Source organism: Pseudomonas sp. ZY71, from assembly GCF_036542145.1.
GTDB classification, from domain to species: Bacteria; Pseudomonadota; Gammaproteobacteria; order Pseudomonadales; family Pseudomonadaceae; genus Aquipseudomonas; species Aquipseudomonas koreensis_A.
This window is the reverse complement of the sequence record NZ_CP144274.1, coordinates 1,776,240-1,832,699: the sequence shown is the minus strand read 5'-3', so window position 1 is coordinate 1,832,699 and position 56,460 is coordinate 1,776,240. Positions and strand designations below refer to the sequence as shown.

Genomic DNA, 56,460 nt, shown 5'->3' with positions numbered 1-56,460 from the left:
CGCGAGCAAGAAAGTCGCGATCACTGCCCAGTTGAAATCGCCGTAAGCGACACCGGCCACCACCGCCAGCGCAACGCTGCCGAGCAGCACTGGCGTGAGCATGCCGGCCAGCCATTTCACCGGGGTGTCCTTCCAGCGCACGATCACGCCGACCGCCATGACCAACATCAGCAACGCCATCAACGGAATGAACAGCGCATTGAAGTACGGCGGGCCAACCGACATCTTCGCGCCACTGAGGGCATCAAGAATCAGTGGGTACAGCGTGCCGAGCAGAATCATCGACGCCGCCACCACCAGCACCAGGTTGTTGCCCAGCAGCAGGGTTTCCCGCGACCACAGGTTGAAGCCGACCTGACTCTTGACCACCGGCGCGCGCAGGGCGAACAGCGTCAGTGAACCGCCAACCACGAACAGCAGGAAGATCAGGATGAACACGCCGCGCTCAGGGTCCGAGGCAAACGCGTGCACCGAGGTCAGCACGCCGGAACGCACCAGGAAAGTACCGAGCAAACTCAACGAAAACGCGGCAATCGCTAGCAACACCGTCCAGCTCTTGAACACGCCACGTTTTTCCGTGACCGCCAGCGAGTGAATCAGCGCGGTGCCGACCAGCCAAGGCATGAAGGAAGCGTTTTCCACCGGGTCCCAGAACCACCAGCCGCCCCAGCCGAGCTCGTAATAAGCCCACCACGAACCGAGGGTGATGCCGATGCCGAGGAAGGCCCAGGCGACGATGGTCCACGGACGCGACCAGCGTGCCCACGCGGCATCAAGGCGACCGCCCATCAACGCGGCGATGGCGAAGGCGAACGCCACCGAAAAGCCGACGTAACCCATGTACAACATCGGCGGGTGAACGATCAGGCCGATGTCTTGCAACAGTGGATTGAGGTCAGCGCCATTGCTCGGCATTTGCGGCAGGATGCGTTTGAACGGGTTGGACGTGAGGATCAGGAACAGCAGGAAACCGGTGCTGATCATGCCCATCACCGCCAGCACGCGGGCGAGCATCACCTGCGGCAACTGCCGGGAAAACACCGACACCGCGAAGGTCCAGCCACCGAGAATAAGTGCCCACAGCAGCAACGAACCTTCGTGGGCACCCCACACGGCGCTGAATTTGTAATACCACGGCAACGCGGTGTTGGAGTTGTTGGCGACATAAGCGACGGAGAAGTCATCGGTCATGAACGCGTAGGTCAAAATGCCGAACGCAAACAGTAGAAAAGCAAACTGCCCCCACGCCGCTGGCTGGGCCAAACTCATCCAGAAACGGTCGCCGCGCCAGGCACCGACCAATGGCACCACGGCCTGCACCAGCGCGAAACACAACGCCAGAATCATTGCCAGATGGCCTAGCTCGGGAATAAAAATCGCCGACGTCATCGATCAACCCTCCTTCGCAGGTGTTGGTGCGGATTGACCACTGTCTTTCAAGGCTTTGGTCACTTCCGGCGGCATGTACTTCTCGTCGTGCTTGGCCAGCACTTCATCGGCCACCACCACGCCGTCGGCATTGAGCTTGCCGAGGGCGACGATGCCCTGCCCTTCGCGGAACAGATCCGGGAGGATGCCGCGATAGGCGATGGTCACGGATTTGTTGAAGTCGGTGACGACGAATTTGACGTCGAGGGAATCCGGCGAGCGTTGCAGCGAACCCTTCTCGACCATGCCGCCGGCGCGGATGCGCGTGTCTTGCGGGGCTTCGCCATTGGCGATCTGGGTCGGGGTGTAGAACAGATTGATGTTCTGCTGCAGGGCGCTGAGGGCCAGGCCGACGGCAGCGCCGACCCCGACCAGAATGGCCAGAATGATGATCAGACGTTTCTTGCGCAGCGGATTCACTTGCCGTTCTCCCGGCGCAGACGACGCGCCTCTTGTTGCAGATAGCGCTTGCGGGCCGCGATCGGCGCCACCACGTTGAGGATCAGCACCGCCAGACAGATGCCGTAGGCCGACCAGACATACAGGCCATGATGGCCCATGGCGAGGAAGTCGCCGAATGAAGCAAAACTCATCGAGCGGCCTCCAGACTGTGCTGCACTTCTTCTTTCACCCAACTGGCGCGGGCTTCGCGCTTGAGCACTTCAAGGCGCATGCGCAGCAACAGCACGGCGCCAAAGAAGCAGTAGAAACCCAGCACCGTCAGCAGCAGTGGCAGCCACATTTCCGCCGGCATCGCCGGTTTTTCCGTGAGGGTGAAGGTCGCGCCCTGGTGCAGGGTGTTCCACCACTCCACCGAGTATTTGATGATCGGAATGTTGATCACGCCGACGATGGCCAGTACGGCGCAGGCCTTGGCGGCGCTGTCGCGGTTGCTGATGGCATTGCCCAGCGCGATCACGCCGAAATACAGAAACAGCAGAATCAGCATCGAGGTCAGGCGCGCGTCCCAGACCCACCATGAGCCCCACGTCGGTTTGCCCCAGATCGCCCCGGTGACCAGCGCTACAGCGGTCATCCACGCGCCAATCGGAGCGGCGCATTGCAGGGCGACGTCGGCCAGTTTCATCTTCCACACCAGCCCGACCACACCGCACACCGCCAACATCACGTAGATCGACTGAGCGAGCATCGCGGCAGGTACGTGGATATAGATGATGCGAAAGCTGTTGCCTTGCTGATAATCCGGCGGCGCAAAGGCCAGGCCCCAAACGACACCGACACCAATCAGCAGCAACGCTGCGATGCTCAGCCACGGCAAAAACTTGCTGCTGATGCCGTAGAACCACTTGGGCGAGCCGAGCTTGTGAAACCAGGTCCAGTTCATACTGTTTCCATCACGGGTGCCGCTCATCGGTGTGAGCAGTCTCAGGGTCTTTGCTGGTTAAATTTTAACCAGACCTCATTATTCGCCGACGCTGATCTTCAGGCCAGCAGCTATTGCAAACGGTGTCAGGGTGATCGCCAGGGCGGTCAGGCTACCCAGCCACAGCAGATACCCGGTCGCCGGCATGCCTTGCAAGGCAGCCTGCAAGGCGCCACTGCCGAGGATCAATACCGGGATGTACAACGGCAGAATCAGCAGCGCCAGCAACAGGCCGCCACGCTTCAAACCGACCGTCAGTGCCGCGCCCACCGCGCCGAGCAAGCTCAGCACCGGTGTTCCCAGCAGCAACGAAAGCAGCAAAACCGGCAGACAGGCGGCAGGCAAACCGAGCATCAACGCCAGCAGCGGTGAGAGCAGAACCAGTGCCAGACCGGAGAAAAGCCAGTGTGCCAGTACCTTGGCCAAGACCAGAAGTGGCAGCGGGTGCGACGAAAGGACCCACTGTTCCAGCGAGCCATCTTCGAAATCACTGCGGAACAGCCCGTCCAGCGAGAGCAGGACCGACAACAGCGCCGCCACCCAGACTAACCCGGGGGACAGGTTTTGCAACACTTGAGTTTCCGGGCCGACGGCCAGCGGGAATAAAGCGATGACGATGGCGAAGAAAATCAGCGGATTGGCCAGCTCCGCCGGGCGGCGAAACAGCAGTCGGGATTCACGGGCAACCAGCAGGCCGAACACACTCATACTGCCCAGTTCCCCAGATCGATATCGCGATAACCGGCCGGCATCCGGCTCAGCGTGTGGTGCGTGGTCAACACCACCAGACCGCCGCGTTCGCAGTGCCCGGCCAGGTGTTCTTCGAGCTGCGCTACGCCCTGCTTGTCCAGCGCGGTAAACGGCTCATCGAGAATCCACAACGGCGGGCTGTCCAGATACAACCGCGCCAGCGCCACGCGGCGTTGCTGACCGGCGGACAGACTATGGCAGGGAACATCTTCGAATCCGCGCAATCCTACAGCTGCCAGCGCTTGCCAGATGGCCTCGCGTTCGGCGGGATGATGCAAGGCGCAGAGCCAGGAGAGGTTTTCTTCCGGGGTCAGCAAATCCTTGATCCCGGCGGCGTGGCCGATCCACAGCAGGTTGCGTGCGAGTTCGCTGCGCTGTTCGGTCAGCGGCTGGCCATTGAGCAGGACTTGCCCGGCGGTCGGCTGCATCAACCCGGACAGCAGGCGTAACAGACTGGTTTTACCGCTGCCGTTGGGGCCGCTGATCTGCACCATATCGCCACTGGCCAGTCTCAATTCGAGATTTTCGAAGAGCAGCCGCAGATCACGTTCACACGCGAGGGCAACGGTTTGCAGGACAGGACTGGTCAAGGGATCACGGGCCTTATACGGTTCAAGTCGGCTCTGGCGCGGCCGTTAAAGAGATGCAGCATAGATGCATTGCCGGCTCGATCTAGAGAGCTGGGTCAAACAATTGCTATGTTTTTTGAACGAAGCGCAAGACGGGCGGCATTATACATGCCGTGCCTTACTCTCAAGAGTGCATTTTCCTCAGGTTGTGTCCGCGTATGACAGGCGAAATGAACATCCTCCCGCTCCCGCCCACCACCCCGGCGACCGTTCGCCCGCAGGTCGGTGAGCTGCTCAAGCTGCTGACCCCGGTCGAAGGCCTGATCGGCGCCGGGCAAAGCGCCAAAGCCGAGGTGTTGTCGCTCAAACAAGCGGATCAGACTTTTCAGTTATTGCTCAAGGTGACCGTCGATGGCGGCCGCCAGACCACCGTGCAGGCGACCAGCAATCTGCCGCTGCCGCAAGGCACCAGTCTGGCGATCACCCAACCCTCGGCGGGCAACCTGGCGATTACCGTGCAGCAGGCCATCGCCAGCAGCGTCGCCGCCCTCACCCGCATCGACACCGCGCAATTGCCGGTCGGCACGCTGCTGCAAGGCAAGGTGCTGACCTCGCAGGCGCTGCCGCAGACGCCCGGGCAAGCGGCGGTATTCCGTTCGCTGGTCACTCTGCTCAACACCGCACAGAGCGGCAGCACACTGACCATCGACAGCCCGCAGCCACTACGCATCGGCACCCTGCTTTCGGCGCTGGTGGAAGACGCTCAAACCCTCAAGTTCCTGCCGATGAGCAGCCGCCAGGAACAACTCGCCGTGAGTCAGCAACTGGTTGGCCAGCAAAGTCGTCAGGCGTCCCTGACGGGGTTACTGAACGCGTTGCAAAATCTGCCGAGCGATAGCGATCAGACATCGCAGGATTTGCGCGCCGTGGTCGACAAACTGCTCGCCAGCCTGCCGGACGTGCAACAACTGAGCACCGCCAAGGGCGTGGCACTGGCGCTGGCCAACAGCGGCGCGTTCCTCGAAGCCAAACTGTTGACCGGCCAGAACCCGACGCTGGCTCCGGACATGAAAGCCGACCTGCTCAAGCTGATCGCGCAACTGACCCCGGGCCTGCCGAGCAGCACCAGTTTCAACGCGATCATCGCCGCCAACACCCTGGCGCAAGCGCTGCCGAGTTTCGTCCGCAACGCCCTAGGCATGCTCGGCCAGGTCAGCGCGAAACCGGTACCGAGCAGCTTCCCGCTGCCCGAGCGCTTGCTGCAAAGCCTGGACGGCGAAGGCGATCTGGAACAGTTGTTGCGCCTCGCCGCCGCTGCGGTATCGCGCCTGCAAAGCCATCAACTGTCGAGTCTTGAACAGACCGGCGTCACCGACGACGGCCGCCTGCTCAGCACTTGGCAACTGGAAATCCCCATGCGCAACCTGCAGGACATCGTGCCGTTGCAGGTCAAGTTCCAGCGTGAAGAGGCGCCGGAGCGAGAGCCGCAACCGAACGAACGTCGTGATGAGCGCGAGCCCAAACAGCAACTGTGGCGCGTCGATCTGGCATTCGACATGGAGCCGCTCGGGCCGATGCAGATTCAGGCGCAGTTGATCGCTGGCAGCCTGTCCAGCCAACTGTGGGCCGAACGGCCGTACACCGCAGACCTGATCGGCAACAACCTGTTCGCCCTGCGCCAGCGCCTGCTTGATCGCGGGCTCAACGTCGGCGACATCGACTGCCACCTCGGCACCCCGCCGCAGGGTAACCAAACCCGTCTCGAACACCGCTGGGTCGACGAAACCGCATGAACGATTCCACTGCCCCACGCCAGGCCATCGCGCTCAAATACGACGGCAACCACGCCCCGACCCTCACCGCCAAGGGTGATGACGAACTGGCCGAAGAAATCCTGCGCATCGCTCGCGATTGCGAAGTGCCGATCTACGAGAACGCCGAGTTGGTGCGGTTGCTGGCGAGAATGGAACTGGGCGACAGCATTCCCGAAGAGCTGTATCGCACCATCGCCGAGATCATCGCGTTTGCGTGGAATCTGAAGGGAAAATTCCCTGAGGGGCAGGACCCGAATGCGCCGATGGTCGAGAAGGACGTTACCGATCGCGGGGATGATTACTGAGACTTCGAAGACGCCTTCGCGAGCAGGCTCGCTCCCACATTAGACCGAGATCGAATGTGGGAGCGAGCCTGCTCGCGAATGGCTATTTCAGCGTGAGCGCAAAAATCAGTTCTTGTGAAGTTTGCGCATCAACTCCGCCTCAGCCTGGGTCAACCCGCAGGACTGAGTCAGTTCATCGACGCTGGCGCCCATCCCCACCAGTTTCGCCGCTTGGGCGAATGACAGGCTCGACGGGTCGCGCTGTTCCAGCTGAACGATTTTGTCCGGCAACGGACTGACTACCGCGCGCAGCTCGTGCAGGGCTTCGCCCATGCGCACGTTGCCGTTCTGGTAATCGTCGACACGCTTGGCCAGGTCCTTGATGCGCTGATCACGCAGCGCATCGCCCTGAGCCTGTTGCGCAGCGATTACTCGCTGCGCCTTGATGTACGACACAAACATTGCCAGCGTGCCTGCCCAGAAGAGGAACAGGACAATGACCGCGACCTCGAGAATCAATCAGATATTCTCCAGGTCCGACCATTCTTCTTCGCTCATCATCTTGTCCAGCTCGACCAGGATCAGCAACTCGTTGTTCTTGTTGCACACGCCCTGGATGAACTTGGCCGACTCTTCGTTGCCGACGTTCGGCGCCGTCTCGATTTCCGACTGACGCAGGTAAACCACTTCGGCCACGCTGTCGACCATGATGCCGACGACTTGCTTGTCGGCTTCGATGATGACGATACGGGTGTTGTCGCTGATCTCGCCGCTGTTCAGGCCGAAGCGCTGACGGGTGTCGATCACGGTGACCACGTTACCGCGCAGGTTGATGATGCCCAGCACGTAGCTTGGCGCGCCCGGCACCGGAGCGATCTCGGTGTAGCGCAGCACTTCCTGAACGCGCATCACGTTGATGCCGTAGGTTTCGTTGTCCAGTTTGAAGGTTACCCATTGCAGGATCGGATCTTCAGAACCTTTTGCATTCGTCGCCTGACTACTCATACCCTGACCCCTCGAAAAAACCGCTCTGGGCGGTGTGTGTTCTGTGTGGCGGCATTCAACAATGCCGTCGCCTGATTGTTATGTCGGCTGCTATGTCGGTTTATGTAGCGGTTTGTGGCCGCCGAGGTGCTTTGCCCCACCGCTGGCGATCAACTCGGCCAGTGCGGAAACGTCAAGCAATGCACACATGTGCTCAATCACGGTGCCGGCGAGCCATGGCCGCTGACCCCGGTGACTTCTCCATTTGATTTCATTCGGGTCCAGACGCAACGAGCGGCTGACCTGATGCACCGCCAGCCCCCACTCGTAACCTTGTACCGAAATCACGTACTGCAAGCCCTGACGGAAGTCATCGCGATAGCGATCCGGCATGACCCAGCGCGCGGTGTCCAATACTTTCAGGTTGCCGGCCTGGCTCGGCAAGATCCCGAGGAACCATTCCGGCTGACCGAACAACGGCGTCAGCTCGTGGCCGGCCAGCGAATAGATCGAGCCGAGGCACACCAGCGGCACCGCCAGCGTCAGGCCAGCGACATCGAACAGCAGGCATTCGAAGGCTTCCGAGGCCCAGGCCGGGCGACCATCGGTTTCCACCGGTGGCGGCGTGTTGTTCGGCGGCAGATGCACTTCCACCAGCGGCGGCACCAGCGTCTGCTCGACGGGTGCGGGTGCAACTGGAGCCGGAGCTGGAGCCGGTTCGACCACGGCCGGTTCCGGCGCGGTTTTCAGCAATTGGGTTTGCAGCAGCGGTGCCAGTGTCGACACCGATGCGCGAACCGGCTCGGCTTCTTCGATCAATGCAACCGGTGCCTTGGCGACCGATGCGGCGGCAGGCGCAACAACCGGCGCAGCAGGCCTGGTCGCTTTCTGTGCGTCACGCGCCTGCTCTTCCAGTACCGCTGCCTGGAACTCGTCCAGCGCCTCGCTGCTTTCCACAACTTCAGGCTGCGCCTCGATGACCGGCGGCAGCTCCTCAGGAATTTCCTGCAGCAAATTATCCAGATAAGACTGCAGCGCCAATTGCGGACGCGATGTGAGCTTGACTGGGCGGTTCATCGGTCAACAGCGCCGGACAGGGAAACCGCGTCGCCTGCTTCGCGAGCAGGCTCGCTCCCACAGGATTTGTGCAAGTCAGGCAGGCGTGATCGGGACAGGTTCATCTCAAGCCACCTGCGGAACAAGTTGTTGCGCCAACAGGTGCTTGAGCAGCGCGCGATACGCCAGCACGCCACGGCTCTTGCCATCGAATTGCGAAGGCGTGACACCGGCTCGGCTGGCATCGCGCAGACGGGTATCGACCGGGATGTAGCCCTGCCAGATCTCGTCGGGAAATTTGTCACGCAGCACGCGCAAGGTATGCATCGATGCTTGTGTGCGGCGATCGAACAGGGTCGGCACGATGCTGAACGGCAGCGCCTGTTTGCGTGAGCGGTTGATCATCGCCAGGGTGTTGACCATGCGCTCCAGACCTTTGACGGCCAGGTGTTCGGTCTGCACCGGGATCACCAGTTGCTGGCTCGCCGCGAGGGCGTTGACCATCAGCACGCCGAGCAACGGCGGGCTGTCGATCACCGCGTAATCGAAGTCCTGCCACAGCTGCGCCAGACTCTTGGCGATCACCAGACCCAAGCCACTCTGCCCCGGCGACTGCCGCTCAAGGGTGGCCAGCGCGGTGCTCGATGGCAGCAGGGAAATGCGTTCGTCACTGGTCGACAACAGCAACTGCCCCGGCAGGCCTTGCGGCACGCTGCCCTTGTGCAGAAACAGGTCGTAGTTGCTGTGTTCCAGGCTGTCGGGATCGTAGCCGAAATAGCTGGTCATCGAGCCGTGCGGGTCGAGATCGACCACAACCACGCGCTTGCCCGCCTCGGCCAGCAATCCGGCTAAAGCGATGGAAGATGTGGTTTTACCGACACCACCCTTTTGATTGGCGACTGCCCAGACTCTCATTCAGTTCGTTCCTCCCGGCCGATATGCTCGACCGAGACATAGCTCAGCGTGTTAATGCGGGTGACGGAGAATTGACGGCACTCTCGCGTCCCGGCGTCTTGACCGGGGTCGGTGCAGTTTGTGTGCCAGCCCGCTTCAATGCAGCGTCCGGTTGCGCATTGGCGGTTCCGGTGCCCGTGAGGCTGCGACGTACATCGAGATTGCGCGACACCACCAGAACCACCCGGCGGTTTTTCCCGCGGCCTTCAGCGGTAGCGTTGTTGGCCACCGGTTGAAACTCGCCGTAACCCACCGATGCCAATCGGCCAGGGTTTACGCCCTGCATGGCCAGCATGCGCACGATGCTCGCCGAACGCGCCGATGACAGCTCCCAGTTGGTCGGGTACTGCGCGGTTCGGATCGGTTGATCGTCGGTGAAGCCTTCGACGTGAATCGGGTTGTCGAACGGTTTCAGAATCGCTGCAACCTTGTCGATGATGTTGAACGCAATGTCACTCGGCATGGCGTCGCCGCTACCGAACAACAGGCTGGAGTTGAGTTCGATCTCGACCCACAGCTCGTTGCCGCGCACAGTCATCTGGTTGGAACTGATCAGGTCACCGAACGCGGCGCTGATGTCATCGGCGATGCTTTTCAGCGGATCGCTGGCACCGGCGATACCGGCATCGATCTGCTCGGCGTCCTTGACCAGCGGCTTGGCCGGGGTCACGGTTTTCGGTCGCTCGTCGCCGATCGGGATCGGTTTGAGCGCGCGGTCGGAGTCCTTGAAGACGCCGACCAGCGCTTCGGAAATTTCCTTGTACTTGCCTTCGTTGATCGACGAAATCGAGTACATGACCACGAAGAACGCGAACAGCAACGTGATGAAGTCAGCGTAGGAAACCAGCCAGCGTTCGTGGTTTACATGCTCTTCCTGGTGGCGACGACGGGCCATGAGGTTATTCCCTTAATCCATGAAGCCTTGCAGCTTCAACTCAATGGAGCGAGGGTTTTCACCTTCGGCGATCGACAGGATCCCTTCCAACAACATTTCGCGATAACGCGACTGCCGCAACGCGATTGACTTCAGCTTGGCGGCGATTGGCAGCAACACCAGGTTGGCACTGGCCACGCCGTAAATGGTCGCAACGAAGGCGACGGCGATACCGCTGCCCAGCTGCGTCGGATCAGCCAGGTTGCCCATCACGTGGATCAGGCCCATCACCGCACCGATGATGCCGATGGTCGGCGCGTAGCCGCCCATGCTTTCAAAGACTTTCGCCGCTTCGATATCGCGCGCTTCCTGAGTGTAGAAATCCACTTCGAGGATGCTGCGGATCGCTTCCGGCTCGGCACCGTCGACCAGCAGTTGCAGGCCTTTGCGCGAGTAATTGTCGGGTTCGGCATCCGCCACGCCTTCCAGACCCAGCAGGCCTTCCTTGCGTGCGGTGAGGCTCCAGTTGACGACGCGATCGATGCCACCGGCCAGATCGACCCGTGGCGGAAACAGAATCCAGGCAAGGATCTGCATGGCGCGTTTGAACGCGCTCATCGGCGATTGCAGCAGTGCGGCACCGATGGTGCCGCCCAGTACGATCAATGCCGCCGGGCCGTTGGCCAGCGCACCGAGGTGACCACCTTCAAGGTAGTTACCGCCGATGATGGCGACGAACGCCATGATGATCCCGATAAGGCTTAAAACATCCATCAGATACACGCCTCGACAATGTGCTTGCCGATGTCGTCGAGGCTGTACACCGCGTCGGCGAGGTCGGCTTTAACGATGGCCATCGGCATGCCGTAGATCACGCAGCTGGCTTCGTCTTGCGCCCACACGGCGCTACCGCCCTGCTTGAGCAGACGCGCGCCTTCACGGCCATCGGCGCCCATGCCAGTCAACACCACCGCCAGAACTTTGTCGCCGTAGGATTTCGCCGCCGAACCGAAGGTGATGTCCACGCACGGCTTGTAATTCAGACGCTCGTCGCCCGGGAGGATTTTCACCGCGCCACGGCCGTCGATCATCATTTGCTTGCCACCCGGTGCGAGCAACGCCAGGCCCGGACGCAGGATGTCGCCATCCTCGGCTTCCTTGACGCTGATGCGGCAGAGCTTGTCGAGACGCTCGGCAAACGCCTTGGTGAACGCTGCCGGCATGTGCTGGATCAGCACGATCGGCGCCGGAAAGTTCGCTGGCAACTGAGTCAGCACGCGCTGCAAGGCAACCGGGCCGCCAGTCGAGGTACCGATGGCAACCAGTTTGTAGGCTTTGCGTTTCGGTGTCGGCGACGACGCGCTGGCAGCCGGAGCACGGCTTGGAGCAGGTGCATGCACAGGCGCGGGTGCCGGACGTGCCGGTGCGCTGGTGCTGTGGCTGCTGAAACTGGATGGCGCCGGAGCCGGTGCAGGCGTTGGCGCTGCGGCTGGAGCCGGCGCGCTATAAGCACTGAAACGACGATTACTGCGCGAAATGCTATGGACCTTTTCGCACAGCAACTGCTTGACCTTCTCCGGGTTGCGCGAGATGTCTTCGAAATTCTTCGGCAGGAAATCCACCGCGCCGGCGTCCAGCGCATCGAGGGTGACCCGGGCGCCTTCGTGGGTCAGCGAGGAGAACATCAACACCGGGGTCGGGCAGCGCTGCATGATGTGCCGCACTGCCGTGATGCCATCCATCATCGGCATCTCGTAGTCCATGGTGATCACGTCCGGCTTGAGTGCCAGGGCCTGATCGATCGCCTCTTTACCGTTGGTGGCGGTGCCGACCACCTGAATGCTCGGATCCGCTGAAAGAATTTCCGAGACGCGGCGGCGGAAAAAACCCGAATCGTCCACCACCAGGACTTTGACTGCCATAAACACTCCATTAGGTGCGGCGGGACGTTATCGCCCCGCCGCCCCGGATTCAAATACGCCGTGCGGCGTAACGCTTGAGCATGCTTGGAACATCGAGAATCAGCGCGATGCGGCCGTCACCGGTGATGGTGGCGCCGGACATGCCCGGAGTGCCCTGCAGCATTTTGCCCAATGGCTTGATAACCACTTCTTCCTGACCGACCAGTTGATCGACGACGAAGCCGATCCGCTGAGTGCCTACCGAAAGGATCACCACGTGGCCCTCGCGCTGCTCTTCGTGAGCGGCGGAGCTGACCAGCCAGCGCTTGAGGTAGAACAATGGCAGCGCCTTGTCCCGCACGATCACCACTTCCTGACCGTCGACGACGTTGGTGGTCGACAGGTCGAGGTGGAAGATTTCGTTGACGTTGACCAACGGGAACGCAAACGCCTGATTGCCGAGCATGACCATCAGGGTTGGCATGATCGCGAGGGTCAGCGGCACCTTGATGACGATCTTCGAGCCCTGGCCCTTGGTCGAGTAGATGTTGATCGAACCGTTGAGCTGGGAAATCTTGGTCTTCACCACGTCCATGCCGACACCGCGTCCGGACACGTCGGAGATCTCGGTCTTGGTCGAGAAACCCGGGGCGAAAATCAGGTTGTAGCACTCGGTATCGCTGAGGCGATCGGCCGCGTCCTTGTCCATCACGCCGCGTTTTACCGCGATGGCGCGCAGGACATTCGGGTCCATGCCTTTGCCGTCATCGGAAATCGACAGCAGGATATGGTCGCCCTCTTGCTCGGCCGCCAGTACCACGCGACCGCCACGGGCCTTGCCCGACGCTTCGCGTTCTTCCGGCGACTCGATGCCGTGGTCGACGGCGTTGCGCACCAAGTGGACCAGTGGGTCGGCCAGGGCCTCGACAAGGTTTTTGTCGAGGTCGGTTTCTTCACCCACCAGTTCCAGGTTGATTTCTTTCTTGAGCTGACGCGCCAGATCTCGAACCAGACGCGGGAAGCGCCCGAAGACCTTCTTGATCGGCTGCATCCGCGTCTTCATGACGGCGGTCTGCAAGTCAGCCGTGACCACGTCGAGGTTCGACACGGCCTTTTGCATGGCTTCATCGCCGCTGTTCAGGCCCAGGCGCACCAGACGGTTACGCACCAGCACCAACTCGCCGACCATGTTCATGATTTCGTCGAGACGTGCCGTGTCGACGCGCACGGTGGTTTCGGCTTCGCTCGCCGGTTTTTCCGGTGGCGGTGTCGCCGACGCACGGGCCGGAGCCGGTGCAGCAGCGGCAGCCGGTTTTGGCGCTTCGGCTTTTGGCTCAGGCTTGGCGGCAGGCTTGGGCGCTGCAGCAGCGGCCGGTGCCTTGGCAGCCGGTGTAGCGACGGTCGAAGCACTGCCAGCAGCGGCGGTGCCGACTTCGGTGAACTTGCCTTTGCCGTGCAATTCGTCGAGCAGCGATTCGAACTCGTGATCGCTGATCAGGTCGCTGCCGGCAGCGGCGGCCGCTGGAGCAGCCGGCGCAGGTGCCGACGCAATCGCCGACTCCAGCGCATCCACGGCAAAGTTGCCCTTGCCATGCAATTGATCGAGCAGGGCTTCGAATTCGTCGTCGGTGATGTCAGAGCTGTCGCCCTTGGCCGGAGCCGCAGGGGCTGCCGCCGCTGGCGCAACCGCGTCCACCGCGAACTGGCCCTTGCCGTGCAGTTGATCGAGCAACGACTCGAACTCGGCATCGGTGATTTCATCGCTCGCTGCTTCAGCGGCCGTTTGCGCAGGCGCAGCAGCGGCCGGGGCTTCAGCTTCAGCCTTGACGGCGTTCAGCGAATCCAGCAGTTGCTCAAATTCGTTATCGGTGATGTCGCCCGAGTCGCCTTCGACGACCAGTTCTTCGATCATCTCGGCCACTGGCGAAGCCGGGGCCGCGTCCGCCGATTGCGGTTCGGCCAGACGCGCCAGGGCGGCCAGCAGTTCCGGGGTGGCAGCGGTGATCGGAGCACGCTCACGAACCTCAGTGAACATGCTGTTCACCGCGTCCAGTGCTTCGAGGACAACGTCCATCAGTTCTGCATCAACGCGACGCTCACCCTTGCGCAGGATGTCGAACACGTTTTCGGCGATGTGACAGCACTCCACCAGCTCATTGAGCTGAAGGAAGCCGGCGCCCCCTTTTACAGTGTGGAAACCGCGAAAAATTGCGTTGAGCAGATCTGCGTCATCCGGACGGCTTTCCAGCTCGACCAGTTGTTCGGACAGTTGCTCAAGAATCTCGCCGGCCTCAACCAGGAAATCCTGAAGGATCTCTTCATCGGCGCCGAAGCTCATTAATGGGGTGCTCCTACAGGTCTAAAAACCCAAAAAACCTAAAATTCCAAAACACTAGAACCCGAGGCTGGATAACAAATCGTCCACATCGTCCTGACCGGACACAACGTCTTCTCGTTTATCGGCATGAATCTGCGGACCTTCACCCTGCGAGAGATGTTTTTGTGGATCTTTTTCTGCAAGCATCGCGGCGCGGTCATGTTCGATGCCCGCAAAGCGGTCGACCTGACTGGCCATGAGCACGAGTTTGAGCAAATTGCTTTCGACTTCGGTGACCAGTTGGGTCACACGCTTGATCACCTGACCGGTCAGGTCCTGGTAATCCTGGGCCAGCAGGATGTCGTTGAGATTGCTCGACACCGCACGGTTGTCCGTGCTGCTGCGTGACAGAAAACCGTCGACCCGGCGCGCCAGTTCACGGAACTCTTCAGCTCCGACCTCGCGACGCATGAAGCGCCCCCAATCGGCGCTCAAAGTCTGGGCTTCGTCAGCCAGACCATTGACCACCGGCGTGGCGCTTTCCACCAGATCCATGGTGCGGTTGGCCGCGGCCTCTGTCAGCTTGACCACATAGCCCAGGCGTTCGGTGGCGTCGGTGATTTGCGACACTTCCTCGGCCTGTGGCATGTTCGGGTCGATCTGGAAGTTGACGATCGCACTGTGCAGTTCACGTGTGAGCTTGCCGACTTCCTGGTACAGGCCACGGTCACGGGTCTGATTGAGCTCATGGATCAGTTGCACAGCGTCGCCGAACCTGCCTTTTTCAAGGCTTTCGACCAGTTCGACCGCGTGTTTTTTCAGGGTCGACTCGAAATCGCCCTGTGAAGATTCGTTATGCTCCATAGCTCCCCCGCGCGTTCATCAGCCGATGCGTTCGAAAATCTTCTCGATTTTGTCTTTCAACGCCTGAGCCGTGAAAGGTTTGACTACGTAGCCGTTTACACCGGCCTGAGCGGCTTCAATGATCTGCTCGCGCTTGGCTTCTGCAGTCACCATCAGCACTGGCAGGTGCTTGAGTTTTTCATCGGCACGCACGTGGCGCAGCAGGTCGATACCGGTCATGCCCGGCATGTTCCAGTCCGTTACCAGAAAGTCGATGCTGCCGCTGTTGAGCACTGGAATGGCAGTCACGCCATCGTCAGCCTCGACGGTGTTGGTGAACCCAAGATCACGCAGCAGGTTCTTGATGATCCGCCGCATCGTTGAGAAGTCATCAACGATGAGGATTTTCATGTCTTTGTTCAATTCGACCTCCAAGCAGTCTTAAACGCGCCCAGCACCTGGACGCGCCACTTCAATCAATCGGCGCAGCACTCGAAGACTGTCTGGAGCACAACAGAGCAAGACCGGTGCCGTTCATCACCGCACCAGCCTCGTTCGCAGTGTCCCCACACTGCCTTCAGCGCGCTCGCCACTCCCCCAAACGCCCCCGCAAACGGGCCGCGCACTGGCTGTGTAACTGGCTGACCCGCGATTCACTGACGCCAAGGACTTCACCGATCTCCTTGAGGTTCAGCTCTTCGTCGTAGTACAGCGCCAACACCAGTCGCTCACGCTCCGGCAAATTGGCAATCGCGTCCGCCAACGCCGCCTGGAAACGTTCATCTTCCAGATCGCGTGACGGCTCAAGATGAGCACTCGCGCCATCCTCGTGCAGCCCTTCGTGTTCGCCGTCCTGCAACAGATCGTCGAAACTGAACAGGCGGCTGCCCAAGGTGTCATTCAAAATCCCGTAGTAATCGTCGAGACTCAATTGGAGTTCGGCCGCAACCTCGTGATCTTTAGCATCACGGCCGGTTTTAGCTTCAATTGAGCGAATTGCGTCACTGACCATACGGGTATTGCGGTGAACCGAGCGTGGCGCCCAGTCCCCTTTGCGCACTTCGTCGAGCATCGCGCCGCGGATTCGGATGCCCGCGTACGTTTCGAAACTGGCGCCTTTGCTGGCGTCATATTTGGTCGAGACTTCGAGCAGGCCGATCATTCCGGCCTGGATCAGGTCTTCGACCTGCACACTCGCCGGCAAACGTGCCAGCAAGTGATAGGCAATGCGTTTGACCAGTGGCGCGTAACGCTCGATCAGTTCGTACTGCGCGTCACGTGCCGACTTCTTGTAGTAGTTCATACCGCTTGCGGTCATAGCACGGGCCCTGCCGTTTGCTGCACGAGGCGCTCGACGAAAAACTCAAGGTGGCCACGCGGGTTGGCGGGCAGCGGCCAGGTGTCGACCTTCTGCGCGATCGCCTTGAACGCCAGCGCGCACTTGGAACGCGGGAAGGCTTCATACACAGCACGCTGCTTCTGCACCGCTTTACGCACGCTTTCGTCGTAAGGCACGGCGCCGACGTATTGTAGGGCCACGTCAAGGAAGCGATCCGTGACCTTGGTCAACTTGGCGAACAGGTTGCGCCCTTCCTGCGGGCTCTGCGCCATGTTGGCCAGCACGCGGAAGCGGTTCATGCCGTAATCGCGGTTGAGCAACTTGATCAGCGCGTAGGCGTCGGTAATGGAAGTAGGCTCATCGCAGACCACCAGCAACACTTCTTGCGCGGCGCGTACAAAACTGACTACCGAGTCACCAATACCCGCAGCGGTGTCGATCACCAGCACGTCGAGATTGTCGCCGATGTCGCTGAACGCCTGAATCAGACCGGCATGTTGCGCCGGGCTCAGGTGCACCATGCTTTGCGTGCCGGACGCGGCCGGGACGATGCGGATGCCACCGGGGCCTTGCAACAGCACGTCGCGCAATTCGCAACGGCCTTCGATCACGTCGGCCAGTGTGCGTTTAGGGGTCAGACCCAACAAAACGTCGACGTTCGCCAGTCCCAGATCGGCGTCCAGCAGCATGACCCGACGGCCAAGCTCTGCCAGCGCCAGCGACAAGTTCACTGACACGTTAGTCTTGCCGACGCCACCTTTGCCGCCGGTCACCGCGATCACCTGTACGGGATGCATGCTGCCCATGTTATTTCTTTACCTTGTCTTGCATAGACGGAGGCCACATTACTGGCTGCGCGTTCACAACCGGAACAATGCATGGCAGACCATCGATGTAGGTACAAAAACTGTTCATGAATACCTCAGCCTACCTGCTTGGTCGGGCTGTGATAGATATCAGCGAACATGTCAGCCATGGCTTCTTCGCTGGGTTCTTCCTGCATTTGCACGCTGACGGCGCGGCTGACCAGTTGATGACGGCGCGGCAGATGCAAATCATCCGGAATCCGTGGGCCATCGGTCAGGTACGCGACCGGCAATTCATGACTGATCGCCAGGCTCAACACTTCGCCAAGGCTGGCCGTTTCATCCAGTTTAGTCAGGATGCAGCCGGCTAGCCCGCAACGCTTGTAACTGTGATAAGCGGCGGTTAGAACCTGTTTCTGGCTGGTGGTTGCCAAGACCAGATAATTTTTTGAACGAATGCCACGCCCGGCCAGACTTTCCAGCTGCATGCGCAGCGCAGGATCACTGGCTTGCAGGCCGGCAGTATCGATCAATACCACGCGTTTGCGCAGCAGTGGATCCAGCGCCTGCACCAGCGATTGGCCCGGATCGACGTGAGTCACTGGCACATTGAGAATGCGGCCCAGCGTCTTCAGTTGTTCCTGAGCGCCGATACGGAAACTGTCCATGCTCACCAGCGCGACATTCTGCGCGCCGTATTTCAGCACATAACGCGCTGCCAGCTTGGCGAGCGTAGTGGTCTTGCCCATGCCGGCAGGGCCGACCATGGCAATCACACCGCCCTCTTCCAGCGGCTCGACTTCCGGTACGGCAATCATCCGCGCCAAGTGCGCCAGCAGCATGCGCCAGGCCTGACGCGGCTCTTCGATATCAGTAATCATCGCCAGCAGATCGCGCGACAACGGGCCGGACAGACCGATACGTTGCAGACGGCGATAAAGATTGGCTTGCGCCGGACGGCTGCCTTGCAGCTGATTCCAGGCCAGGGTGCCGAGCTGAACTTCCATCAGCTCGCGCAGGCTGTTCAATTCAAAGCGCATCGAATCCAGTGCACGCGGATCAACGCCGCCGGAAGACTGCGCCGGCGCCGGGGCCGGACGCGCCGGTGCGGCGTAAGTCGGCTCGCTCAGCGGTTCGGCAGCGGTCAGCGGCAGGCCAGCCGTCAACGGCAGCCCGGCGAAGATCTGGCGATTGCTATTGCCATCAGCTTCGCCACGCAGGCTCAACTCGGCCTGAGCGGTGACGATGCGCGACTGGGTCTTGCGCAGCTCGTCTTCGAGTTCCATGTTCGGAACCCGTGGCGCCAGGGCCGACAATTTGTAATCCAGTGCCGCCGTCAGCTCGACACCGCCGGCAATGCGGCGATTGCCAATGATGGCGGCATCAGCGCCCAGCTCATCACGAACCAGCTTCATGGCCTGACGCATATCGGCGGCAAAGAAACGCTTAACTTGCATAAACCACTACCTCAGCCGTTGGGCCCTACTGTCGCAACGATGGTCACTTGCTTGTTGTCCGGTATTTCCTGGTAGGCCAGCACATGCAATCCAGGGACTGCGAGGCGGCCAAAGCGCGAGAGCATCGCGCGGATCGGGCCAGCGACCAAAAGGATCACTGGCTGACCTTGCATTTCCTGACGCTGCGCCGCTTCGATCAGCGAACGCTGCAGCTTCTCGGCCATGCTTGGCTCCAGCAGAACGCCCTCTTCCGAGCCTTGTCCTGCCTTCTGCAGACTATTGAGCAATATTTGTTCCAACCTTGGTTCCAAGGTGATCACAGGCAGCTCGGACTCAGTGCCTACAATGCTTTGGACGATGGCGCGCGATACGCCAACCCGCACCGCAGCCACCAACGCGGCGGTATCTTGACTCTTCGCGGCGTTGTTGGCGATGGCTTCGGCAATGCTGCGGATATCGCGCACCGGTACGTGTTCGGCGAGCAACGCTTGCAGCACTTTGAGCAACTGCGACAACGAGACCACGCCCGGCACCAGCTCTTCAGCCAGTTTCGGCGAGCTTTTGGCCAGCAATTGCATGAGTTGCTGCACTTCTTCGTGGCCAATCAGCTCGCTGGAGTGCTTGTACAGAATCTGGTTCAAGTGCGTGGCGACCACGGTGCTGGCATCGACCACGGTGTAACCGAGCGATTGTGCCTGCGCACGCTGGCTGATTTCGATCCACACCGCCTCCAGGCCGAAAGCCGGATCTTTGGCGTTGATACCGTTGAGCGTGCCGTAGACCTGGCCCGGGTTGATCGCCAGTTCGCGATCCGGGTAGATCTCGGCTTCGGCGAGGATCACCCCCATCAGGGTCAGGCGATAAGCGCTCGGCGCCAGATCGAGGTTGTCGCGGATGTGCACGGTCGGCATGAGGAAGCCGAGATCCTGCGAGAGCTTCTTGCGCACGCCCTTGATCCGCGCCAGCAATTGCCCGCCCTGGTTGCGATCCACCAGCGGAATCAGGCGATAACCGACTTCCAGACCGATCATGTCGATCGGCGTCACGTCGTCCCAGCCCAGCTCCTTGGTTTCCATGGCGCGGGCCGGCGACGGCAGCAATTCCTGCTGGCGCTTGACCTCTTCCAGCGCCACGACCTTGGCCACGTTCTGCTTCTTCCAGAACAGGTACGCGCCGCCAGCGGCCAGCGCAGCCATGCTCAGGAACGAGAAGTGCGGCATGCCCGGCACCAGGCCCATCACCGCCATCAGACCGGCCGCCACCGCCAGCGCTTTCGGCGAGGCGAACATCTGGCGATTGATCTGCTTGCCCATGTCTTCCGAACCGGAAGCACGGGTCACCATGATCGCTGCCGCTGTCGATAACAACAGTGATGGCAATTGCGCCACTAAACCGTCACCGATGGTCAGCAAGGCGTAAACCCGACCGGCATCGCCGAAGCTCATGTTGTGCTGGAAGATACCCACGGCCATGCCGCCGATGAGGTTGATAAACAGAATCAGCAGGCCGGCGATGGCGTCACCGCGGACGAATTTGCTGGCACCGTCCATCGAACCGTAGAACTCAGCCTCTTGGGCGACTTCCTGACGGCGCGCCTTGGCCTGGTTCTGGTCGATCAGACCGGCGTTGAGGTCGGCGTCGATCGCCATTTGTTTACCGGGCATCGCATCGAGGGTGAAACGCGCGCTCACTTCGGAAATCCGCCCGGCACCCTTGGTCACCACGACGAAGTTGATGATCATCAGGATCGCGAAGACCACGATACCGACCACGTAGTTACCGCCGATCACCACCTCACCGAAGGCCTGAATCACCTTACCGGCCGCGGCGTGGCCGTCCTGACCGTGGAGCATCACCACCCGCGTCGAGGCCACGTTCAACGCCAGGCGCAGCAGCGTCGCCACCAGCAGAATGGTCGGGAACACAGCGAAATCCAGCGGGCGCAGCGCATACACGCAGACCAGCAGGACGACGATGGACAGGGCAATGTTGAAGGTAAAGAAGACGTCGAGCAGGAACGGCGGCACCGGCAACATCATCATCGCCAGCATGACCAGCAGCAACAACGGCACGCCCAGATTGCCTCGACTGAGGTCGGCAACGTTTGTGCGAGCAGTGTTGAATAACTGAGAGCGATCCACCGGTTTTCCCCGTTCCTTTAAAGCAAACTTTTGACGCCCAGAGCGGGCTCACGCCGGGTACTGCAAGAAGCTTTCCAACTTTTGCGATTGATTGAAACAGAGAGGGAGGTGTACGCGACCACTGTAGGAGTGAGCCTGCTCGCGATAGCGGTGTGTCATCCAAAAAATTCGTCAACTGACACTCCGCTATCGCGAGCAGGCTCACTCCTACATTTGGTGTGCATTTCACTCTCACATTTGGAATGCAGTCTCTTGTGGGAGCGAGCCTGCTCGCGAAGGGGCCAGTCGAGTTAGTGCAAATCGCCTTTTAAACTCAGGTGTTTAAAAGACACCTTCAGACACGCCTTTAAGGCTACATATTCTTGCGTCATTGCCTACAGCTACGCCAGAATCCGCCGGCTTGTGCACCTTGGGGCCGGGTTCTATTGTGGGTCGGTCGCTGACGAATCAGCGATCGGGTTTAGCGACCCGGACCATCTCAGTGCATCAGCGTTCGTAGCTTCGTTGTGGGACTCTTCGCCCGCAATTACGTTATGGCGGCTGTATGCGGGAGACCTTTGGGTCTACCGGGGTGCCTGTGACCGGTTCGCTAACCTGCGTACAGCTGCCACCTTCACTTGTTTAGCGACAGGGAAAGAGTGGCTCCATAACCTCAGGAGTATCACCATGATCAAACCAACACCCAACCCACCCGAAATCGACCTCGCCTCCCCCTACGAATCCCTCGACTCCAAAAAACTCAACGACGCCGCCGAACGCGCGCTCGATCACTACCTCTGCCCACCCGGCTCCACCCCACCACCGCGCAGAACCCGCAGGATGTACGCAGTCACCGCCGACTTCAAAAACGAAGAACTGCTGGCCGATGCCAGCGAAACACTCGCCTCAGCCAGAACCATCGCCCATGACTTTGCCCATCTCATACCGGCGTCGCAGCGCAGGACACTGCTGGGGATCGCGCAATTGATCATGCTGGGGGAACTGGCGGTGAATCGGGTGATGGATAATCTGGAGTTGCCGGGTTGACGCAGGCATTGGGGACACCAGCTGATTGATCCAGCGTCAATTCTGACGCCTCCGCGAGCAGGCTCGCTCCCACCGTTGAACGGCTTCCAGAGTGGGAGCGCGAATACTGGCTAAGGAGCAACACAAACCTTGAGGCAGAAAAAACCCGCCGCCCCGTTTCAATCGGGGCGGCGGGTTGCAGATCACTACGCGGTTAAAACCTGTTCAGGGGTAATCGGGCCGAAACCGAGATTCTTGCCATTGATATAGCGCGCGCCCTTGAGCAGCTCCTTACCCTCAACAACTACGACCTCGGCCTGCGGGTACATAAACGTCACCACCGAAATCGGCGTCGTACTCTTCGGCAGTTTTGTCCGCTGCTCTATGAGGGTGAGTGCCCAATCAAACCAAATGATGGGGAGATCTTCGATCTTGATTTCGCGCTGCGGATCTTCCCAACGAAAGTCCTGGCGCGCCGTTATCAAAAGCGCATCTCCCTCGATGACGAATTCCGGCTTGCCAAATCGCCTCTCCATGTCGTTGTTGATCCAGCCATCCAGGTACAGATCCGGATCGGTGAAGAGTTCGAAAAGCATCGCGCTGTTGACGATTTTTCCTGCAGAAGTACCAATCACACTGTAGTGATTGTGGTACGCCAAACCCTCCAGCTCCGGCCGAATCGCGTTGCTCGACACTTCCAGATAATTGGCGCTGTAGGCGTTGGCCATCTGCTTGAAATGGGTGAAGTCCAGCATCAACTTGAAAGTCACGGTGTAACCGATTGCGCGATCGGCTGTGCGCTGCTCCAACACTCCCGAGACGAATTCAACTTCCATACCTTGCAACTTTCTGTAGGGCTGGTCTGCCATGATTGCTTCCTCTGAAACCTTATGCAGGCGCCGATCCCAGGTACTCGTATCAGATGATCAGAGCGACCAATGCAGGGAAATGCCGGGAGAATTCCCATGGCAATGAGAGCGCCGATGGGCACAGCCGTCTACTGTCAGACTTGACAGGTTCAGAGGTTTTCCAGACAGACGGTAACCATCAGGTATCGCGGCGCAGATCCGGCGGAATCGGCAAATCATCCTTGAGCGGATCCGGGCGCTTGCCCTTGCCGGCACGGAACTGGCGGATCTGGTAGACGTAGGCCAAGACCTGAGCAACTGCCAGGTACAGCCCACCTGGGATTTCCTGATCCAGTTCGGTGGAGTAGTAAATCGAACGCGCCAGCCCCGGCGATTCGAGGAGCATGACGTTGTTGGCCACAGCGATTTCACGGATTTTCAGCGCGAGGAAGTCGCTGCCCTTGGCGATCAGCATCGGCGCGCCGCCCTTCTCCGAGTCGTACTTGAGCGCGACGGCGTAGTGGGTCGGGTTGGTGATGACCACGTCGGCGTCGGGAATCGCCGCCATCATACGGCGCTGGGACATTTCGCGCTGGGTCTGGCGGATGCGCTGTTTGACTTCCGGGCGACCCTCCTGATCCTTGTGCTCGTCGCGCACTTCCTGCTTGGTCATCAGCAGTTTCTTGTGGGCTTCCCAGAGCTGCACCGGCACGTCGACGGCGGCGATGATGATCAGGCCGCAGGCCAGCCACAAGGTGCTCCAGCCGACCAGCGTGACGCTGTGGATGATCGCCATTTCAAGCGGCTCGTGGGCGATCCGCAGAAAGTCATCGACATCCGCCGACAACACCACCAACGCCACACCCAAAGTGATCAGAAACTTGGCCAGCGCCTTGAGCAACTCGATCACTGACTTGAACGAAAACATCCGTTTCAGGCCTGCCGCCGGGTTCATCCGGCTGAACTTGGGGGCCAGGGAGCCCGCCGCGAACAGCCAGCCACCGAGGGAAATCGGCCCGATCAGCGCCGCCAGCAACAGGGTGATCATGATCGGCTGGATCGCCAACAGCGCCATCTGGCCCGACTGCAACAGGAACGCGCCCATGGAACCCTGATCCATGATCACTTCGCGCGACAGCGTGAAGTTCAGGCGCATCAGCTCCATCAGGTCTTCGGCCAGCATGCCGCCGAACACCAGCAGCGCACCGGCACCGGCCATGGTCACGGCCAGGGTGTTGAGTTCTTTGGAACGGGCAATCTCGCCCTTCTCACGGGAGTCCTTTTTACGTTTCTCCGTGGGGTCTTCTGTTTTGTCCTGACCGCTTTCGCTCTCTGCCATGACTCAGCGCGCCCGTGCCAGTTCGCGTAACAGCTGCAAGGCTTCAGTGGCCAGCGGCTGATACTGGTTGAGAATGTCCGCCAGACCGACCCAGACAATGAACAGGCCGAGCACCAGGGTCAGCGGAAAACCGATGGAGAAAATATTCAGTTGCGGCGCGGCACGGGTCATCACGCCGAAGGCGATGTTGACCACCAGCAGCGCGGTGACCGCCGGCAATACCAGCAGCAACGCCGCACCAAGGACCCAGCCAAGTTTGCCGGCCAGCTCCCAGTAGTGCGCGGTCATCAGACCGCTGCCGACCGGTAGCGTGGTGAAGCTTTCGGTGAGCACTTCGAAGACCACCAGGTGGCCATTCATCGACAGGAACAGCAGCGTGACGAGCATGGTGAAAAACTGCCCGATCACCGCCACGGAGACCCCGTTGGCCGGGTCGACCATCGAAGCGAAACCCATGCCCATCTGAATGGCGACGATTTGCCCGGCCACGGCAAACGCCTGGAAAAACAGCTGCAGGGAAAACCCGAGCACGGCGCCGACGAGGATCTGTTCGGCAATCAACATCAAGCCACTCAGGTCGAGCGGGCTGACCGCCGGCATCGGCGGCAGGCTCGGCGCAATGCACACGGTGATCGCCACGGCGAAATACAGGCGCACACGGCGCGGTATCAGCGTGGTGCCGAACACCGGCATGACCATCAGCATCGAGGCGACGCGAAACAGCGGCAACATGAACGACGCCACCCAGGTACTGATCTGGGTGTCGGTCAGCTGAAGCAGCGATTGCATGGCTTAGCCGATGACCATCGGGATGTTTTTGTACAACTGAATGATGTACTCCATGAACGTCTGCACGATCCACGGACCACCGATGATCAACGTGACCAGCATCACCAGCAGACGCGGCAGGAAGCTCAGGGTCTGTTCGTTGATCTGCGTGGCAGCCTGAAACATCGCCACCAGCAAGCCGACCAACAGGCTCGGCACCACCAGAATCGCGACCATCAATGTGGTCAGCCAAAGGGCTTCACGAAAGATATCGACCGCAACTTCCGGCGTCATGGCGAGACACCTCCAAAACTGCTGGCCAGGGTGCCGATGATCAGCGCCCAGCCATCCACCAGCACGAACAGCATGATCTTGAACGGCAGCGAGATGATCAGCGGCGAGAGCATCATCATACCCATCGCCATCAGCACACTGGCCACGACGAGGTCGATGATCAGGAACGGAATGAAGATCATGAAGCCGATCTGGAACGCGGTTTTAAGTTCGGAGGTGACGAACGCCGGCACCAGAATGGTCAGCGGCGCCTGATCCGGCGTGGCGATGTCGGTGCGCTTGGACAGGCGCATGAACAGCTCGAGATCGCTGGTGCGGGTCTGCGCGAGCATGAAGTCCTTGATTGGCACTTGAGCTTTTTCTACCGCTTGCTGGGCGGTGAGTTTTTCCGCCAGATACGGTTGCAGCGCATCGTTGTTCACCCGGTCGAACACCGGGGCCATGATGAACATGGTGAGGAACAGCGCCATGCCGGTGAGGATCTGGTTCGACGGCGTCTGTTGCAGGCCAAGGGCCTGACGCAGGATCGAGAAGACGATGATGATCCGGGTGAAACTGGTCATCAGAATCACGGCCGCCGGAATGAAGCTCAGGGCGGTCATGATCAGCAGGATCTGCAGACTGACCGAATACTCCTGCGCGCCATCGGCGTTGGTGCCCAGCGTGATCGCCGGGATCGACAACGGATCGGCGGCGAACGCCAGCGGCGCGGCCAGCATCAGGGCCAGCGTCAAGACGATGCGTAACGCACCCATTACTTCGTATCCTTCTGATCCTTGCCGAGTATCTTCAGCAACTGCTGGGCAAAATCCGGAGTGGCTTTTTCACTGGTGTGCGGCACCGGCACGGGTTCCTTGAGCACATGCAGCGCGGTGATGGTGCCAGGGCTGAGGCCAAGCAGAATCTGCTCGTTGCCGACCTGCACCAGCAGCAAACGGTCACGCGGACCGAGCGCGCGCGAACCGATCAGCTCGATCACCTGGCCCTTGCCGGCCGGACCTGCCTGCTGCACCCGGCGCAATAGCCAGGCGAGGAAGAAGATCAACCCCAGCACCAGCAACAGGCCGAAGACCAGTTGCGTCAGTTGCCCGGCCACGCCGCTGCTAACCATCGGCGCGGTCGCGGCCGGCACGGTGGTGGCGGTCGACGGTTCGGCGGCCAGCACGCTCAGCGGCAAGGCCAACAGAGCCCAGAGAAACCGTTTCACTCAGCGCAGCTTCTTGATGCGTTCGCTTGGGCTGATCACGTCAGTCAGGCGGATGCCGAACTTTTCGTTGACCACTACCACTTCACCGTGCGCGATCAGCGTGCCGTTGACCAGCACGTCCAGCGGCTCGCCGGCCAGACGATCGAGCTCGATCACCGAACCCTGGTTGAGTTGCAGCAGGTTGCGAATGTTGATGTCGGTGCTGCCCACTTCCATCGAGATCGATACCGGGATGTCGAGGATCACGTCCAGGTTCGGGCCGTCGAGGGTCACCGGGTCGTTGTTCTTCGGCACGCTGCCGAACTCTTCCATCGGCAGACGCGAGCCGCTGGCTGCGTCGGCGGCCAGCAGGGCGTCGATGTCAGCCTGACCATCACCGGTTTCTTCCAGGGCAGCAGCCCATTCATCAGCCAGTGCCTGGTCGTCCTGGGCGTTCATATCGTCGTTCATCATTTGTCCTCGGCGGGCAAAAATTCAGTTAAATGCTTGGGGGTTGGAGCGCCGCTTCAGCGACGCTCGATCGGCTCGATCACTTGCAACGCGAGGTTGCCTTTGTGCGAGCCCATCTTGACCTTGAAGGCCGGCACGCCGTTGGCGCGCATGATCATTTCTTCCGGCATCTCGACCGGGATCACATCCCCCGGCTGCATGTGCAGGATGTCGCGCAGCTTCAACTGGCGGCGAGCCACGGTGGCGCCGATCGGCACATCGACATCGAGTACGTCCTGGCGCAGGGCGTTGACCCAGCGCTCGTCCTGATCGTCGAGGTCGGACTGGAAACCGGCGTCGAGCATTTCGCGCACCGGCTCGATCATCGAGTACGGCATGGTCACGTGCAGATCGCCGCCACCGCCATCGAGTTCGATGTGGAACGTGGAGACCACAATCGCTTCGCTCGGGCCGACGATATTGGCCATGGCCGGGTTCACTTCCGAGTTGATGTACTCGAAATTGACTTCCATGATCGCCTGCCAGGCTTCCTTCAAATCGACGAAAGCCTGCTCCAGCACCATGCGCACCACGCGCAGTTCGGTCGGGGTGAATTCACGCCCTTCGATCTTGGCGTGACGGCCGTCACCGCCGAAGAAGTTGTCCACCAGCTTGAACACCAGTTTGGCGTCGAGGATGAACAGCGCGGTGCCGCGCAACGGTTTGATCTTGACCAGGTTAAGGCTGGTCGGTACGTACAGCGAGTGCACGTATTCGCCGAACTTCATCACCTGCACGCCACCGACGGCAACGTCCGCCGAGCGGCGCAGCATGTTGAACATGCTGATGCGGGTGTAACGGGCAAAACGCTCGTTGATCATTTCCAGAGTCGGCATGCGTCCACGGACGATGCGATCCTGGCTGGTCAGGTCGTAGCTTTTGACACTGCCGGGTTCGGCAGCGTTATCGGTCTGTACCAGACCATCGTCGACGCCATGCAACAGCGCGTCGATTTCATCCTGGGACAGCAGATCCTGCACGGCCATGTCGTGTTCCTACTGCAGTACGAAATTAGTGAAAAGCAACTGTTCGATCACCACTTTGCCCAGCTCTTTCTGCGCCACTTCCTGGACGCTGGCGGTGGCCTTCTGGCGCAACATCTCTTGGCCGACCGGGGTCGCCAAGGTGGCGAAATCCTGACCGGAGAAGAGCATCACCAGGTTGTTGCGGATTACCGGCATGTGCACTTTGAGCGCTTCCAGATCGGCCTGATTACGCGCCAGCATGGTGATGCTCACCTGCATGTAGCGCTGACGGCCATTCTGGTTGTAGTTGGCGACAAACGCCGGCGCCATCGGCTCGAAAATCGCTGGCTGCTTGCCGACAGGCGCTGCATCAGCGGCCTCGGCAGGCTTGCTCTGGGCGCTGTGCATGAAGAACCAGGTCGCCCCCACGGATGCACCAATGGCCAACAGCAACGCCAGCACGATCACAATGATCAGCTTGAGTTTGCCTTTGGTTGCGGGGTCTTTCACTGCTGCGGTTTCGCTCTTCGCCATGCCAATAATCCGTCACTATTCGGGTTTTCACAGTCGCACGGCAAGGCAAGAGCAAGTGTTATGCCAGAAGTGTCGGTGATGGTAGAGACAACGCTAAAGTCAAAGGCACCCTCACCCCAGCCCTCTCCCGGAGGGAGAGGGAGCCGACCGAGTTGTTTTGTCGTGATACGTCGATCTGAATTACCGAGTCGACTATGGATTCACAGCAGAAGTATCCGGTCGGCGTACTTCGCGAGCATCCCCCAATCAGTCCCCTCTCCCTCTGGGAGAGGGCTAGGGTGAGGGTTTTCAAGAGGCCGACCGAGGTGCCAGACGTCAAACATCGACCTGAAAGACCGCGTCGATTAGGGAGTCATCCATCAAGTCTTGGCGATCATGGATTCACAGACGCTATTTCAAGTCGGTGTAAATCTCCAATATCCCCCAATCAGTCCCCTCTCCCTCCCGGACAGGGCTAGGGTGAGAGTTTTCAGGAGGCTGACCGAGGTGTCAGACGTCAAACATCGACCTGAAAGACCGCGTCGATTAGGGAGTCATCCATCAAGTCTTGGCGATCATGGATTCACAGACGCTATTTCAAGTCGGTGTAAATCTCCAATATCCCCCAATCAGTCCCCTCTCCCTCTGGGAGAGGGCTAGGGTGAGGGTTTTCAAGAGGCCGCCCGAGGTGTCAGACGTCAAACATCGACCTGAAAGACCGCGTCGATTAGGGAGTCATCCATCAAGTCTTGGCGATCATGGATTCACAGACGCTATTTCAAGTCGGTGTAAATCTCCAATATCCCCCAATCAGTTCCCTCTCCCTCTGGGAGAGAGCTAGGGTGAGGGTTTTCAGGAGGCCGACCGAGGTGTCAGACGTCAAACATCGACCTGAAAGACCGCGTCGATTAGGGAGTCGTCCATCAAGTCTTGGCGATCGTGGATTCACAGACGCTATTTCAAGTCGGTGTAAATCTCCAATATCCCCCAGTCAGTCCCCTCTCCCTCCGGGAGAGGGCTAGGGTGAGGGGCTCTTGATTTTGATCAGGCGTAATAGTCGACCGCGCTGCTGCCAATCACGCTAGTAGTTTGCGCAGCGGCCTCAGCAATGGTGGCAGGGGCCAATTCTTCATCCGCCGAATCGAGGCGACCGCCGGCAGCGCGGGTGCGACCACTCTGGCCCTGCTGCGCCTGTTCCTGCTGACCCTGCCAGCCACGGCTCTGGTCGGAGACATTGACGTCGACCTGGCCCATGCCCTGCTGGTTGAACATCTCGCGCAGACGATGCATCTGCCCATCCAGCGCTTCACGCACGCTCGGGTGCGCACTCATGAACGTCACTTGCGTCTGCTGATCCGGGACCATGTTGACGCGGATATCCAGGCGCCCCAGTTCGGCCGGTTGCAACTGAATATCCGCCGCCTTGAGATTGGCGCTCGACAGATACATGACGCGGTTGACCACTTCTTCAGTCCAGCCGCTCTGATGCATGGCGATCGGCTGGTTCACCGGCACCGCGTTTGCAGTCTTCGGCGTGGCAGCTTGTGTCAGGGCCGCCAGACGGTTGGCGAAGTCATCCACGCGGGTATCGCTGGTCGCATTCTTAAGGTCTTTGAGGCCGTCGTCGATCAAGCCGCTGAAGGCTTTGTCGCCGCCCTGACTGGTGCTGTCCTTATCGGCTTGCACGTCGAGCATGCTGGCCATGCCGGCGGCGAAGTTTTGCGCTGCAGTCAATTCGCCGTCGGCCTGAGCCTGAGCCGGCGAAGCCTTCGGTTGCGCCTGGCTGGTGGCGGAAATGTGCCCGCCCTGCTCCATCGCCATGCGCACGGCCGGCATCGAGTCGAGGGGATCAGCCGAAGGGTCGAAATCGCTGTCGGTGGTCGGCGTCGGATCTTTGACCACACCCGGCAATGCGGCAAGTGCCGGGGTTTCGGTTTCTGGCTGGGCCGGGGCAACCGCAGCCGGGGCCTGCGCCACGGGGGCCGCGACCACCGGCTGCACAGCGACGGCCAACGCCGGATCGAGCGTCGGGTCAACCGGCGCGGCATCAACCACTGGGGTCTGAGGAGTGTCGGTGCTGTCGTCGCTGCTGGCGGTGGTGGTGTCATCGGTCGCGGCGGTTTTGTCGGCAGGCAAGTCGTTGCCGCTATCGGCAACCACCGGTTGCGCAGCGGCAGACTGATCCTTGCCAACATCCTTTTTGCCACTGTTGTCTGCGACCTTGTCGCGCGACGCCTTGGACGAATTGTCCGCAGCCGCAACAGGCTTGCTCGATCCCTGATCGGCGAACACTTTCGCGAAGCTTGAGGCTTTATCCCCGGTATCTACGGCCATGGCCGACGTTTTGGCAGAGGCAGCTTGCGCCTTGGCCTGAGCGGCATTCTGAAGAAGGATGTTGGGGGTCGCAGGCATGAAACGGTCTCCGCTGCACTGGGATCGTAGGTACAGTTGCGGAGATATCTGCAAGTGCCGGGCCAGTTTTGTCCGGCGCCTCAGAAAAGCGCCGGACGGCGGGATCAGTGAGTGTGAGCGGGATGTTTTTCGCTTTCGTAAACCGGGCGCACTTCGGCAAATTCGCCACTGATCTCAGCGACCAGTTTGACTATTTCCGCCGTGCTCTTGTCTTTGGCGTCCGATTCGAGTTCCTGGCAGAGCGCCGCCAAGCGCACAGCTCCCATGTTGCTGGCGCTGCCCTTGAAACTATGGGCAACTTCCGACAACACCTTGGCATCAGAGGTCTTTTGCAACTCGCCCAAGCGACTTTCGGAATCCGTCAGAAAGGTATCCAGAAGCTCCGGATAACCCTCCTCCATGACTTCGCGCAGTACGCTCAGCGTCTCGCGATCAATATGTTTGTCAGTCACTTGTTCACTCCTTGATCAAGAATTGCGCGGATTATGCCTCAACCCCCCAGGAAAACTCCACGCGGGCACTACGACCTTCGTCCGACCAACTGGCGTTGCGCCCCAATTGCCGGACCAGACTGACGCCGCGTCCCGACAAACGGACGCCGTCCAGCGGCCGCTCCATGACCCGCGCCACATCAAAACCCTTGCCGCTGTCTTCGACACGAATCACCAGACAACCGCCCTCGCCTTGTGGCTGCACCTGCAAATGCACGCGTACGAAACCGTCCTGCAGCGCCTCCAGCCGATCATTGCGCTGCTGATAGTAGCGAGCGAAACCCGCCGCATCGCGCTTGAGGCTGGAATCCAGACCCAGCACGCCGTGCTCCAGCGCATTGGAATACAACTCGGCCAGCACGCTGTATAAAGCACCACTCTGCGCCCGCAGCCCATGCACCTCAAGCAGCAACTGCAACAGGTACGGCAACGGATTGAAGCGTTTGAGCGTGGCACCACGGAATTCGAAGCTCACCGACCAGTCGAGCGGGCACGACTGGCCGCTGTCGGAATACACCGGCGCCGACGGCTTGACCTGCGCCGGCTCCAGCAGGCTGACCTCGACCATGCTCACGTCGTCGCGGGCCTCTCCGCGAAAATCCCGCAGCGCCTGCTCGATGTCCTCGAACAAGCGATCCGGCTCGCGGTTGGCGGCGAACACCTGCTGTAAACGCTCGACACCGAACAGTTGATCACTGGCATCGCTGGTGTCGATCACCCCGTCGGACAACAGAAACACACGATCACCGGCGGCCATCGGATGCACTTCCGTACGGTCGTCGAACGCCTGCGCGCTGAGCACGCCCAACGGCAAATGCCGCGCCGCCAGCGGCACACGTTCGCCCGTGGCAATCCGATGCAGATAACCGTCAGGCATGCCGCCGTTCCACACTTCGACCGAACGCCGCTGAAAACTCAGGCACAGCAGCGTGGCGCAGCAGAACATATCCACCGGCAGGATGCGTTTGAGCTTGGCGTTCATTTCGCGCAGGGTTTCGGCGAGGCCGTAGCCCTTGGCAGTCATGCCGTAGAAGACTTCGGCGAGCGGCATGGCGCCCACTGCTGCCGGCAGCCCGTGACCGGTGAAATCGCCGAGCAGCACATGCATGTCACCGGCCGGCGTGTAGGCTGCCAGCAGCAGGTCACCGTTGAACAGCGCATAAGGTGATTGCAGGTAGCGAATGTTCGGCGCGCTGAGGCAACCGGAATGCGCGACCTTATCGAACACGGCTTTGGCCACGCGCTGTTCGTTGAGCAGGTAATCATGGTGTTTAGCGATCAAGTCGCGCTGTTGCAAGACAGTTGCCTGCAAACGGCGCAAGCGATCCATCGCCTTGATTTTGGCGGCAAGGATCACCTGGTTGTAGGGCTTCGCCAGAAAGTCGTCACCACCGGCCTCAAGACAACGGGCCAGCGCTTCGCTTTCGGTCAGCGAGGTGAGGAAGATGATCGGCACCAGGGTTTCGCCCGCCAGCGCCTTGATCTGCCGCGCAGCCTCGAAGCCGTCCATCACCGGCATCAGCGCGTCCATCAGCACCAGATCGGGTTGCTGCCGGCGAAACAGATCGACCGCCTCGGCACCGTTGGCCGCCGTCAGGACTTCATGGCCCTGGCGACGGACGATGGTCGACAGCAATAAGCGATCGGCGGCACTGTCTTCGGCGATCAGGATGGTCAGCGGCTCTTGCGCCAGCATGGCCGTCAACTGATGTCGAAGAGCTTGTCGAAATTGGAGATGGCGAGGATCTTGCGCACGTCGGAATTGCTGTTGACCACGCGCACGTCCGAGCTATCGCCGCCGGCGTGATCGCGCAGCAGGAGCAGCATGCCCAGTGCGGAGCTGTCGAGGTAGGTGGCCTCTTTCAGGTCGACCACGATGGAGTCAGGCTTCTTGGCAAGATGCTCATAGGACTCGCGAAATTCCTGATGGCGACCAAAATCAAACCGCCCCCTGACCGAAATCGTCAGTTTTTGACCATCTGGAGAGACTTCTGTAACGACTGACATTGACTGGCTTCCTTGTCATTGACGAACCTGTACAAGGTTTAGCACTTGCACAGGGTTGCAGCAAGGCGCAACGCAGGAACAAATGTGGGAGCGAGCCTGCTCGCGAAGGCGTCGTGCCAGTCAACAATTGAGTCAACTGACCGAATGCATTCGCGAGCAGGCTCGCTCCCACAGGGTCTGGCGGTGCGTTTTAGAAGGGATTCTGTCGTGGCAAACGCTGGGACAACTCATCAAGCAATTTCTGCTCGCGCTTGTCCTCAAGGCGTTGCGCCTCTTCGCGATAACGCTGCACCAGTTTGCGCAGGCCTTCGACCTTGGCAAACGCCTGTTGCCATTCCTCACGGGCCTTGTCGAGCTTGTTCTGGTGCCAGACCAGGCTCTGCCGCTGCTGGTCGACGGCGGTGTCGAGTTGCGCCAGAAAGCCCTGAAAACCGAGCAGCCATTGCCCGCTCACGCCGGTGCTGCCGCGCACGATCCATTGCTGCGAGTAATCCAGCCGGAAGGCATTGAGGTCAGCCAGCTTGCTTTCCGCGACTTTCACCTGGCCCTGAAAATAGCCCAGCCGTTGTACGGCAGTTTTCTCGGCCTGTTCGGCCATGTCCACCACCGGCGCCAGACGCGCGGCTCGACTGACGGCGGCCATGAGCGGTTAGCCGCCCGCCGCAGGGGCAAACAGGGTTTCGAGGTAAGCCTGGCTTTCGCCCATGTTGATTTTGTCGTTGAGGCCCTGACGCTGGTACCGGACCAGCTGCGGTTGCAGGGAGATCGCCAGATCGGTCTCGCGGTCGCCACCGGCAACGTAGGCGCCGACGCTGATCAGGTCGCGGCTCTGCTGATAACGCGACCACAACTGCTTGAAGTATTGCGCGCGCTGCATGTGGTCCGGCGAGACCACCGCCGGCATTACCCGGCTGATCGACGCTTCGATGTCGATGGCCGGATAGTGTCCCTCTTCGGCCAAGCGCCGGGACAGCACGATGTGGCCGTCGAGTACGCCTCGGGCCGAGTCGGCAATCGGGTCCTGCTGGTCATCGCCTTCGGACAGCACGGTGTAGAACGCGGTAATCGAACCACCGCCCTTCTCTGCGTTACCGGCGCGCTCCACCAGTTTCGGCAATTTGGCGAACACCGACGGCGGATAACCTTTGGTCGCTGGTGGCTCGCCGATGGCCAGAGCAATTTCCCGCTGCGCCTGAGCGAAACGGGTCAGCGAATCCATCAGCAACAGGACGTTCTTGCCCTTGTCGCGGAAATATTCGGCGATGCGCGTGCAGTACATCGCGGCGCGCAGACGCATCAACGGCGCATCGTCCGCGGGCGAAGCAACCACGACGGAACGCTTGAGGCCTTCCTCACCGAGACTGTGCTCGATGAACTCCTTAACTTCTCGACCCCGCTCACCGATCAGACCAACGACGATAATGTCGGCCTCGGTGAAGCGCGTCATCATGCCCAGCAGTACCGATTTACCGACACCGGTACCGGCAAACAGACCCAGACGCTGACCACGACCGACCGTCAGCAAACCGTTGATGCAACGGATGCCGACGTCCAGCGGCACGCTGATCGGGTCACGGTTGAGCGGGTTGATCGTCGGGCCGTCCATCGGCACCCAGTCTTCGGCCTTCATGCCGCCCTTGCCGTCCAGCGCACGTCCGGCGCCATCGAGCACGCGACCGAGCATGCTCATGCCCATCGGCAAGCGCCCGGTATCAGCCAGTGGCACCACGCGGGCGCCGGGGGCGATGCCGGCAACGCTGCCGACCGGCATCAGAAAGACTTTGCTGCCGGAAAAACCCATGACTTCCGCTTCCACCTGCGACGGGTGATAGCTGTCGTCATTGATCACCAGGCAGCGCGTGCCCATGGCCGCGCGCAAGCCTTCGGCTTCAAGGGTGAGGCCGACCATGCGCAGCAGGCGGCCTTCGAGAATCGGCGCGCCGGCAATCTCGGTGGCCTCAGCGTAAGTGCTCAGGCGCTTGGCGAAACTGGTGCGTTCAAGGCGCATCGGGGTCGTCCGCGAGCGGCTCTTCGGGTGCGGCCGCCGGTTTTACGTCTTCTGGAATGTCCAGGCTCAGATCCGCTTCAGCCGGGTGCAAAGCCTGTTCGTGCAACTGATCGAACAATTTCGCCATGACCTGAGCGACGCGGGTTTCAATGCTGGCGTCGATGCGGCTGTGCTCGGTTTCAACCCGGCAGCCACCCGCCAACAGCGATTCATCTTCGACGATGCGCCAGGTTTCCTCATGACGTTCGCGCAAGGCCTTGGCCTGTTCGAAGTCCTGCGGATTGACGTACAGACGCACGTTTTCCACACCCAGCGGCAACAGCTTGAGCGCATCGCGCATGACGTGTTCGATCTGGCTGGAATCGATGGCCAGTTCGCGCTTGATCACCTGTTTGGTGATGTGCTGCACGAGGTCGACCAGCGATTTTTCGATCTGCGTGTCTTGCTCAGCGATGGGTTCGAACAGGTTCGCCATCAACTGCTCAAGACTGGCAAGTTTTGCCGCCAGCGCCACTTCAGCTTCCTGACGGACCTTGAGCGTGGCGCTGTGAAAACCTTCTTTTTCGCCGATGCCGAAGCCTTCGTTGTAAGCCTCCTGACGGATGCTTTCGAGTTCTTCCAGGGTCAGTGGCTGGACTTCTTCCAGCGGCACTTCTTCCATTTCCGGCGGTTCGGGTTCCGGCTCGGGCTCGGGTTCCGGCTTCGGCGGGTCGAAGCTGGGCATGGCCCAGGATTCGAAACCACGGACATCGCGGGCACGGATCAGATCCGTCACATCGTCGTCGTGCTTGTCCATGGGCTTAGATCATTTCCTCGCCACCTTTGCCACCGAGTACGATTTCGCCGGCTTCGGCCATACGACGGGCAATGGTGAGGATTTCTTTCTGCGCGGTTTCGACGTCGCTGACGCGCACCGGGCCTTTGGCCTCGAGGTCGTCGCGCAACAGTTCGGCGGCACGTTTGGACATGTTCTTGAAGATCTTTTCTTTGACGCCTTCGTCCGAACCCTTGAGGGCCAGCACCAGCACGTCGGAAGACACTTCGCGCAGCAACGCCTGAATGCCACGGTCGTCGACATCGGCAAGGTTGTTGAACACGAACATGAGGTCTTCGATCTGACCGGACAGGTCTTCGTCGACTTCGCGGATCGAGTCCATGAGCTGGCCTTCGATCGAGCTGTCGAGGAAGTTCATGATGTCCGCCGCACGCTTGATGCCACCCAGGGTGGTGCGCGAGGCATTCGAGTTACCGGAGAACTGCTTCTCGAGAATCTGGTTGAGCTCTTTCAATGCCGCTGGCTGTACGGTGTTCAACGACGAGACGCGCAGGATGATGTCCAGACGCACCTTGTGGTCGAAGTTGCCCAGCACTTCACCGGCCTGATCCGGGTCGAGGTACGCGACCACGATTGCCTGGATCTGCGGGTGTTCGTAACGGATCACGTCGGCAACCGCGCGCGGTTCCATCCATTTCAGGCTGTCGAGGCCACTGGTGTTGCCACCGAGCAGGATACGGTCGATCAGGCCGTTGGCCTTGTCTTCGCCTAATGCCTGGGTGAGCATTTTGCGCACGTAGTCGTCGGAACCGACGCCGAGGCTGGTCTGGTCGCCGACGATGTCGACGAACTCGCTCATGACCTGCTCGACCTGTTCGCGATGGACGTTGCCCATCTGGGCCATGGCCACACCCACACGCTGAACCTCTTTCGGGCCCATGTGGCGCAGCACTTGCGCAGCATCGGTCGAACCCAGGGACAGCAGCAGAATTGCGGCTTTGTCGACCCGGGACAGTTTAGCGACAGCGGCTCGGTTATCACTCATCTGCGTTAATCCACTCTTTCACGACCTGGGCCACGCGACCCGGGTCTTCTGCCACCAGACTCTTGATTGCATTCAGTTGCGCGTCATAACCCTCACTTGGGCTCGGCAACAGAATGCTCTGCGGACCACCGAGGCTCACGCGGTCGTTGGAAAGTTCGCCGTCCAGGCCGCCCATCCCGCCGAGTTCCACGTCGCTGCCAAGACCGGCCAGCTCCTTGCCTTTGCCGCCGCCGGTGATGTTGTTAAGCACCGGACGCAGCACACCAAACACCAGCACCAGAATGAACAACACACCCAGCACTTGTTTGACGATGTCCCAGAACCATGGCTGGGAGTAGAACGGAATATCGGCAATCACTTCACCGCGCTCGGCGGAGAACGGCATGTTGATCACGCTGACGCTGTCGCCACGGCTGGCGTCGAAACCGACGGCGTCCTGAACCAGACGGGTGAAGCGCGCCAATTCGTCGGCGTTCCATGGCGCACGGGTGGTTTCGCCATTGGCCGCGTTGACTTTGACCTGATCGTCGACAACCACCGACACCGACAGACGATTCAGGCGACCCTGCTGCTGTTTGGTGTGGCTGATGGAACGGTCGAGTTCGAAGTTCTTGGTCGATTGTTGACGCTTGTCGGCCGGGTACGGCGCGAGCATTGGCTGGCCGGTGGCCGGGTCCATGATCTGCTGACCGTTGGCATCAACCAACGGCTGACCTGGCTGCACCATGGCGGCTGGCGCTGCGGCACCACCGGTGGTTTGCGGTGCCGAGGCTGGCGACGGCGGCTGGTTGCTCAGGGCACCCGGCACACCTTGCGGGCCATTGCTGGCGGTGCGTTGTTCGTTGACCGATTGTTCGCTGCGCAACGCCGGTTGATCCGGGTTGAACTGCTCGGCGGTCGACTCGACAGCGTTGAAATCGATGTCAGCGGAAACTTCCGCCTTGTAGCGATCGTTGCCCAGTACCGGTTGCAGAATGTTGTGCACGCGCTGGGTGAGCATGCTTTCCATGCGGCGGCTGTAATCGAACTGCTTGCCGGCCATGGTCATTTCGGAGTTTTCCGCCTGATCGGAGAGCAAAGTGCCCTTCTGGTCGACGACGGTGATCTGCGATTTGCTCAACTCGGGAACGGAAGTCGCGACCAGGTTGATGATCGCAATCACCTGACCCGGCTCCAGCGAACGACCGGAGTACAACTCAACCAGAACCGAAGCACTTGGCTTGCGTTCGTCACGGACAAACACCGAGCTTTTCGGAATCGCCAGATGCACGCGGGCACCCTTGACGTTGTTCAGGCTGGAAATGGTCCGCGCCAGTTCACCTTCGAGGCCGCGACGATAACGCGTCGCTTCCATGAACTGACTGGTGCCCAGACCCTGTTCCTTGTCGAGGATTTCGAAACCGATATTGCCGTCGCTGGGAGTGACACCAGCAGCGGCGAGTTTCATCCGCGCACGGGACAGGTCATCGGCCTTGACCAGCAAGGCACCGGAGTTCGGTTCGACGTTGTAAGGAATGTCGGCGGCGGCCAGGGTGTCCATGACCTGTTTGGCGTCCATGCCGGCAAGGCTGCCGTACAACGGACGGTAATCCGGCTGCTGCGACCACAGCACCACGGCAAAGCCAATCGCCACGCTCGCAGCCAGGCCGACCAACAGGCCTACCTGACGCAGCATGGTCATCTCGGAGAGGTTTTCCAGGAAGGACAGGCCGAACAACGGCGGTTTGCCGTCTATCGGGGTGGCCTTGGCCGGAACGTTATCGGCGACTGCTTCTGCCATGACTCAATCTCGTCCTTAAACCGGCATCTGCATGATGTCTTGGTAAGCCTGAACCAGCTTGTTGCGCACCTGGGTCAGAGCCTGGAACGACACGCTGGCTTTTTGCGAAGCGACCATCACATCCGTCAGATCGACGCCGCTCTTGCCCACTTCGAATGCGTTGGCCAACTGAGTCGACGCGGTCTGGGTATCGCTGACCTTATTGATCGCCTGACCGAGCATGTCGGAAAAGCTGCTGCCCGCCAGTTCAGGGACAGCGGTCGTCGATTTCGGTGCAGACATGGCGTCCATTTTCATGGCCTTCATGTCCATCATCAACCGATTAAATTCAATACCTTGGCTCATGGTCTACTCTCTTGGGCGGCCCGCAATTTTTTGACACTCACTCGGCGGGTACACAGGTATTAGCAACAAGGGTGCCAGCTCATGGGCACCCCTTTCAGAAAAGCGTTTTCAAATCGTTGCACCAGACGTCAGGTGGCGAACAGATAACCTTCGACGTCCATCCCGGCATCGCGCATTTGCGCCAGCTTGTAACGCAGGGTGCGCGGGCTGATACCGAGTTTTTCCGCCGCTTCTTTGCGTCGGCCGCGCTCGGCGCGCAGGGTGTCGATAATCATCTGAAACTCCCGGCGGCGCAGGTCATCGCCCAGTGCGCCGGCCGAATCCGCTTCGATTTCCACCTCGCGAATCACCGATGACAGCGGCGCGGCGACGGGCATCGCGGTGTACGTCACGGGACCGGCCAGACAGAAATCCTGCGGCTGAATCAAACCGCCCTGCTGCAGGATCAGCGCACGCTGAATGGCGTTATCCAGCTCACGCACATTGCCCGGCCACGGGTACGCGGTCAGACACGCTTGCGCGTCAGGCGAAAGTTTCGCCGCCGCGTGCTTCATTTTATTGACGTGTTTGGCCAGCAACCTTTCGGCCAGCGGCAGGATATCGGCAGTGCGCTCGCGAAGTGGACGCCAGGCCAGTGGGAAAACCGACAGACGGTAAAAAAGGTCCTCACGGAAACGTCCCGCCGCCACTTCGCCGGCCAGATCACGGTTGGTGGTGGCGACCACGCGAATATCCAGAGCAATCGGTTTACGCGCACCCACGCGCTCGACCTCGCGCTCCTGCAACACACGCAGCAGTTTGGCTTGCAGACCGAGGGGCATTTCGGAGATTTCGTCGAGCAGCAGCGTGCCGCCGTCGGCCTGTTCGAACTTGCCGGCCTGCGCCGCGATGGCGCCGGTGAACGAACCCTTTTCGTGGCCGAACAACGTGGCTTCGAGCATGTTGTCCGGGATCGCCGCACAGTTGATCGCAATGAACGGCTGACTGGCGCGATGGGACTGCTGATGAATGTAGCGCGCCAGCACTTCCTTACCGGTGCCGGATTCGCCAGAGATCAGCACCGTGGAATCACTGCGCGCCACCCGCGCTGCCAACTCGAGCAATTGCGCACTGGCCGGCTCGACCGCCACCGGACCTTCGCCGTCACTTGCACCGATGCTGCCCAACGCATGCCGCGCCACCAGATCGAGCAGAGCCTTGGGCTCAAAGGGTTTGACCAGATAGTCCGCCGCCCCCTGGCGCATCGCATCGACCGCGCGCTCGACCGCACCGTGCGCCGTCATCAGTAACACCGGCAATTGCGGTTGGCGGGCGCGCAGCAGGGCGAGCAATTGATGACCGTCCATGCCGGGCATGTTGACGTCGCTGACCACCAGATTGAACGCTTCGCGCGCCACCGCCGTCAGCGCCTCCTCGGCGCTCCCGACCGCGTGGTAATCGTGACCGGCGAGCAACAACGTGTCGGCCAGCGCCTCGCGCAATGAGCGGTCATCCTCGACCAGCAAAACCTTGATGCCCATGTCTTTTACTCAGCTCCGTGTACAGCGGAAAACAGCGGCAGGATCACCTGCGCGCACGTGCCGCGCCCGACCCGCGAACGCAGCAGCAATTCTCCCTGATGCGCCCGGGCCACTGCCTTGACTACGGTCAGGCCCAGACCGGTGCCGGTGACTTTGGTGGTAAAAAATGGCTCGCCGAGCCGCGCCAGAATCGCCGGCTCGATGCCGCTGCCACTGTCGCTGATGCTCAAGCGCAGGCTGTTGTCGCGGGTGTAGCAATGGACTTTCAGACGGACGTTGCCGGCACTCGCCTGAATCGCGTTCTCGATCAGATTCAACAGCGCGCCGACCAGCGTGTCGCGATTGCACAGCAATTCACCGGCATGACTGTCGCACTGCCAGCGGATTGGCAGATCCTGCACATGGGTCAACGCCGCCGCTTGCAGCGCCTGCATCAAGGCATTCGGGGTCAGGCGATCGGTCAGCGGCAATTCACCGCGAGCAAACACCAGCATGTCGCGTACTTGATGCTCAAGCTCATGCAGACGTTCTTTCAGGCGTCCGGCGAAACGCTGCTGAGTGGCCACCGGCAATTCCTGCTCAGTCAAATGACTGGCGTAGAGCAAAGCGGCAGACAGCGGCGTGCGGATCTGATGGGCCAGCGAGGCGACCATGCGGCCCAGTGAGGACAAACGCTCATGGCGCGCCAGTTGGTCTTGCAGATGACGGGTTTCTGTCAGGTCGTTGAGCAGCACCAATTGCCCCGGCTCGGCGTCCAGCGAGCGGGTGGCAATCGACAGGCGTCGACCGTTTTTCAGGGAAATTTCATGACCGTCGTCTTCGCGCGGGGCGAAGCAGCGTGCAATCACCTGGCGCCACAGCTCGCCCTCAAGCGGCAGACCGAGCAGTTCGATGGCGGCCGGATTGGCTTCACGCACCATGCCGTGACCGTCAATGACGATGACGCCACCGGGCAACAGATCAAGGAGGTTTTGCAGACGGTTGGCCAAGCGTTCTTTTTCCGCCAGCTCCTGCATGCGCTGGGCGCTGACCACCGCCAGCTCCCCCTTGAGCTCGGTCACCCGTGCTTCAAGCATGCTGTAGGAGTCAGTGAGTTGGCTGGACATCTGGTTGAACAGTTCGAATGCCTGCTCAAGGCCCTGTCGGCTCGCCTGCTCTACGGAGGACGGTTGCCCCTCGGGACTGGAGGCAGAAGACATCTGGGCTTGGGGCATTGTGCTTTCTCGCTTGGCTGACCGTCAGTTAAACGGAACGTTGCGAGGGCTGTAGCAATACCCGTGCCTAAAAAAAACCACTTATAAATGAAGCGGTTGAAAAACAGGCGTCAATCCTCCGCCTGTTCATCTCCATCGCGGCGGCTCATGCCGTACTTGCGCATCTTCTCGACCAGGGTGGTACGACGGATACGCAGACGCTCAGCGGCACGCGCGACAATGCCATTGGCATCGTCCAGCGCCTGTTGAATCAGGCCCTGTTCCAGACCGCCGAGGTAGTCTTTCAGGTCCAGGCCTTCCGGCGGCAGCATGGCATTGGCGGTGAAGTCCGGCGTATGGCCATTGATCGCCACACGCTCTTCGAGATCACTGCGCAGGCTGTCGACCATTTGCTCGTCTTCGTCATCGACGTAGCGGAATTTCTTCGGCAGCTCGACCACGCCGATCACCCCGTACGGATGCATGATCGCCATGCGCTCCACCAGGTTGGCCAGTTCGCGGACGTTGCCCGGCCAGCCGTGACGGCACAGCGACATGATCGCCGCCGAGTTGAAACGGATCGAACCACGTTTCTCGTGCTCCATGCGCGAGATCAGCTCGTTCATCAACAACGGAATGTCTTCGACGCGCTCACGCAGCGGCGCCATCTCGATCGGGAACACGTTCAGGCGATAGTAGAGGTCTTCGCGGAAGGTGCCGATCTCGATCATGCTTTCGAGATTCTTGTGCGTTGCGGCAATGATGCGCACATCGACGCTCTGGGTCTTGTTGCTGCCCACGCGTTCGAAGGTGCGCTCCTGCAGGACGCGCAGCAGTTTGACCTGCATCGGCAGCGGCATGTCGCCGATTTCGTCAAGAAACAGCGTACCGCCATTGGCCAGTTCGAAACGACCGGCACGGCTGGTGATCGCACCGGTGAAGGCGCCCTTCTCGTGGCCGAACAATTCGCTTTCGAGCAGCTCTGCCGGGATCGCCCCGCAGTTGACCGGCACGAATGGCGCATCGCGACGCTTGGAGTGGTAATGCAGGTTGCGCGCAACCACTTCCTTGCCGGTCCCGGACTCGCCGAGGATCAGCACGCTGGCGTCGGTGTCGGCCACTTGCTGCATCATCTGGCGCACGTGCTGTATCGCCCGACTGGTGCCGACGAGGCTGCGGAACAGATTGGGTTCGCGATGACGACCGCGCTCACGGGCCTGGTCATACATCTCGCGATAGACCTGGGCACGGTGCAGGGAGTCGAGCAATTTGCTGTAGCTGGGTGGCATTTCGAGGGTCGAAAGCACGCGGCGACGCTGATCTTCAGGCAGGTCAACGGAAGAATTATCGCCCATCAACAAAACCGGAAGGAACTCATCCCAGGTTGAGAGTGTCTTTAGCAAGCCCAAAAGCGCACCAGGAGCATTAACCGTCCCGATCAGTACGCAAATGACCTCACGACTAGACGACAAAGAGCCGACTGCCTGCTGCCAGTCATGGCTGCCGCAGGGTAAATTTTCTTCGCCAAGAAAATTTAGAATCACCGCCAGGTCGCGGCGGCGGACGCTATCGTCATCGATCAGCAGAATTTTGGTTTCACGCCACATGCAATAGCAACTTCCCTAGTCAACTCAATGCCCAAAATAAGGGGCAAGCGAGACGCTTGCAGGACACCATGTGCCTGTAGACGCCTGAAATCTGAAAACAGCCACTAGTTAAGTCAAAAAACCGTGCACAGTCAAATTTATGGCGCACATGTCTGGATTAACTGGAGGTTAATTAACCAAACAGATGGTAAACCTTTGCCGCCTTTTGCGCTTGGGTGATCTGCGACATCTCGTTGGCTATCGCCTGCCGCTCACCCATCGCCACCTCAAGAAGCTCCTTGTAGACGTGGAGCAACTCCTCAAGATTGTTGCGCAACGCGTCTTCATCCAGTGCAGCTTCAGCCATGACGTCTTCCATGCAGGAACGGCAAGCCAGATCCAGCTCGCCAATGGCTTCCCAATTGCGTTCGGCCAGCGCAGTGACCAACGCTTCACGGGTATCGGCGATTCGCTGCAATACAAGACTCATGGTGATCTCCTTAAAACTGGGGGCCTGGCGGAGCAATGCCGTCCCAACCTTCCTTCACGGTGCGCAGCAGCCCGGCAACTTCGTCGAGAATCTTCGGATCACTCTTGATGTTGGCCTCAGCCAGTCGCTTCATCATGTAGATGTAGAGCTGGTTGAGCTCAGCAACCGAATCGGCGCTGTTTTCCAGATCCAGACCTTCACACAAGCCACCAATGATGCCCACGGCCTTGCTGATGGCCGTGCACTTGGCAGCAATGTCCTTGCGCTCAATCGCGCCCTTGGCCTCAGCGATACGCCCCAGGCCACCTTCCATCAACATTTGCACCAGGCGGTGCGGGCTCGCTTCGGACGTCTGTGCATGTGCGCCGACTTTCTGGTATTGCCGAAGGGCTAACATCGGATTCATGTTCTACCTCATTGCCACATTGACTCGTATAACCAGTGTATCGCCAACGAATCAGAGAACTTTAGATCAAAAAGACAAAAACCCGGCACACGCCGATAAAGCGTAGCCGGGTTTTTGTCGTGCCTGTCTGTTACTTCGCGGACTGCTGAGCGTTCAGCGAGCTGAAGAACGACGTGATGTTACTCGCCGTCGCCTTCATCTGGCCTACCAGCAAGTCCATGGCGTTGTACTTGGCAGTCAACGTCTTGGTCAGGTTCTCGACACGCAAATCCAGCGCCGCTTGCTGGTCGGTCAGGTTTCTGGTGTTTTTAGTGAGAATGGCCATGCGCTGATCAAGCAAGCCGACGCCGTTAATGCTACCCGCTGGCGGCTTGAGATACGGATCAACCACCTTGCTCATGCGCGTCAGCAGACCATTGGTGTCGTCGGTGCCGGTAAACAACTGCTGAACCTGGCCGGTCATGCCTGGCTGCGCCATGGTTTTGGTGAAAGCAGCGGTATCGAACTTCAGGTTACCGGTGTCGCGGTCGGTCATCACACCCAACTGCGACAGCACCGACAACGGGCCGCCAGCGCCTGTTGCCGTCAACTGTTCACGAATATCGGCAATCAGTGCGCGCGGCATCGCGTCGCCGGTGAACGCCGCTTGCACGGTCAGCTTGCCATCGGCATCCGGCGTCGCCTTGGACAGCGTATCGATGGTGGTCTTCAACGTGTTGTAAGCGTCGACGAACGACTGAATCGATGTCTGCAGGCCTTTGGTGTTGGCGTCCACGCTGACCACAGTCGGCGTCGCAGCATTACCCACGACAGGACTGACCGTCGTCAGGTTCAGGGTCAAGCCACTGATTGCGCCGGTCACCGTATTGCTTTTGCTGGTGACTTCAAGGCCGTCGATGGTCAGCTTGGCGTTTCCCGCAACGTCGTTGACAGCGCCTGAAGCGCCTGCAGCCGGGCTAGCGCCCATCTTCTGGGTGCCATCGATTTCCAGACCGGCTATACCGCTGACTTTGAGGTCAGAACCTTCGCCGGTCTTGCTCGAACTGATCACCAGGCGCGACGAACCGGAGCTGTCGGTCACGATGTTGGCGGAAATCCCGTTGGCGCCCTGAGCCTTGTTGATGGCGTCGCGGGTGGTTTGCAACGTGGCATTTGCCGGAATGTCGACATTGTAATCAGTGCCATTCTGACTGATTTTCAGGGTACCACTCGGAATGGCACTGGCGGCACCGCCGGCGAAAGAGGCGCTGGCGATTTTCGAGCCAGTGGCCAATTGACTGACAACGACGTTGTAATTGCCCGTCACTGCGGTGCTGTCGGACGTCGCGCTCAGATTGGTATTGCTCGAAGTCGCGGTGAAGCCGGCAAAGGCAGGATTGGTCTTGCTGCCCAGATTGGTCATCGCCGTCTGGAACGTGGTCAATGCACTCTTCAGCGAACCGACGCCGGAAATCTTCAGCGTATTGGCTTTGGTCGCCGTATCGATCTGCGTCTGCTTCGGCGCCTTGTCGGCGTTGACCAGCGCAGTGACGATCGCACCGATGTCCAGGCCGGAACCCAGTCCGGAACCCGGTAGAATTGGACTTGCCATTTGCATCTCCCTTCAGATTGTTGCCATTCTTTTGACCGTTACCCGCGTCCTGAGAATGGACAAACATTATTCATGCCAGCTATCAGACTTTGGCGTCGAACAACACGTGGCTTGCATTGGCCAGGCTGTCTGCCAGCTTGAGAGCTTCTGCGGAGGGAATCTGTCGAACGACCTCACCCGTCTCGCTTGCGATCACCTTGACGATGACCTTGCCGGAATGCTCGTCGATAGAGAACTCCAGATTGCGCTTGATCGATTGAACAAACTTCTCGATCTCCTGCACGGCCAGCTTCAACTTGGCATCGTCCGTATCCTGACTCTTGGCAGTGGCCGGAGCTTCAGTCTTGGCAACCTTAGGCGTTTCTGACGGTTTGTCAGCAACCGGCGCTACTGGCTTGGGAGCCGGATAAGACTGGTTAAGCTTGACGCTCATGTCCATGCTCATCACCTCCTAACGTAAAAAGGCGAGAGAGCACGACCAGCGCACCCTCCCGCCCAAACTTGTTCCGATATTACTGAAGCAGCTTCAGTACAGCGGAAGGCAGTTGGTTGGCTTGAGCCAGAACGGAGGTCGAAGCCTGCTGCAGAGTTTGCTGCTTGGTCAGGTTAGCAGTTTCTGCGGCGAAGTCGGTGTCTTGTACACGACCCTGAGCAGCGGTGGTGTTCTCAACGATGTTCTGCAGGTTGGAGATGGTGCTGGTCAGACGGTTTTGCGAAGCACCCAGGCTCGAACGAGTGCTGTTGATCGCGGCAATTGCAGCGTCGATCGCGGTGATTGCGTTGTCGATGTTGGCAGCAGCGCCCGATACGCTTGCACCGGTCAGAACTACAGTACCGCTACCTACGGACAGGCTGACGGCGTCGAACTTGGAGCTCAGTACCAGGTCGATGTGGTTAGCCGAACCGGTGTTTGCGCCCACTTGCAGGGTCACAGTACCAGCCGAACCGTCCAGCAGGTTTTTGCCGTTCAGGTTGGTGGAAGCAGAGATACGGGTCAGTTCGTCCGACATCTGGGCGAATTCGTCGTTCGTTGCTTTCTGGTCGATGCTGCCGTTGGTACCGGTACGGGCTTTAACAGCCAGTTCACGCATACGCTGCAGAATGTCGGTCGAAGCTTGCAGAGCGCCTTCAGCGGTCTGAGCAACGGAGATACCGTCGTTGGCGTTCTGGATCGCCTGGTTGCCACCACGGATCTGGGAAGTCATACGGGTAGCGATCTGCAGGCCAGCGGCGTCGTCTTTAGCGCTGTTGATTTTCAGGCCGGAAGACAGGCGCTGCATCGAAGTCGACAGAGCGTCGGAAGCGCGGTTCAGGTTTTTCTGAACGTTCAACGACGTGGTGTTGGTGTTTACTGTTAAAGCCATGACGAATTCCTCGTTGGTTGGGTACTGCGGCTTCCGGCCCTGGCAACCGCCGGGTATGGCCTAGAGAACCTTCGTAATAGTTATCGTCGGGTTTGCAGGTTGCTTGAGGGCTTTTTGAAAAAAATTTGCCATCACCCTGCCACTCCCAAAAAAACAAGGGCTTAGCGCACCCCGCCCACGAAAAAATGACGCCATAAAACTGCCCATACCAACAACCCTTGTGCCAGAGCGGTCGCCCCCCGCCCTCAGCGCTGCGCACCGTCCAGCAATTCAATCAGCTCATACTCGATGAAATCGGCGAGCCCCAGCCAATCCTGGCGTTCCTGACACGCCAGGATGTGTGTCAGCACCTGTGCCCACGACTGCTGGACATCCTCACGGGCGAGCGAAAAAAACTGCTGCGCCTCATCGAACACATCGACCATGGTCAGCGCCGCTTCGACATCACGGCCCAAACGAAACAATCCCGCACATTGCCGGCAGGCGCTGATGCAATTCACTTGCGCACTCATTGCACAAACTCCGGATTGAATTGTGTGCCCACGATCATCGCGCCCGCCCGACTGCTGTTAAGGAAGCTGACTTCTGGATGCAACGCGATATAACGCTCCAGCACGCACAGGTAGCCACGAAAATTCAACTGCGTCCGGACACGTTCGCCATTGCCGTCACGCACCCAGTGCCGAGCCTGCTCCAGCGCTGGCCCCAGATCGCCATCGTCCCAGCCGGCATGTGTCTTGTTCATCGGGAAGGCAAAGTCGGCGCCGAACAGCGTGATGCGCGTGCCGCCCATTTTCACCGCCAGATCCACGGCGGGGTGAATCACGCTGCCGCCGGCATTCAATTCGGCTCGTGGGTGTTGCTGACGCAACATGGCGTAGACGGGGCTGGCGGTATAGGCACCATAGCGTTTGCCCTTCCAGGCCTTCAACACCGTCGGCGAGCTCATGGGCAGGTACACCAGCGGGATGCCGTCCGACTCCTCGAAAGGCAAGTGCCGAAAGCTGATCAATCGATCGATCGTCACCACCAGATCGGGGATGATCCCGTGCTGACGCAAAGGCCGATAAGCCGTGTCGACACAAATGAACAGCGGCCGCTCGGCCTGAGCGCGGACCGCCGCCAGTCGTTCAAAATGGCCTTCCAGGCTCGGCCCGGTGCCGATCACATAGATTTCGCGGCCGATGCAGGTGTCAAACAATTGCGCCACGTCATCATCGGCAAGCAGCACCTCCAGGCTATCGCGCAAGCGCTGCTGGATCGCCGGCAATTGCGGATCGAACTCGCGATTGTTGAAACTCAGGTGAACCTCATTGACCAGCCGATCACGAATCTTCGCGCTGAAGTCATCGGCCAGGAGCATTTCCGCGGGCAGCGCAAAAAACGGCGTGTAGATATCTGCATGATCGCCGGCATACATCAGCTCGACTCTGGGGTCTTCAAGCCATTGCCGCTGATCGAGCAACTGCAGAACCAGGGCAAACAAGGCACCGTTGAGGATGTGCACGTACAACCGCTCAAGTGCCGCGCGTTCCAGCAACACCGACGGCAGGTCGCCAAGGCCGGTGCCGTAGACGTGCAACCGAGGTTTTTCCGCCAGGCTGGCTGCCTGGACCCGGGCCTCGTGGATCCGGTCGTGACGACTGGTCAGTTGAATCCCGTCGACACTCAGCGTAGAGCCCAGGCCTTGCACCAGCTCGGCGTGAATGACCGAAGTGTCTTCAGCCAGCAATCGTGCAAACAGCGCCGGCCAGCGCCGCTGCAACACCTCGGCATTGGCTTGGAAAAACTCGCTCATGGCGCCTCGCGCTCCCTTACAGGCAAAAAAATAGCGTTCAAGGTTAACCTTGAACGCTATTTTTGTATCCGCCGTTTTTGCTCTGGCTCAAGGGCGGTAGATGATCGCCGAGCCCCACGACAGACCGACACCAAAACCGCTCAGCGCAATACGCTGCCAATCGGAATCGATGACGTGTTTTTCCAGCAGCAACGGAATGCTCGACGACACGGTATTGCCGGTCTCGACCATGTCCTTGATGAACTTCTCCGGCTCGCCTTCGAAGCGCCGCGCCACGGCGTCGACAATTGCCGCGCTGCCCTGGTGAATGCAGAAGGCATCGATGTCATCGGCCTTCAGACCAGAATCATCGAGCAACTCATGCAAGTGTGCCGGGACTTTCAGCAACGCAAAGTTGAACACCTGACGACCGTTCATGAAGAACACGCCATCGGTGACTTTCAAGTGCGGCGCACCGGAGCCGTCAGTGCCGAACTTGGCCTTGCCCAGCGCCCAGACCGGATCTTCGCCCATCCACGTAGCGGTCGCGGCATCGCCGAACAGCATGGTGGTGTTGCGGTCTTCCGGGTCGACGATTTTCGAATACGGGTCAGCGGTGATCAGCAGGCCGTTCTTCAGGCCGGCGGCTTCCATGAAACCCTTGATCGCGTAGATGCCGTAGACATAACCGGAACAGCCCAGGGAAATGTCGAACGCCGCCACGTTGGTCGGCAGACCGAGTTTGTCCTGCACGATCGCGGCGGTATGCGGCAGGCCTTCTTCATCACCGTTCTGGGTGACGACGATCAGTGCATCGATCGATTCACGCTTTAGATCAGGGTTACTGGCAAACAGCGCATTGGCCGCTTCCACGCACAGATCGGAAGTTTCTTGTTCAGCGTCTTTGCGCGGCAGGAACGCCGAGCCGATCTTGCCAAGGATGAATTCTTCATCCTTCTCGAATTTTGCACCTTGTGCGTAATTGTCCACGCCGGCTACAGGAACGTAGCTCGCAATGCTTTTTATGCCAATCATTACGGCTTCCCAATAAAAAACAGCCCAAGACCACCGCTCGCAAGGATTTCGAGGGGCGCCGACAAACAGAAAACGGCCGCCACAACGGGCAGCCACGGGGAGCGCAAAGGGCTATCACTGGAATCGAAAACGAGCCAGGCGCCATCTCCCCGATCAATACAATACAGTGAAGATGCGCGTTATGACTCGCAGGTCACGCTATTTTGCCGAATCGGTGCAGATCGGCTTATTCGACCAACGACCAGTCCAGCGGCGTGCCACGCTTGATCGGCGCGCGCGCGCGGCGGCCGAGGACGGCGTCGGTGTGCTTGGGCGGCAGACCGAGACCGGGGCGAATGGCGCGCAGATTGTCCCCGGTAAAGGTGTCACCGGCCGCCATATCGGCGGTGACGTACAGCGAGCGGCGATAGACCAGCGACTTGCGCTCAGCCTCTGTGACGCCGTAATGCACCTGGCCCATGGCTTGCCAGGCGCGCTCGGTTTCCACCACCAGACTGGCCATTTCCGCTGGTTCCAGCGAGAAGCTCGCATCGACGCCACCTGCTGAACGGTCGAGGGTGAAGTGTTTTTCCACCACCGTCGCGCCGAGTGCCACGGCAGCTACGGACACACCGACGCCCATCGAGTGATCCGACAGCCCCACTTCGCAGCCGAACAACTCACGCAGATGCGCGATCGTGCGCACGTTGCTGTTGAGCGGTGTCGCCGGATAGGTGCTGGTACATTTGAGCAGCACCAGATCCTTGCACCCCGCCTCGCGGGCAGCGCGCACGGCTTCATCCAGCTCAGCGATGCTGGCCATGCCGGTGGAGATGATCAGTGGTTTGCCGGTGGCCGCGACGCGACGGATCAGCGGCAGATCGGTGTTTTCAAAACTGGCGATCTTGTAGGCCGGCACATCGAGGCTTTCGAGAAAGTCCACGGCGCTGTCATCGAACGGCGTGGAAAACGCGAGCATGCCCAGCTCTTTCGCTCGGGCAAAAATCGGCGCATGCCATTCCCACGGCGTATGGGCCTTTTCATACAGATCATAAAGCGAAGTGCCGGCCCACAGACTGCCCGGATCCTTGATGAAGAACTCGCCTTCAGCCAGATCCAGCGTCATGGTTTCAGCGGTATAGGTTTGCAGTTTCAAGGCATGCGCCCCGGCCTTGGCCGCTGCCTCGACAATTTGCAGGGCGACGTCCAGCGACTGGTTATGGTTGCCGCTCATCTCGGCAATGATGAATGGCGGCGCGTCGGCGCCGATCAAGCGGTTGCCGATCTTGAAACTAGTCATGCGGGTGATCCTTCAAAACACGGGTGAACGCACAGGCACTCTGAGTGAACCCGGCGTCACGAAACACATTCAACGAGGGACGATTGTCCGGCAACACCTGAGCGGTGATGACCTGCAGTTGCGGCCAGTGCGTAGCAACAAACGCCTCACCATGGGCCAACAGCGCCCTGCCCCACCCCAGGCCCATCCGCCCTTCAAGCAGGTAGATCGAGACTTCGGCTTCAAACCCGCGCAGGTCATAACGCACAACGCCGACCGCGCCGTCGTCCGCCTCGGCGATCAACAACAGGCGCTGCGGATTGCGCAAACTCGCCGTCAACCAGTTCAGGTGCTGCGGCCAGTCGATCACGCCGCCGTCCAGCGACCAGCGCCGTACCGTTTCGGCATTACGTCCATCGAACAGTAACTGCGCATCGTCCAGGGTCGCCGCGCGCACCTTGAGCACCGCACCGGCCAGTGCCACCGCAACTCGCTCGGCACCGCGCCCGTCGACCAGTCGTCGCGAGCGTTCGGCCAGGCTCTGGCGCAAATAACGATTGCCGGTGACAAAACCGATAGCGTCGCGCAATTGCTCGACACTGACCTGTTCACGGGCGCCCATGAACACATGCGCGCCTGCTGCCGCCATGACTTCGCCGTTGGCCTGCTGATTGTTCGACACGGCAATACAGATCGTCGGCAGCCCCATCGCCGCCCGCTCCCAACTGGTGCCGCCCCCGGCGCCGATAAACAGATCAGCCTCGGTCATGCGCTGGTAGAAGTCGCTGACAAAAGTGTGCAGACGCCAGTTCGGCCGTGTCTCGGACAAGGCCTGCATCTGCGCCCATGCCGGGTTATCGGCGCCAGCGACGAAGTCCACCTGCAACTCGGGAAAATCCGCCAGCGCGAGCATCGCGTGATGGGTTTGCCGCGCGGCATCGAAACCGCCGAAATTGACCAATACCCTTCGCGCCGAGGGTTTGATCTCGATGGCCGGGCAGCGGAATTCTTCGCGCAGCATGGCATAGCGTGGGCCGAGCAAGGTGCGACACCCTGCCGGCAACAGCGGCCGATAATTTTCGTGCAGGCCCGAGAGATTCTGATTGAGCAGCAGATCGACGCTGTAGCGCCGCGTAGCAAGATCATCCACTGCCGCAATCCGTGGCGCCCACTGTCGAGCAGCCGTTTGCCATTGGTGATCGAGGCCGTAGTGATCGACGATGACCCAGTCGAATTCGGCGCGCCCCTCGAGCACCGCCGCCAACGCGTCGATGTCAGCCTGCCACGGCAGCATCGATTCGATGGCCTGCTGTGGGTCTTCCGCGGCATAGCGCTCAGGCAGCGCAAAAGTCTCGAAGCCCTCGGCGCGCAAGGCAGCAAGGCGATGCCCCGGCAGACAGCGGCAGGCAAACGCGACGTGGCTGCCCTGCCCGCGCAACACTCGCGCCAGCGTCAGACAGCGGGCAATGTGGCCGCTGCCGATGGTTGGCGAGGCGTCGGCACGAATCAGCACTCTCATTGCAGCTCTCCACCGGCCTTGAGCGCGGCGTACAGATATTCGGCGCGTTTCCAGTCTTCAAGGGTGTCGATGTCCTGCACCAGATGTCGGGGCAGAATCACCGGCAGACTGGCTGGCGAATAGAGCACTTCGCCACGCAACCATGCGTCACTGCGCCCCCAGTAAAACTGGCCGGCGTCCTGAAACGCTTCGCGCAGATCCTGCGAACGGGTGTTGCGAAATTCGGGATACAACGCCGTCAAGGCGCCCTGCGCATCCAGCGTCAGTGCGCGCTGCACCGGAAAACCAAAACCGCACACGGAGAACGTGAATGACTTGTCTGGACGTTGCTCCAGCAACTCGATGCCCTGGCGCAGATAACGTGCCTGCAACAGCGGCGCCGTGGCATACACACAACAGGCGTAATCAAAGCCAGGCAATTGCTGCAGGGCGTGCACGATCACCGCTGCGGTACCGGTGAAATCATCGGCCAGCGCCGCCGGGCGCATAAACGGCACCTGCGCACCGTGCGCTCGCGCAACGTCGGCAATCTCGGCATCGTCGGTGCTGACCACCACCTGATCGAACAACCCGGAGTCGAGCGCGGTGCGAATCGAACGGACAATCATCGGCACACCGTCAAACAGCGCAAGATTCTTGCGCGGGATGCGTTTGCTGCCGCCACGGGCCGGGATGATTGCGACGTTGCTCAAGGGCGTTTTTCCAGCAGGAACCAAGTGATGTCGTCCGCCGGGAATTGCGGATCGCGGTGATAGACGAAACCATAATCGAGCAGGTGCAGATCGGCATAGCGATCGAGCATCTCGCCAGCGAAATCGCGTTTGAACAGCTTGCCGCTGTTGCCGCGATAAGGCACTTCCACCGGTGCCGGGTTGTAGTACTCGGCGATCAGAATGTAACGCCGGCTCAGCGCATACAACTGCGCGTACGCAGTCGCCAGCAACTCCGGCGCCAGATGAATCAGCACGCCTTTGCTCAGGCTCAAATCGTAGGTTCGCTCGCGGGGAAAGTCGAACAACGAGCCCTGCCAGATCTGCGCAATGCCCAGCGCCCGGGCCTGAACGCAGGCGCTTTCATTGATCTCGACGCCGAACAGTTCACTTTGCGGCAACAGTTGATGCAACGCTTGCAGGTTGTTACCGGCATTGGTGCCCAGTTCCACCACACTGTCGATGCGCCCGGCGCGACTCAGGGCCTTGGCGAACATCGCCAGACTGGCGGCCACCAGCGGCTGACCGATATTGCGCTCAACGTATTGGTTACCGAAATCGCCCTGCCAGAATTTTTCCTGCTCACTCAGATCACGCATTGCAGATACCCATCCATCGCCGCAGCGGCAATTATTCGGTCAGCCGACGCAATTGCTCGACCACGTAATCCTGTTGTTCATCGCTCAGCAGCGGGAACATCGGCAGGCTGATCGCCTCAGCGTAATAACGCTCGGCTTCGGGGAAGTCGCCCTCGGCGAAGCCCAGGTCGCGATAGTACGGCTGCAGATGCACGGGAATATAGTGCAGGTTCACGCCGATGCCCGCCGCGCGCAAGCCTTCGAAGACCTGCCGGTGACTGAGACTGATGCGATCAGTCTGCAAGCGAATCACGTACAGGTGCCAAGCTGATTCTGCCTCCGGCTGAAGGCTGGGCAACGTCACTGGCAAGTACGCCAGCAAGCGTTCGTAGCGTGCCGCCAGTTCGCGGCGACGGGCGATGAAATCGTCCAGTTTGCCGAGTTGCGACAGGCCCAACGCCGCCTGCAAATCAGTGATGCGGTAATTGAAGCCCAGCTCGATCTGCTGGTAATACCACGGGCCGTGGCTCGGCTCGGTCATCTGCTGCGCATCACGGGTCATGCCGTGGCTGCGCAAACGCTGCAGGCGCTCAGCCAGTTGCGGGCGATTGGTCAACACCATGCCGCCTTCAGCGCTGGTGATGATCTTCACCGGGTGAAAGCTGAACACCGTCATCGCCGCAAACTCGCCGCACCCCACCGGGCGTCCCGCGTACGACGCACCGACCGCGTGAGAAGCATCTTCGATCACGGTGAAGTTGTAGCGCTCGGCCAGTTGCGCAATGCGGCGCATGTCGCAGCTCTGCCCGGAGAACGCCACCGCCACCAACACTTTCGGCAGGTTGCCGTCCTGTTCGGCCTGATCGAGTTTCGCTTCTAGGGCGAAGGCATCGAGGTTCCAGGTCAGCGGATCGATATCGACGAAATCGACCTCGGCGCCGCAATAACGCCCGCAATTGGCCGAGGCGAGAAAGGTGTTCGGCGTTGTCCACAAACGATCGCCCGGCCCCAGGCCCGCGGCCAGGCAGGCGATGTGCAGCGCCGCCGTGGCGTTGCACACCGCGACGGCGAAGTCCGCCTGGCACCGTTCGGCCATCGCTTGCTCGAAGCGCTCGATGGTCGGCCCTTGGGTCAGCCAGTCTGATTGCAGCACCTCGACAACCGCATCGATGTCTGCCTGATCGAGGCTTTGCCGACCGTAGGGAATCATACCGAGAGCTTCGCGTGCAGGTCAGTGATCTGTCCGACCGAGAGGAATTGCGGGTTGGTGTCGGAGCGGTATTCGAAATCTTCGCTCACGGCACGCCCCTGCTCGCCAAGATTGTCGACGGCAAAATCGACATCGACGCTGGTAAAGCGGATCGATGGCTGGATGGTGTAGTGATCCTCAAACTCAAGGGTCATCCGCGCATCGTCCAGCGGCACCATCAATTCATGCAGCTTCTCGCCGGGACGAATGCCGACGTTCTTGTGCGGCAGATGCTCGGCCATGCCCCGCGCCAGATCGACGATGCGGATCGACGGAATTTTCGGCACGAACACTTCACCACCGTGCATGCGCGCGAAGCTGTCGAGGACAAATTGCACGCCATGGTCGAGGGTGATCCAGAACCGCGTCATGCGCTCGTCGGTGATCGGCAACTCCGTAGCGCCGTCAGTAATCAGCTTGCTGAAGAACGGCACCACCGAGCCACGCGAGCCCGCCACGTTGCCGTAGCGCACCACGGCAAAACGGGTTTGCTGCTCGCCGGCAATGTTGTTGGCGGCGACGAACAACTTGTCCGAGAGCAACTTGGTCGCGCCGTACAGGTTGATCGGGCTGGCCGCCTTGTCGGTCGACAGTGCCACGACTTTCTTCACGCCGTTGTCGATGGCGGCGGCAATGATGTTTTCCGCGCCGTTGACGTTGGTACGGATGCATTCAGTCGGGTTGTATTCCGCTGCCGGCACCTGCTTCAACGCGGCGGCATGCACCACGTAGTCAATGCCGCGCATGGCCTGCCGCAAGCGGTCAGCATCGCGCACGTCACCGATGAAGTAACGCATGCACGGCGCATTGAACGTCTGCTGCATCTCGTACTGTTTCAGCTCGTCACGGGAGAACACCACCACGCGTTTGGGCTGGTATTGCTCCAGCAGTCGGGCGATGAATTTGCGCCCGAACGAGCCGGTGCCGCCGGAGATGAAAATCGATTTACCGTTGAACATGTCTGAATTCCTGTGTCCTGTTCGCCAGGCTTA

The 56,460-nt window shown here is 60.1% G+C and carries 60 protein-coding genes (2 of these 60 running past the window's edge); 3 read left to right on the top strand and 57 right to left on the bottom strand.

Annotated features, from left to right (window positions below; genetic code table 11):
• The 6 genes from VY732_RS08140 to ccmA all read right to left on the bottom strand — a co-directional run.
• Positions 1-1,389, bottom strand: partial view of a heme lyase CcmF/NrfE family subunit gene (locus VY732_RS08140; protein ID WP_331695154.1) — the 5' portion only. It extends 600 nt beyond the left edge of the window; only the first 1,389 of its 1,989 coding nucleotides appear in the window; its start codon is at positions 1,387-1,389; its stop codon lies off the left edge, out of view.
• A 3-nt stretch (positions 1,390-1,392) separates the two neighbouring features.
• Positions 1,393-1,848, bottom strand: coding sequence for a cytochrome c maturation protein CcmE (gene ccmE, locus VY732_RS08135; protein ID WP_034151526.1), 456 nt, complete (start codon positions 1,846-1,848; stop codon positions 1,393-1,395).
• Positions 1,845-2,021 (bottom strand): heme exporter protein CcmD, encoded by a 177-nt coding sequence (gene ccmD, locus VY732_RS08130; protein ID WP_003222944.1) that lies wholly within the window; start codon positions 2,019-2,021, stop codon positions 1,845-1,847. Before ccmD ends, ccmE begins: the two co-directional genes overlap by 4 nt.
• A complete protein-coding gene (locus VY732_RS08125; protein WP_016987487.1) occupies positions 2,018-2,773 on the bottom strand; it encodes a heme ABC transporter permease in 756 nt (251 codons plus the stop codon). The genes ccmD and VY732_RS08125 overlap by 4 nt, the downstream gene beginning before the upstream one ends.
• Before the next feature lie 78 nt (positions 2,774-2,851).
• Positions 2,852-3,520 carry a heme exporter protein CcmB gene (gene ccmB, locus VY732_RS08120; protein WP_007919970.1) on the bottom strand — a complete coding sequence of 223 codons (669 nt, stop codon included), beginning with the start codon at positions 3,518-3,520 and terminating at the stop codon, positions 2,852-2,854.
• The gene (gene ccmA, locus VY732_RS08115; RefSeq protein ID WP_016987486.1) at positions 3,517-4,152 is read right to left on the bottom strand and encodes a cytochrome c biogenesis heme-transporting ATPase CcmA; all 636 of its coding nucleotides are present in this window, start codon (positions 4,150-4,152) and stop codon (positions 3,517-3,519) included. The genes ccmB and ccmA overlap by 4 nt, the downstream gene beginning before the upstream one ends.
• A 197-nt stretch (positions 4,153-4,349) precedes the next feature.
• On the opposite strand from ccmA, the gene fliK reads away from it, so the two are divergent.
• Together fliK and VY732_RS08105 are read left to right on the top strand one after the other, a co-directional pair.
• Positions 4,350-5,924, top strand: a complete 1,575-nt coding sequence (gene fliK / locus VY732_RS08110) for a flagellar hook-length control protein FliK (protein WP_137219126.1) — start codon at positions 4,350-4,352, stop codon at positions 5,922-5,924.
• Complete coding sequence (locus tag VY732_RS08105) at positions 5,921-6,250, top strand: EscU/YscU/HrcU family type III secretion system export apparatus switch protein (RefSeq protein ID WP_016987484.1); 330 nt, start codon at positions 5,921-5,923, stop codon at positions 6,248-6,250. Before fliK ends, VY732_RS08105 begins: the two co-directional genes overlap by 4 nt.
• A gap of 105 nt (positions 6,251-6,355) precedes the next feature.
• On the opposite strand, the gene VY732_RS08100 is transcribed toward VY732_RS08105, so the two are convergent.
• The 14 genes from VY732_RS08100 to flhA all read right to left on the bottom strand — a co-directional run bounded on the left by VY732_RS08100 (position 6,356) and on the right by flhA (position 20,901).
• Positions 6,356-6,748, bottom strand: coding sequence for a DUF2802 domain-containing protein (locus VY732_RS08100; RefSeq protein ID WP_102900473.1), 393 nt, complete (start codon positions 6,746-6,748; stop codon positions 6,356-6,358).
• On the bottom strand, positions 6,749-7,234 hold the full coding sequence (locus VY732_RS08095) for a chemotaxis protein CheW (RefSeq protein WP_007919980.1): 486 nt from the start codon (positions 7,232-7,234) through the stop codon (positions 6,749-6,751).
• Positions 7,235-7,324: 90 nt separating this feature from the next.
• Positions 7,325-8,290: a CheW domain-containing protein gene (locus VY732_RS08090; protein ID WP_331695153.1), complete on the bottom strand. Its 966-nt coding sequence runs from the start codon at positions 8,288-8,290 to the stop codon at positions 7,325-7,327.
• 105 nt (positions 8,291-8,395) lie between these two features.
• A complete protein-coding gene (locus tag VY732_RS08085) occupies positions 8,396-9,184 on the bottom strand; it encodes a ParA family protein (RefSeq protein WP_008077691.1) in 789 nt (262 codons plus the stop codon).
• Positions 9,185-9,227: 43 nt separating this feature from the next.
• Positions 9,228-10,118, bottom strand: coding sequence for a flagellar motor protein MotD (gene motD / locus VY732_RS08080; protein ID WP_034151519.1), 891 nt, complete (start codon positions 10,116-10,118; stop codon positions 9,228-9,230).
• A 12-nt stretch (positions 10,119-10,130) separates the two neighbouring features.
• Positions 10,131-10,871, bottom strand: a complete 741-nt coding sequence (locus tag VY732_RS08075) for a flagellar motor protein (protein WP_016987476.1) — start codon at positions 10,869-10,871, stop codon at positions 10,131-10,133.
• Positions 10,871-12,019 (bottom strand): protein-glutamate methylesterase/protein-glutamine glutaminase, encoded by a 1,149-nt coding sequence (locus VY732_RS08070; protein WP_331695152.1) that lies wholly within the window; start codon positions 12,017-12,019, stop codon positions 10,871-10,873. The genes VY732_RS08075 and VY732_RS08070 overlap by 1 nt, the downstream gene beginning before the upstream one ends.
• Positions 12,020-12,068: 49 nt before the next feature.
• Positions 12,069-14,336, bottom strand: coding sequence for a chemotaxis protein CheA (locus VY732_RS08065; RefSeq protein WP_331695151.1), 2,268 nt, complete (start codon positions 14,334-14,336; stop codon positions 12,069-12,071).
• A 54-nt stretch (positions 14,337-14,390) separates the two neighbouring features.
• Entirely contained in the window at positions 14,391-15,179 is a 789-nt protein-coding gene (locus tag VY732_RS08060) for a protein phosphatase CheZ (protein WP_034151516.1), read from the bottom strand.
• An 18-nt stretch (positions 15,180-15,197) separates the two neighbouring features.
• The gene (locus VY732_RS08055) at positions 15,198-15,569 is read right to left on the bottom strand and encodes a chemotaxis response regulator CheY (RefSeq protein WP_161986607.1); all 372 of its coding nucleotides are present in this window, start codon (positions 15,567-15,569) and stop codon (positions 15,198-15,200) included.
• Positions 15,570-15,735: 166 nt separating this feature from the next.
• Positions 15,736-16,476 (bottom strand): RNA polymerase sigma factor FliA, encoded by a 741-nt coding sequence (fliA, locus tag VY732_RS08050; protein WP_007920004.1) that lies wholly within the window; start codon positions 16,474-16,476, stop codon positions 15,736-15,738.
• On the bottom strand, positions 16,473-17,303 hold the full coding sequence (gene fleN, locus VY732_RS08045; RefSeq protein ID WP_003222917.1) for a flagellar synthesis regulator FleN: 831 nt from the start codon (positions 17,301-17,303) through the stop codon (positions 16,473-16,475). Before fleN ends, fliA begins: the two co-directional genes overlap by 4 nt.
• 116 nt (positions 17,304-17,419) lie before the next feature.
• On the bottom strand, positions 17,420-18,760 hold the full coding sequence (gene flhF, locus VY732_RS08040; protein ID WP_008077677.1) for a flagellar biosynthesis protein FlhF: 1,341 nt from the start codon (positions 18,758-18,760) through the stop codon (positions 17,420-17,422).
• 11 nt (positions 18,761-18,771) lie between these two features.
• On the bottom strand, positions 18,772-20,901 hold the full coding sequence (flhA, locus tag VY732_RS08035) for a flagellar biosynthesis protein FlhA (RefSeq protein ID WP_034151515.1): 2,130 nt from the start codon (positions 20,899-20,901) through the stop codon (positions 18,772-18,774).
• Between the two features lie 666 nt (positions 20,902-21,567).
• Here flhA and VY732_RS08030 point away from each other — a divergent pair.
• On the top strand, positions 21,568-21,927 hold the full coding sequence (locus VY732_RS08030) for a DUF6124 family protein (RefSeq protein WP_331695150.1): 360 nt from the start codon (positions 21,568-21,570) through the stop codon (positions 21,925-21,927).
• Positions 21,928-22,112: 185 nt separating this feature from the next.
• On the opposite strand, the gene VY732_RS08025 is transcribed toward VY732_RS08030, so the two are convergent.
• From VY732_RS08025 to VY732_RS07845, 37 genes are all read right to left on the bottom strand, one after another.
• Positions 22,113-22,775, bottom strand: coding sequence for a hypothetical protein (locus VY732_RS08025; RefSeq protein ID WP_331695149.1), 663 nt, complete (start codon positions 22,773-22,775; stop codon positions 22,113-22,115).
• A 178-nt stretch (positions 22,776-22,953) separates the two neighbouring features.
• Entirely contained in the window at positions 22,954-24,093 is a 1,140-nt protein-coding gene (gene flhB, locus VY732_RS08020) for a flagellar biosynthesis protein FlhB (protein ID WP_123594705.1), read from the bottom strand.
• A 3-nt stretch (positions 24,094-24,096) separates the two neighbouring features.
• On the bottom strand, positions 24,097-24,882 hold the full coding sequence (gene fliR, locus VY732_RS08015; RefSeq protein WP_077571671.1) for a flagellar biosynthetic protein FliR: 786 nt from the start codon (positions 24,880-24,882) through the stop codon (positions 24,097-24,099).
• Positions 24,883-24,885: 3 nt separating this feature from the next.
• Positions 24,886-25,155 (bottom strand): flagellar biosynthesis protein FliQ, encoded by a 270-nt coding sequence (gene fliQ / locus VY732_RS08010; RefSeq protein ID WP_038363854.1) that lies wholly within the window; start codon positions 25,153-25,155, stop codon positions 24,886-24,888.
• Positions 25,152-25,910: a flagellar type III secretion system pore protein FliP gene (gene fliP / locus VY732_RS08005; RefSeq protein WP_003222895.1), complete on the bottom strand. Its 759-nt coding sequence runs from the start codon at positions 25,908-25,910 to the stop codon at positions 25,152-25,154. Before fliP ends, fliQ begins: the two co-directional genes overlap by 4 nt.
• Complete coding sequence (fliO, locus tag VY732_RS08000; RefSeq protein ID WP_077571670.1) at positions 25,910-26,362, bottom strand: flagellar biosynthetic protein FliO; 453 nt, start codon at positions 26,360-26,362, stop codon at positions 25,910-25,912. The genes fliP and fliO overlap by 1 nt, the downstream gene beginning before the upstream one ends.
• Positions 26,363-26,812, bottom strand: a complete 450-nt coding sequence (gene fliN / locus VY732_RS07995; RefSeq protein WP_007920031.1) for a flagellar motor switch protein FliN — start codon at positions 26,810-26,812, stop codon at positions 26,363-26,365.
• A 56-nt stretch (positions 26,813-26,868) separates the two neighbouring features.
• Entirely contained in the window at positions 26,869-27,837 is a 969-nt protein-coding gene (gene fliM, locus VY732_RS07990; RefSeq protein WP_038363850.1) for a flagellar motor switch protein FliM, read from the bottom strand.
• A gap of 9 nt (positions 27,838-27,846) precedes the next feature.
• Positions 27,847-28,350: a flagellar basal body-associated protein FliL gene (gene fliL / locus VY732_RS07985; protein ID WP_007920033.1), complete on the bottom strand. Its 504-nt coding sequence runs from the start codon at positions 28,348-28,350 to the stop codon at positions 27,847-27,849.
• 1,023 nt (positions 28,351-29,373) lie between these two features.
• Positions 29,374-30,741 (bottom strand): flagellar hook-length control protein FliK, encoded by a 1,368-nt coding sequence (locus tag VY732_RS07980; protein ID WP_331695148.1) that lies wholly within the window; start codon positions 30,739-30,741, stop codon positions 29,374-29,376.
• A 104-nt stretch (positions 30,742-30,845) separates the two neighbouring features.
• The gene (locus tag VY732_RS07975) at positions 30,846-31,193 is read right to left on the bottom strand and encodes an Hpt domain-containing protein (RefSeq protein WP_331695147.1); all 348 of its coding nucleotides are present in this window, start codon (positions 31,191-31,193) and stop codon (positions 30,846-30,848) included.
• A gap of 31 nt (positions 31,194-31,224) precedes the next feature.
• Positions 31,225-32,928 (bottom strand): ATP-binding SpoIIE family protein phosphatase, encoded by a 1,704-nt coding sequence (locus VY732_RS07970; protein ID WP_331695146.1) that lies wholly within the window; start codon positions 32,926-32,928, stop codon positions 31,225-31,227.
• Positions 32,929-32,933: 5 nt separating this feature from the next.
• The gene (locus VY732_RS07965) at positions 32,934-33,239 is read right to left on the bottom strand and encodes an STAS domain-containing protein (RefSeq protein WP_331695145.1); all 306 of its coding nucleotides are present in this window, start codon (positions 33,237-33,239) and stop codon (positions 32,934-32,936) included.
• 190 nt (positions 33,240-33,429) lie between these two features.
• Entirely contained in the window at positions 33,430-33,882 is a 453-nt protein-coding gene (gene fliJ / locus VY732_RS07960) for a flagellar export protein FliJ (RefSeq protein ID WP_077571659.1), read from the bottom strand.
• A 6-nt stretch (positions 33,883-33,888) separates the two neighbouring features.
• Positions 33,889-35,247 carry a flagellar protein export ATPase FliI gene (fliI, locus tag VY732_RS07955; RefSeq protein ID WP_077571658.1) on the bottom strand — a complete coding sequence of 453 codons (1,359 nt, stop codon included), beginning with the start codon at positions 35,245-35,247 and terminating at the stop codon, positions 33,889-33,891.
• Entirely contained in the window at positions 35,237-36,043 is an 807-nt protein-coding gene (fliH, locus tag VY732_RS07950) for a flagellar assembly protein FliH (protein WP_077571657.1), read from the bottom strand. Before fliH ends, fliI begins: the two co-directional genes overlap by 11 nt.
• A 4-nt stretch (positions 36,044-36,047) precedes the next feature.
• Positions 36,048-37,067 carry a flagellar motor switch protein FliG gene (fliG, locus tag VY732_RS07945; RefSeq protein WP_007958288.1) on the bottom strand — a complete coding sequence of 340 codons (1,020 nt, stop codon included), beginning with the start codon at positions 37,065-37,067 and terminating at the stop codon, positions 36,048-36,050.
• The gene (gene fliF, locus VY732_RS07940; RefSeq protein ID WP_077571656.1) at positions 37,060-38,847 is read right to left on the bottom strand and encodes a flagellar basal-body MS-ring/collar protein FliF; all 1,788 of its coding nucleotides are present in this window, start codon (positions 38,845-38,847) and stop codon (positions 37,060-37,062) included. The genes fliG and fliF overlap by 8 nt, the downstream gene beginning before the upstream one ends.
• 15 nt (positions 38,848-38,862) lie before the next feature.
• Positions 38,863-39,192 (bottom strand): flagellar hook-basal body complex protein FliE, encoded by a 330-nt coding sequence (gene fliE / locus VY732_RS07935; RefSeq protein ID WP_077571655.1) that lies wholly within the window; start codon positions 39,190-39,192, stop codon positions 38,863-38,865.
• A gap of 128 nt (positions 39,193-39,320) precedes the next feature.
• Entirely contained in the window at positions 39,321-40,712 is a 1,392-nt protein-coding gene (locus VY732_RS07930; RefSeq protein ID WP_077571654.1) for a sigma-54-dependent transcriptional regulator, read from the bottom strand.
• 5 nt (positions 40,713-40,717) lie between these two features.
• Positions 40,718-41,926, bottom strand: a complete 1,209-nt coding sequence (locus tag VY732_RS07925; RefSeq protein ID WP_442968562.1) for a sensor histidine kinase — start codon at positions 41,924-41,926, stop codon at positions 40,718-40,720.
• A 110-nt stretch (positions 41,927-42,036) separates the two neighbouring features.
• Complete coding sequence (locus VY732_RS07920) at positions 42,037-43,512, bottom strand: sigma-54 dependent transcriptional regulator (protein ID WP_007920053.1); 1,476 nt, start codon at positions 43,510-43,512, stop codon at positions 42,037-42,039.
• A 172-nt stretch (positions 43,513-43,684) separates the two neighbouring features.
• Positions 43,685-43,981: a hypothetical protein gene (locus tag VY732_RS07915; RefSeq protein WP_007920054.1), complete on the bottom strand. Its 297-nt coding sequence runs from the start codon at positions 43,979-43,981 to the stop codon at positions 43,685-43,687.
• Between the two features lie 10 nt (positions 43,982-43,991).
• A complete protein-coding gene (gene fliS / locus VY732_RS07910; RefSeq protein WP_064119541.1) occupies positions 43,992-44,387 on the bottom strand; it encodes a flagellar export chaperone FliS in 396 nt (131 codons plus the stop codon).
• Between the two features lie 130 nt (positions 44,388-44,517).
• Positions 44,518-45,978: a flagellar filament capping protein FliD gene (fliD, locus tag VY732_RS07905; RefSeq protein ID WP_077571652.1), complete on the bottom strand. Its 1,461-nt coding sequence runs from the start codon at positions 45,976-45,978 to the stop codon at positions 44,518-44,520.
• A gap of 82 nt (positions 45,979-46,060) precedes the next feature.
• On the bottom strand, positions 46,061-46,417 hold the full coding sequence (locus tag VY732_RS07900) for a flagellar protein FlaG (RefSeq protein WP_077571651.1): 357 nt from the start codon (positions 46,415-46,417) through the stop codon (positions 46,061-46,063).
• Positions 46,418-46,490: 73 nt separating this feature from the next.
• Positions 46,491-47,342 (bottom strand): flagellin domain-containing protein, encoded by an 852-nt coding sequence (locus VY732_RS07895; protein ID WP_077571650.1) that lies wholly within the window; start codon positions 47,340-47,342, stop codon positions 46,491-46,493.
• A 245-nt stretch (positions 47,343-47,587) separates the two neighbouring features.
• Positions 47,588-47,854: a hypothetical protein gene (locus VY732_RS07890; protein WP_116033149.1), complete on the bottom strand. Its 267-nt coding sequence runs from the start codon at positions 47,852-47,854 to the stop codon at positions 47,588-47,590.
• On the bottom strand, positions 47,851-49,140 hold the full coding sequence (locus VY732_RS07885) for a motility associated factor glycosyltransferase family protein (RefSeq protein WP_331695144.1): 1,290 nt from the start codon (positions 49,138-49,140) through the stop codon (positions 47,851-47,853). The genes VY732_RS07890 and VY732_RS07885 overlap by 4 nt, the downstream gene beginning before the upstream one ends.
• An 87-nt stretch (positions 49,141-49,227) precedes the next feature.
• Positions 49,228-50,154, bottom strand: coding sequence for a ketoacyl-ACP synthase III (locus tag VY732_RS07880; RefSeq protein ID WP_212622702.1), 927 nt, complete (start codon positions 50,152-50,154; stop codon positions 49,228-49,230).
• 226 nt (positions 50,155-50,380) lie between these two features.
• Positions 50,381-51,433 (bottom strand): pseudaminic acid synthase, encoded by a 1,053-nt coding sequence (gene pseI, locus VY732_RS07875; RefSeq protein WP_150692181.1) that lies wholly within the window; start codon positions 51,431-51,433, stop codon positions 50,381-50,383.
• The gene (gene pseG / locus VY732_RS07870; RefSeq protein WP_331695143.1) at positions 51,426-52,931 is read right to left on the bottom strand and encodes a UDP-2,4-diacetamido-2,4,6-trideoxy-beta-L-altropyranose hydrolase; all 1,506 of its coding nucleotides are present in this window, start codon (positions 52,929-52,931) and stop codon (positions 51,426-51,428) included. Before pseG ends, pseI begins: the two co-directional genes overlap by 8 nt.
• Entirely contained in the window at positions 52,928-53,623 is a 696-nt protein-coding gene (pseF, locus tag VY732_RS07865) for a pseudaminic acid cytidylyltransferase (RefSeq protein ID WP_331695142.1), read from the bottom strand. The genes pseG and pseF overlap by 4 nt, the downstream gene beginning before the upstream one ends.
• Complete coding sequence (locus VY732_RS07860) at positions 53,620-54,240, bottom strand: pseudaminic acid biosynthesis-associated methylase (RefSeq protein WP_331695141.1); 621 nt, start codon at positions 54,238-54,240, stop codon at positions 53,620-53,622. The genes pseF and VY732_RS07860 overlap by 4 nt, the downstream gene beginning before the upstream one ends.
• A 31-nt stretch (positions 54,241-54,271) precedes the next feature.
• On the bottom strand, positions 54,272-55,429 hold the full coding sequence (gene pseC / locus VY732_RS07855) for a UDP-4-amino-4,6-dideoxy-N-acetyl-beta-L-altrosamine transaminase (RefSeq protein WP_077571642.1): 1,158 nt from the start codon (positions 55,427-55,429) through the stop codon (positions 54,272-54,274).
• Entirely contained in the window at positions 55,426-56,427 is a 1,002-nt protein-coding gene (gene pseB / locus VY732_RS07850; protein WP_331695140.1) for a UDP-N-acetylglucosamine 4,6-dehydratase (inverting), read from the bottom strand. The genes pseC and pseB overlap by 4 nt, the downstream gene beginning before the upstream one ends.
• A 30-nt stretch (positions 56,428-56,457) precedes the next feature.
• Positions 56,458-56,460 carry the final stretch of a glycosyltransferase family 2 protein gene (locus tag VY732_RS07845; RefSeq protein WP_331695139.1) on the bottom strand. It continues 2,922 nt past the right edge of the window, so only the last 3 of its 2,925 coding nucleotides appear in the window; the start codon falls outside the window, past its right edge; the stop codon is at positions 56,458-56,460.

Excerpts from the sequence above, each read along its gene's own strand:
- VY732_RS07895 (WP_077571650.1), bottom strand. The coding sequence starts at position 47,342 with ATGGCTTTAACAGTAAACACCAACACCACGTCGTTGAACGTTCAGAAA.
- VY732_RS08055 (WP_161986607.1), bottom strand. The coding sequence starts at position 15,569 with ATGAAAATCCTCATCGTTGATGACTTCTCAACGATGCGGCGGATCATC.
- VY732_RS07925 (WP_442968562.1), bottom strand. The coding sequence starts at position 41,926 with ATGCCCCAAGCCCAGATGTCTTCTGCCTCCAGTCCCGAGGGGCAACCG.
- VY732_RS08085 (WP_008077691.1), bottom strand. The coding sequence starts at position 9,184 with ATGAGAGTCTGGGCAGTCGCCAATCAAAAGGGTGGTGTCGGTAAAACC.
- pseG (WP_331695143.1), bottom strand. The coding sequence starts at position 52,931 with ATGAGAGTGCTGATTCGTGCCGACGCCTCGCCAACCATCGGCAGCGGC.
- flhB (WP_123594705.1), bottom strand. The coding sequence starts at position 24,093 with ATGGCAGAGAGCGAAAGCGGTCAGGACAAAACAGAAGACCCCACGGAG.
- fliP (WP_003222895.1), bottom strand. The coding sequence starts at position 25,910 with ATGGGTGCGTTACGCATCGTCTTGACGCTGGCCCTGATGCTGGCCGCG.
- VY732_RS08070 (WP_331695152.1), bottom strand. The coding sequence starts at position 12,019 with ATGGCAGTCAAAGTCCTGGTGGTGGACGATTCGGGTTTTTTCCGCCGC.
- VY732_RS07915 (WP_007920054.1), bottom strand. The coding sequence starts at position 43,981 with ATGAGTCTTGTATTGCAGCGAATCGCCGATACCCGTGAAGCGTTGGTC.
- fliM (WP_038363850.1), bottom strand. The coding sequence starts at position 27,837 with ATGGCCGTGCAGGATCTGCTGTCCCAGGATGAAATCGACGCGCTGTTG.
- VY732_RS07885 (WP_331695144.1), bottom strand. The coding sequence starts at position 49,140 with ATGAGCGAGTTTTTCCAAGCCAATGCCGAGGTGTTGCAGCGGCGCTGG.
- VY732_RS07880 (WP_212622702.1), bottom strand. The coding sequence starts at position 50,154 with ATGATTGGCATAAAAAGCATTGCGAGCTACGTTCCTGTAGCCGGCGTG.
- VY732_RS07900 (WP_077571651.1), bottom strand. The coding sequence starts at position 46,417 with ATGGACATGAGCGTCAAGCTTAACCAGTCTTATCCGGCTCCCAAGCCA.
- VY732_RS08060 (WP_034151516.1), bottom strand. The coding sequence starts at position 15,179 with ATGGAGCATAACGAATCTTCACAGGGCGATTTCGAGTCGACCCTGAAA.
- VY732_RS07890 (WP_116033149.1), bottom strand. The coding sequence starts at position 47,854 with ATGAGTGCGCAAGTGAATTGCATCAGCGCCTGCCGGCAATGTGCGGGA.
- fliK (WP_137219126.1), top strand. The coding sequence starts at position 4,350 with ATGACAGGCGAAATGAACATCCTCCCGCTCCCGCCCACCACCCCGGCG.
- fliG (WP_007958288.1), bottom strand. The coding sequence starts at position 37,067 with ATGAGTGATAACCGAGCCGCTGTCGCTAAACTGTCCCGGGTCGACAAA.
- fliN (WP_007920031.1), bottom strand. The coding sequence starts at position 26,812 with ATGAACGACGATATGAACGCCCAGGACGACCAGGCACTGGCTGATGAA.
- ccmB (WP_007919970.1), bottom strand. The coding sequence starts at position 3,520 with ATGAGTGTGTTCGGCCTGCTGGTTGCCCGTGAATCCCGACTGCTGTTT.
- VY732_RS07970 (WP_331695146.1), bottom strand. The coding sequence starts at position 32,928 with ATGCTGGCGCAAGAGCCGCTGACCATCCTGATCGCCGAAGACAGTGCC.
- ccmD (WP_003222944.1), bottom strand. The coding sequence starts at position 2,021 with ATGAGTTTTGCTTCATTCGGCGACTTCCTCGCCATGGGCCATCATGGC.
- fliL (WP_007920033.1), bottom strand. The coding sequence starts at position 28,350 with ATGGCGAAGAGCGAAACCGCAGCAGTGAAAGACCCCGCAACCAAAGGC.
- VY732_RS07920 (WP_007920053.1), bottom strand. The coding sequence starts at position 43,512 with ATGTGGCGTGAAACCAAAATTCTGCTGATCGATGACGATAGCGTCCGC.
- flhF (WP_008077677.1), bottom strand. The coding sequence starts at position 18,760 with ATGCAAGTTAAGCGTTTCTTTGCCGCCGATATGCGTCAGGCCATGAAG.
- pseB (WP_331695140.1), bottom strand. The coding sequence starts at position 56,427 with ATGTTCAACGGTAAATCGATTTTCATCTCCGGCGGCACCGGCTCGTTC.
- fliQ (WP_038363854.1), bottom strand. The coding sequence starts at position 25,155 with ATGACGCCGGAAGTTGCGGTCGATATCTTTCGTGAAGCCCTTTGGCTG.
- VY732_RS08125 (WP_016987487.1), bottom strand. The coding sequence starts at position 2,773 with ATGAACTGGACCTGGTTTCACAAGCTCGGCTCGCCCAAGTGGTTCTAC.
- VY732_RS07860 (WP_331695141.1), bottom strand. The coding sequence starts at position 54,240 with ATGCGTGATCTGAGTGAGCAGGAAAAATTCTGGCAGGGCGATTTCGGT.
- fliF (WP_077571656.1), bottom strand. The coding sequence starts at position 38,847 with ATGGCAGAAGCAGTCGCCGATAACGTTCCGGCCAAGGCCACCCCGATA.
- VY732_RS07930 (WP_077571654.1), bottom strand. The coding sequence starts at position 40,712 with ATGGGCATCAAGGTTTTGCTGGTCGAGGATGACCGCTCATTGCGCGAG.
- pseC (WP_077571642.1), bottom strand. The coding sequence starts at position 55,429 with ATGATTCCCTACGGTCGGCAAAGCCTCGATCAGGCAGACATCGATGCG.
- VY732_RS08075 (WP_016987476.1), bottom strand. The coding sequence starts at position 10,871 with ATGGATGTTTTAAGCCTTATCGGGATCATCATGGCGTTCGTCGCCATC.
- fliE (WP_077571655.1), bottom strand. The coding sequence starts at position 39,192 with ATGAGCCAAGGTATTGAATTTAATCGGTTGATGATGGACATGAAGGCC.
- fleN (WP_003222917.1), bottom strand. The coding sequence starts at position 17,303 with ATGGGCAGCATGCATCCCGTACAGGTGATCGCGGTGACCGGCGGCAAA.
- fliA (WP_007920004.1), bottom strand. The coding sequence starts at position 16,476 with ATGACCGCAAGCGGTATGAACTACTACAAGAAGTCGGCACGTGACGCG.
- fliJ (WP_077571659.1), bottom strand. The coding sequence starts at position 33,882 with ATGGCCGCCGTCAGTCGAGCCGCGCGTCTGGCGCCGGTGGTGGACATG.
- VY732_RS08105 (WP_016987484.1), top strand. The coding sequence starts at position 5,921 with ATGAACGATTCCACTGCCCCACGCCAGGCCATCGCGCTCAAATACGAC.
- pseI (WP_150692181.1), bottom strand. The coding sequence starts at position 51,433 with ATGACTAGTTTCAAGATCGGCAACCGCTTGATCGGCGCCGACGCGCCG.
- VY732_RS08095 (WP_007919980.1), bottom strand. The coding sequence starts at position 7,234 with ATGAGTAGTCAGGCGACGAATGCAAAAGGTTCTGAAGATCCGATCCTG.
- VY732_RS08030 (WP_331695150.1), top strand. The coding sequence starts at position 21,568 with ATGATCAAACCAACACCCAACCCACCCGAAATCGACCTCGCCTCCCCC.
- fliH (WP_077571657.1), bottom strand. The coding sequence starts at position 36,043 with ATGGACAAGCACGACGACGATGTGACGGATCTGATCCGTGCCCGCGAT.
- VY732_RS07980 (WP_331695148.1), bottom strand. The coding sequence starts at position 30,741 with ATGCCTGCGACCCCCAACATCCTTCTTCAGAATGCCGCTCAGGCCAAG.
- fliR (WP_077571671.1), bottom strand. The coding sequence starts at position 24,882 with ATGCAATCGCTGCTTCAGCTGACCGACACCCAGATCAGTACCTGGGTG.
- VY732_RS08065 (WP_331695151.1), bottom strand. The coding sequence starts at position 14,336 with ATGAGCTTCGGCGCCGATGAAGAGATCCTTCAGGATTTCCTGGTTGAG.
- fliS (WP_064119541.1), bottom strand. The coding sequence starts at position 44,387 with ATGAATCCGATGTTAGCCCTTCGGCAATACCAGAAAGTCGGCGCACAT.
- fliD (WP_077571652.1), bottom strand. The coding sequence starts at position 45,978 with ATGGCAAGTCCAATTCTACCGGGTTCCGGACTGGGTTCCGGCCTGGAC.
- fliI (WP_077571658.1), bottom strand. The coding sequence starts at position 35,247 with ATGCGCCTTGAACGCACCAGTTTCGCCAAGCGCCTGAGCACTTACGCT.
- VY732_RS08025 (WP_331695149.1), bottom strand. The coding sequence starts at position 22,775 with ATGGCAGACCAGCCCTACAGAAAGTTGCAAGGTATGGAAGTTGAATTC.
- VY732_RS08090 (WP_331695153.1), bottom strand. The coding sequence starts at position 8,290 with ATGAACCGCCCAGTCAAGCTCACATCGCGTCCGCAATTGGCGCTGCAG.
- motD (WP_034151519.1), bottom strand. The coding sequence starts at position 10,118 with ATGGCCCGTCGTCGCCACCAGGAAGAGCATGTAAACCACGAACGCTGG.
- VY732_RS07965 (WP_331695145.1), bottom strand. The coding sequence starts at position 33,239 with ATGTCAGTCGTTACAGAAGTCTCTCCAGATGGTCAAAAACTGACGATT.